We start from the raw sequence: 43,276 nt of genomic DNA on the forward strand, positions 1-43,276 counted from the left end.
CGCAAAACTTAAACCACGGCTTGAAGCACCCGCTTGAAACAAAACGGGCGTGCGCTGGATAGAGGGTGCGACTTGAAACACCCCTTGGCTTTGGTAAAATTTACCTTGATGGTAAATCGCATGTACTTTAGTGGGGTCGGTAAAAACCCGAGCTGCTTTATCTTTTTGAACCGCATCTTCTTGCCAAGAACCTTCCCAAAATTTATAGCATAGGCTTAAAAATTCTTCGGCCTGTTCATAACGTAAATCATGTTCAGTTAAGCTGGTCTGACCGACTAAACGTGCTGCGCTGTCTAAATAGCCTGTGACAATATTCCAGCCAATCCGACCTTGGGTTAAGTGGTCTAGGCTGGCAAAGCGCCGTGCCAATTGATACGGATTCTCATAGCTTAAATTCACGGTAATCCCAAAGCCCAAATGTTGTGTCACTGCTGCCATGGCAGACACTAAAGTACTTGGGTCGTGGCTTGGCAACTGGATGGATTCTTTTAAAGTTAAATCTAAACTGTTTTGATAAACATCATAACTGCCCGTAATATCAGCGATAAATAAGCCATCGAATAAACCTTGTTCTAAAGTTTGTGCCAAGTCTATCCAGTAGCTGAGTTGATCGAAACGATGTGATTCATCTCGTGGATGCGTCCATAAGCCATGATTAATATGCCCTACACAATTCATGTCAAAGGCATTGAGTAAAATCTGTTGCATTACAAAGTCCCTCGACGTGGTGGCAGTGTGCCATTTAATGCAAATTGCCCAATAAAATAATATTTCCAGCGTGCAGCATCATGTAAGGTGTGTACCCGTGCATTGCGCCAAAAGCGGTCTAAACCTGCTTCACGTTGGCTCCCGCGGCTACCTGCCAGTTCAATCAATTTAGAGGCAGCTTTAAGCGCAGTTTCTGAACTATGGGCACGTACTTTGGCCACATCAATCGAAGCTTTGGCCACATTGTTGGCATTAGGCTCGGGGTAGGCAGCATCAATCGATTGTGCCGCTTGCTTGAGTAAGACTTCGCTGGCGCGCACATCGACTGCAATCCGACCAACTTCATAAATAGTAAGTGGATCTTGAGCGGCGCTATCAACTTGAGCATCAATCCAAGGACGTGCTTGATGAATACGTGAGCGCATTTCTTCGAAAGCAGCACGTGCAATTCCAACTTCGATGGCAGCATGCATAATTTGCGCAATTGGGCCAACGAGGGTGGGCTGTGAAAAGGCAGTATCAAAGGGAATGACATCTTCGGCAGCGACAGAAACTTGATGAAACTTAACTGTGCCGCTGCCTGTGGTGCGTTGACCAAAGCCGCTCCAATCATCAATAACTTCTAAGCCTGCACTTTCTCTTGGAATAAAAGCTAAAAACTCTCGTTGCTCGGCATCTTTGACCAAAGTTGGAATACGGTGTGCAAATAAACTGCCTGTACAATAAAATTTCTCACCGTTAATCACGTAGCCCTGTTCAGTTGCTTGTATGGATGTCTGTTTTAGACTGGCATTTTTGGTTTTAAACTCGGCAAGAGCATTACCAAAACGAGCACCTTGTAATACCTCTTGATACAGTTTTTGTTTTTGTTGTTCATTTCCTGTATTACGTAATACCTCTAAAGCATAGAAGTGATTTTGTGGAATTTGTCCAATTGAACCGTCTACACCGCTCATCAATGCAATCACTTTGGCAAGGGTTAAACGAGAGACTTCAGCCCCACCATAGATTTTAGGTACTGTAATGGCCCATAAACCCGATTGACTATAGGCTTCAATGTGTTCAAAAGGTAATAGGCGTTTTGCATCACGCGCGATTGCACCTGCTTTAAACTGCTCAGCTAACTGTGCTGCAATGGCTAAGGCTTCTGCGTCGGACTCAATCACATGCGCATGCTGGCGAGAGGCTTCAATCACTTGATAAGAGGTCATATTGTTCTCCTTAAATCCACGCATGACGTGCAGGTAACACATCATTTAAGTAATAGTTGCCAATGGCATGAATTTTCCAGCGTACTGGATCGTGTAGGGTATGGACACGCGCATTGCGCCAATGCTGATCAAGGTTATGTTGACTTAAGCTTGCGCGACTACCGCCAAGTTCAAGCAGTTTTTCTGAAATGTGTAAGGCAGCGTCGTTGGCATAGACTTTGGCCTCTGCCACCAAAATTGAAGCTTTGGCGGCGTCCTCAAAGCTCATATTATGTTGGGCTTCAAGCTGGTCTAAGTAGTCTGCCGCTTCATCGAGCAGTAAGATGGCTGCATCCAATAAAATGTTTAAACGACCCACTTCATGCAGGGTGTAATGCTCAAGGCTGGCTTTATCTACACCACTGTCGATAATCGGACGTGCCTTATGAATGGCGGTTAATGTATCGGCAAAAGCAGCTTCAGCAATGCCAACATCAATCGCGACTTGTAACAGTTGTGAATATGCACCGCGATAATTAGGAGTTTGAGTTAAAATTCGTTCATCAAAAATTAATAAAGGATCAATAGCAACGTGCTCAAGTTTCACGGTGCCACTTGAGGTAGTACGCTGACCAAAACCGTCCCAATCGTCAATCACTTCTACTCCTTGAGCATAACGATCCACCAACGTCAGCACCACATGTCCTTCAGGATGAATGGCTTTAATCGCCAGCCAATCGGCGAATTGACTGCCTGTGGAATAAAACTTTTCTCCATCGACAAAATATTGACCGTTTTCATGGCTTAAATGTGTGGCTAAGGTTTTGGTATCTTTGGTGTTTTTTTCAGGCCCACCATTGGCTAAACGTTTGCCTTGCAAAATTTGCTCAAATACAAACTGTTTTTGCTGCTCTGTGCCCATCAGTTCAATCAGGTACAAGAGGCTGATTTGATTTTGTGGAATTTGTCCTAGACTCGAATCGGCTTTATTGAGAATACGAAACACATGTGCCAAGGTCTTATGCGAAATACGTGCACCACCAAAAGATTTTGGAATACGCATACCGCCTAAACCACGTTGACTAAAGGCCTCAATTTCATCAAAAGGTAATAGGCGTTGTTGGTCGCGCAGGTTACGACCAGCTAAAGCCAAATCTGCCACTTGATATGCTGCAGCAATTGCCTCTTGATCCGAGTGAATATGTTGTGCTGGAGGATGTAAACGTGTCATAAAGCATTCCTTATCTAATGCCGACACGTTAACCAAGCGCATTTTGCAAGAGAAATGGCGATTTATGCAGAAAATAGCAAAAAAAGTGTTTAACAGAAAAAGCCACAAGTAGTAGCAAAAAAGTGCTAATCTAAGTCTTTGATTTTTTTATTTTTTTAGGTGGTGTACTGTTGATTTTTAGACACTATGGTCAGGCATAGATATGCGTTAAAGAGATATCTAAACTTAAAAAATGTATAAATTGCAGCAATTAAAGCAACACAACAGTCTAATTTTTACCACGACATCACAAAAGCATAGAGTAATGCCCAAGACAGTGATGATAAAGGTCTATACATATCAGTCAATGCACTCAGTAGCTTGCAGCAAGATGTTGAAAATTGCTCAACAAGTACAGCATTTTTGTTAAGCTTTATACTGATTATTACAAAGCATGCTATGGTGTTTGGGCTGTGAATCAATAAAAAATGGAGTCATATTGTGGGACATAAAAACCAACCCAAATCAGCCAAAATCAATATTGGTATTTCAACAGAAGATCGCAGTAAAATTGTAGAAGGACTCTCACGCTTACTCGCGGATAGTTATACACTGTACTTAATGACGCATAACTTCCATTGGAACGTGACAGGGCCACAATTCAATAGCCTACATAATATGTTTATGCAACAGTACACTGAACAATGGAATGCCTTAGATATTATTGCAGAGCGTATTCGGGCCTTGGGATTCCCTGCACCAGGTACGTATAAACAATTTGTTGCGCTGGCGTCTATTCAAGAAGTAGAGGGCGTACCCAAAGCAACCGAAATGATTCAAATTTTAGTGAATGCTCATGAAGCTGTGGCACGTACTGCGCGTGGTATTTTTGAGGTAGTGGATGCTGCTAATGATCAGCCGACAGCAGATGTACTGACACAACGACTCGATGTTCATGAAAAAACAGCTTGGATGCTCAGAAGCTTATTAGAAGAGTAAATGTGAAATTTAAATCAGCCAAAAAAAACGACCAGAGATGGTCGTTTTTTTTTGGCTGCTGCTTGAGGAGCTTAAGCTTCGCCACTTAAGGCCAATGCTGCACGTTGTAAGAACGGCAAATAACGTGCAATATCAATCTCGCCCAATTGAGTTACACCTAAGGTCATGTGGCGTTTGGGGATCGGCACATATAAACCTGCAGCACCTTGTTGCAATACATTTTGTGAATAGGCATAGCCTTGCTGGCGTACCTGCTCTAATTGGCTGTGTTGATGGGCATCGGTTAATAAGCTTGCCAACACTTGACCTGCTGCCGCAATGCCAATGGGATGCCTTGAACCTAGTTGATAATTAATTTTTAGCAATAAATTCTCTGGAAAAGCAGTCTTGACCACCACACATTCTTGTCCTTCAGCAATGACTAAGGCGCTGGGCATATTGGTCAACTGTGCTAACTCATCCAAAACCACTTGAGCTTGTAAAGGAATAAGACGGCTGTAGCTGCTATATAAGTCAATCACTTTGCTGGCCAATTCGACCTGATTACTGAGGTTAACCCTCACCAAACCTTGCTGTTCTAGGGTGTGTACAATCTTATACATCGTAGTGCGATTGATCTTGAGTGCACTGGCAAGTTCAGCAATGCTCAGCTGCGCATTTTTTTGCGCCACATAATTTAAAGTGATTAAACCTTTTTCTAAAGTTTGTAGTGTATCCATTATGATTCTCTGATATATTTAATTTATAAAATTATGTATCGCTTTTTATTTGTCGATGGATTGACAAGTTGAGCGCGCTTAAAGTAGGCTATATTTTATGAATTAGAACAAGATGTTCCATATTAGAACAATGGATGAAGGATAACAACAATGAATAGCTACGTGGCCAAGGAAGGGGCAGGCTGTCCGTTTCATCAGCTGCAAGATGCAGCCAAAAGTTTTGATTTCTTTGATCAGGCTTATCAACAAGATCCTGCGACTGCCTTGCACGATTTTCGTGAGCAGTTGCCGATTTTTTACTCTGAAAATATGGGCTATTGGATCGTCACCCGTTATGACGATGTCAAAGCTATTTTCCGTGATCCAATTGTCTTCTCAGCGTGTAATGCACTGGAAAAGCTTACACCCAATAGCCCAGAAGCAGATGCGATCTTAAAAAAGTATCACTATGCAATGAATCGCACCTTGGTCAATGAAGATGAACCAGTGCATATGCAACGCCGCCGTGCTTTATTGGATGCCTTTGCACCACAGCAGCTAGAAACACTTAAACAATTTGTACATAAGCTGGTAACAGAAAAAGTTGAGCAATTTGCCCATAAGCAAAAAGCTGATTTAGTCGCAGAATTATTCTGGGATGTGCCTTTAATGGTGGCGCTGCATTTTTTAGGTATTCCTGAAGAGGATATGCAAGAACTGAAAAAATTTGCTGTGGCACATACTGTCAATACTTGGGGTCGTCCAAGTGTAGATGAGCAGTGTGCTGTCGCTGAGGGTGTGGGGCAATTTTGGCAATACTCGGGTCAAGTGCTAGAAAAAATGAAGCAACAGTCGGATGGTCAAGGCTGGATGTATGACATGATTGCGCAAAATAAAGCCATGCCGGAGGTGGTCACCGACAATTACCTGCATTCTATGATGATGGCGATTATGGTGGCTGCACATGAGACCACATCATTGGCTGCAAGCAATGCAGTGAAAGTATTACTAGAACGTCCTCAACTTTGGCGGAAGTTGTCTCAACACCCGGAACTCATCCCTCAAGCTGTAGAAGAGTGTTTACGTTATGCAGGTTCTGTAGTGTCTTGGCGCCGTCAGGTGACACAAGATATTCATTTTAATGGTATTGATTTTAAAGCAGGCGATAAAATCTTTTTAGTCTCTGCAACGGCCAATCAAGATCCACGCCACTTCAATGCACCAGATGAAATTGATCTATATCGCGATAATTCTGCAGAACATCTCACCTTTGGTTATGGTGCCCATCAATGTATGGGACGTAACATTGGACGCATGGAAATCTGTATTTTTATTGAAGCACTTACTCGTCATTTTCCGGATTTAAGGCTCTGTGATCAAGAGTTTGTATATTTAGCCAATACATCGTTTCGTGGTCCTAAAGCGCTGTGGGTTGAATGGCAACATGAGCAATCCACTCCAGCGCGTATGGATTTTAAAATAGGTCCACCTGATTCTAAGCAACTGTATCGTCAGGTAAAAGTTCAACATATTGAACAAATCAATGCACGTTGTAAAAGTATTGAACTGGTGGCAATAGCAGATGACTTACCGACTTGGCAGGCGGGCGCGCATGTTGAGCTACATCTGCCTAATGGCTTACAACGTAAATATTCTTTATGTTCGGCAGTGGATGATCAACACTACCGCATTGTGGTCAAACATGCCGACAATAGCCGTGGTGGTTCGGCGTGGTTACACCAACACTTAAAAGTAGGTGATGCTTTAGATATTCGTGGCCCTAAGAACTTTTTTCAACTCAATCTGCAGGCGCAGCAACATGTATTGCTGGCAGCAGGGATTGGTATTACGCCTATTCTCGCTATGGCGAACCAACTTAAACAACACGGTCGTGATTATCGACTCATTTATTTAGGAAGAGATGAGGCACAAATGCCGCTGTTGGATGAGGTTTTAGCTCGACATCCACAGACTGAAGTTTATCTAAGCCACATACAACGACTGGATTTGACCGATTTATATCAAAGCCTTGCGCCACAAACGCAGTTATGTGCGTGTGGTCCGGCAGCTTTGCTCGAGCAATTACAGCAATTACATTGTAATGATGCAGTCGAACTGACGATTGAACACTTTAGCGCTTTAAACCTTGAGCAGAATAATCAAGCCTTTGAAGTTGAGCTGATGAGCAGTCAACGTACATTGCATGTTACAGCAGAGCAGACCCTATTGGAGTGTTTGCTTGAGCATGGCGTGGAGATCAGTTCAGATTGTAAAGAAGGCTTATGTGGCAGTTGCCAAGTGGAGGTAGTAGAGGGCGCCATTGAACACCGCGATAAAGTACTCACTCCCACAGAGCGTGATGCCATGCGACGTATGATGAGTTGCTGTTCACGTGGTCAAGGAAAAATCAAAATTAATTTGTAAAACAAGTAATTAAAACATCTGTCGTTAAGGAACAACGAGGACATGTCTATGAGTGAAACGATAACAACAACTGCAAGTGCACCAGCGGCACATGATACCAGCGCAGATCGTAAAGTTGCTTATGCAACGATTGTCGGTACCACCATTGAGTGGTATGACTATTTTGTCTACGCTGCTGTTGCAGGCTTAGTCTTTAATCAACTGTTTTTCACACCAGCAGGGCCACTATTTGCAACATTGTTGGTTTTTGCTTCGGTTGGAATTAGCTTTTTATTTCGTCCACTAGGTGCTTTTATTGCAGGCCATTACGGGGATAAAATTGGTCGCCGTGCAATGTTAGTGATTACCTTAATTTTAATGGGAGGATCAACAGTTGCCATTGGTTTGCTTCCTACCTATGCCAGTATTGGTATAGCAGCACCTATTTTGTTGATTTTATTGCGTATCTTGCAGGGTATTTCAGCAGGTGGTGAATGGGGTGGTGCGGTATTAATGGCAGTTGAACATGCACCTAAAGAAAAGCGTGGTCGTTTTGGCTCTTATCCTCAGCTAGGGATTCCTTTTGGATTGCTGTTAGCTTCTTTGGTATTAGTGATTATGACTAAATGGGTTGCGCCTGGAGAGGCGTTTACCGAATGGGGCTGGCGTGTACCTTTCTTATTAAGCGTGGTTTTGTTATTGGTGGGCCATTGGATTCGCCGTGCCATTGGTGAGAGCCCAGTATTTGAGGAAATTAAACAACGTAAAGCCACGAATGAACAGCCAATTAAAACCTTATTCAAAGATCATAAGTTAACGGTGTTTTTAGCTGCATTACTGTGTGCTGGAACCACAGGCTTAGGATATATGACCACAGGTGGTTTTATTCAAAACTATACCACCAATCCAGCAGGTCCAATTGCGCTAGAACGTTCAACAATTTTACTCTTAGTCACACTTTCAGCTGTAGTGTGGGCATTTTTTACTTGGTTCTCGGCAGTATTATCAGATAAGTTTGGCCGTAAAAAAATCTATATCTTAGGTGCAGTTTTACAATTGGTTGCTGCATTGGTGGTATTTCCACTGGTGGATACTGCAAACTATGCAGGAATTGCTTTAGCTTTATTCTTTTTGTCTATGGGCGTTGGCTTTACCCATGGTGTTAATGCAATTTTATATACTGAACTGTTCCCTGCATCTATTCGTTTTTCAGGTATTTCCATTACCTATGCGATTGGCTCAATTATGGGCGGTGCCTTTGCACCAATGATTGCGGCATGGCTGATTGGAGTGTCAGGTTCAACCACGTTAGTGACCATCTATCTCATGTCATTAGCAGGTTTAGCCCTGTTGGCGATCTGTTTGCTTAAAGATCGTACCGGTATGCCACTTGAATCGCGTTATGAAGCTGAGCAAAATCAGTCGCCATTTATTTGGAAATAAAATTTATCAAAGCCCCAATAATTGGGGCTTTTTCTGTTTTAGCTAGGGTCGTTTCTATACTCTAGTCATTCAAGAGTAGGCATTTTAGCCTGTAATTGGGAATTATTGCTGCTAGAGTAGACCGTTGGTCAAATAAATAGAAAAAAACCTCGTATATCTGATGTTTTTACTTTAAAATAAAACTTCAACATAAAAACGATATTTGGTTGGTGTTTTTTTTAAATTTCGGTGTGTTATTTATTAATTCTTCGCAGTCTAATTTTCAAACTAAAATCTCAATACGTTTTGAAGTCAAATCTCTTTTATGCACATGCATAAATATTAAAATGAAATAGGTTTTTATATGTCAAATACTATGACTGGTACAGTAAAATGGTTTAACGAAACTAAAGGTTTTGGTTTTATTCAACCTGAAACTGGTCCAGATGTATTCGCACACTTCAAAGAAATTACTGGTTCTGGTTTCAAAACATTAACTGAAGGCCAAAAAGTGTCTTTCAGTGTTGTTGAAGGCCAAAAAGGTCCTAGCGCTGTAAATATTGTTGCACTTTAAGTCTGCAATATAAAAAAAGCCTGATCAAATGATCAGGCTTTTTTTTGTTTAATTACCACGATATGTAGAATAACCATAAGGGCTCAGTAATAACGGAATATGATAGTGCTCAACAGAACCATCAGTTTGAAAAATTACGGGTACTTCAGGGAAGAACGTCTGTTGTTGTTTGGCTTTAAACCAGTCACCAGTCTTAAAGGTTACTTTATAAGTTGTGTTGCTGAATTTTTGCTTTTCTGGAAATAAAGCGCTAATACGGCCTTGTTGATTGGTCTTTGCTTCAGAGAGCTTAACCCATTGACCATTTTTTTGTTCTTCAAGCACCACATGTACATTGGCAGAAGGTAGGCCATTTTCCAAATTTAGTACATGAACGCTCAGTGGGTTTTGGGCCATAGCTTGAGTTGTAAATAAAACAGTGCTCATGGTTAAAAGTTTAATGAACATATTATTTTCCTTTTAAAGATAGATGTTGTTGGGTGATCTGTTGAACTGCCTGATTGGCGCATGCATGGTCCTGCTCAGAGCCACCAGCACCTGCCACACCGAGGGCACCTAGCAATTGCTGGTCAACATAAATGGGGATTCCACCGCCTAAAAGTAGCAAATTATCTAAAGTGTTTAGATTCTGTGCATCAGGATTGCTTTGAGCCTGGCGCATAAATTGCAGGGTTGCTGTTTTGGTTGAAAATGCGGTATAGGCTTTTTTTTGCGCAGCAATTAAATTGTGTGGGCCCACTGTTTCATGGCGTTGACTAAAGAGCACTTGCCCACCTTGATCGAGCACTACCACAGCCGCAGGCTGACTCAATTGTTGGCAGCTCTGCATGGTTTTCTGTCCAAGTTGCTGAGCAAAATTTAAATCCATCGCATAGTGCGTGGGTAAGGCCCAACTCATGCTACTCATCAGTAGCACAGTTATGCCCAGTATGCTTTTCATGATTTTTCATCCAATCTCATCTGATGCCACAAGCTTAATCAAAACTTTGCTTGGATAAGATGACAATCAAATTACTGATTTGTAATGTGCCTAAGGCTAGATTTTATTTACAATAGCAGTATGAAAATTCTTATTGTTGAAGATCAGCTGAAAACAGCTGAATTCCTTGCTACAAGTTTAGCCGATTCAGGTTATTTTACTGAGCATTGTCAAAATGGTCGGCAGGCCTTAGTTCACCTCCACAATGAGTGTTACGATTTGGTATTGTTGGATGTCATGTTGCCAGAGCTCGATGGCTGGCAGGTGTTACAAACGCTAAGAACTTTTTCTAATACGCCAGTGCTTATGCTCACCGCCAAAGATGATGTATTAGATCGTGTTAAAGGTTTAGAGTTAGGTGCAGATGATTACTTGGTGAAGCCTTTTTCTTATATCGAACTTTTGGCACGGATAAAAAGTGTTTTACGCCGTGTGGGCCATAGTGAACCGACCGCTTATACCTATCAAGATTTAAAGCTTGATCTTGTGCAACATCAAGTCACACGTGCTTCTCACACTATTGCATTAACCGCCAAAGAATTTGCTTTATTACATCTGTTTATGCGTCATCAGGGTGAAATTTTAACGCGTGCTCAAATTGCTTCCGCAGTATGGAAAATTAACTTTGAGACAGATACCAATGTGGTTGATGTTGCGATTCGACGTTTGCGCAGTAAAATTGATGATGACTATACCACTAAGCTGATTCATACCATTCGTGGTATGGGCTATCGTTTAGGATGAGTATGAAATCGCTCACTCTGGTACAGCGTTTAAGTTTGGCGTTTAGCATTGTCAGTCTGCTGGTGTTTAGCCTCATTGGTTGGTTGTCATATCAGAATATGCAACATATTTTAGATCAGCAGTTGCAACAACAGCTGAGCGCACGTATTGAGCGTATGAGTGTGTTTTTGCAGCATCCTGATAGCCTAAATTTGTTGATACAGTATCCCAAATTGTATCAAAATATGGTGGGTGAAGCCGATAGCTTATTGATTTTAAAAGATCGTCAGCAGACGTTAATTAATATTAATCCACAGCAGTTACCATTGCCGCAGCTGTATAGTGCTGGACAGATCCAATTTGTAGATATCAATACCCATAGCCTTTCTATGCGCTTAGCCTATCAATCCTTTGAGCATCGGGGTCAGTATTATGACTTGATTGCAGGTAAGGCGAGCCATGAACATAGGCAAACCTTAATCGCGTATTTACGACAATTAGTGTTGTATAGTGTGTTAGGGATTATTTTGTCGAGTCTATTGGGGGCTTATCTAGGGCGACAGATTCTATCTAGCTTGACTCAATTGATTGCTGATGCACAAAGAATTGATTTAAATCGGTTGTCGCAGGTATTTAATGCTCAGCCATCGAGTCCAGAACTCAGTACGCTAGCGTATACCCTGAATCAGATGCTGATCAAGATTGAAAATAATTATTTGCAATTGGCTCGTTTTTCAGCCGATATTGCTCATGAATTACGTACGCCTTTAAATAACCTGATGGCACAAACGCAATATGCTTTATTAAATCAATATGATGCTGAGCAATATGCGCAGCTCCTCGATCGGCATTTAGACGAGTATCAGCGTTTAAATCAGATGATTAACAATATGTTATTTATTGCTAGAGCAGAGCAAAACAATACCGCGTTGACCTATCAAAAGCTAAATTTAAAAGTGGTGCTTGAGGAGCTAGTCGAATACTTTGAATTATGGGCTGAAGAAAAGCAGATGTCTTTTCAGTTAAGTCTAGAGGTCGAAACTGTCTACGCTGATCTTGAACTTATACAAAGGGCTTTATCAAATTTAATCAGTAATAGTCTGCAATATGGGCAGCCTCAGCACATCATTCAGATCCATGCTTATCAACAACAGCAGACCGTGATTGAGGTACTTACCCCAAATGTGCAAATTGCTGAACAACATTTAGCCCATTTGTTTGAACGCTTTTATCAAGTGGACAGTACCAGAACACAACAACAAGGTGGCTTAGGCTTAGCCATTGTGCGCGCCATCATGCAATTGCATGGCGGTGAAGCAAAAGTTCAAAATACGCAAAAGGGTGTGGTATTTAGTTTGATCCTGCCTCGGTCTTCTGCCATAAATGCATCGCATGCAGCAGATGCCCACGTTTGAGATATAAGATGGTATCTGGATCTGATTGAGTAAAATGCAATTGATCGTGCGCGGCAAGACGTAGCCATGTGCCTTGAGTGAAAACAGTCTTATGCGTATGAAGTGCCCCTTGTACAATCAATAATTCTACACCTTGTGGGTCTGAGAGGCTAAAAGGATGGGCCAAGCGAGGTTTGAATAAATAGGTGTTCTCATATGGATCTTGGTACAAGTCTAAACGTAGCCCATAGCGTGTATTCACCCAAAGTGACGCATCGTGTGTATTGATGCGAACTGGTGTTTGTTCTGTGGCTTGCATTTGCATGAGTTTGACAAAAATAATGCAACCCGTTGCACTTGATGGTTGATGCTGGGATTGATGGGGATTACGTAAATACCAACCTTGCGCATAATGTTGCTGGTCATTTTCTGTAAATATGCCAGACAATACTAAAATTTCCTCCCCCAACGGATGATCATGACTCGGGAAGTTTGCACCTTGTGGGTACTCAACTAAACTGGTAGCACGGGCACGCTCTTGTCCAATGCGTTCTAGCATCACGCGATTCACCTGTCCGCCAGGGGAGGGTGTCCAATGATAATCTTCCGGACACAAAATAACGGTTTGAGTAAAATCGGCGTGTAATTGCATGGCCATATTTGATCTGAAAACGACTGCTGCAGTATAAAACAAATTGGGATAGAAAATTAAATGTAGATGTTTTTTACAAAAACTAGAACAAAATCAAATTTATGCGCACAATATTCAAAACACGATGATGAGATTGTGATGGATTCACGACAAATTAAATATTTTATTAGCATTGTAGAGGCCGGTAGTATTGGTAAAGCGGCAAAAAAATTGCAGCTTGGGACATCTGCCTTGAGTCAGCAAATTGCCAAACTTGAGGATGAACTTTCAACGCGCTTATTACAACGCAGTGCCCAAGGCGTGACCCCTACCCCTTCTGGTTTAGCATTTTATAAACAAGCGCAACTGGTACTCCGGCATATGCAATATGCAGTGGAAGCTGCGCATTCTTCACGCTTATCTGGTCATGTTAGTATTGGGATGTCGCCAAGTCTAGCATCTGTGTTGGGTGTACCACTGATGCAATTGATGCAAACTCGTTACCCTGATATTAAAGTGCATTTGGTGGAAAGTTTGTCAGGTAATTTAAGCCATTTGGTGAATGCGCGTCAGTTGGATCTTGCCATTATTTTTACTAAAGACGTTGACCCACAATGGTCGATTCAAGCCTTGCTTGAAGAGCAAATGTTTTTAATGGCAACGCCAAATTTATTAAAAAAATATGAGCTTGGTAAATGTATTCAACAAGGCGAAATTAATTTTGAACAGGCCAATCGTCTACCTTTGGTGTTGCCGAGTCAACGACATGGTCTACGTAAATTTCTTAATCAAAAAGTTGATAATATTCAAGTGAGTTGTGAAATTGATGGTTTACATCTGCTTATGGATTGTGTGGCCAATTTAGACATGGCCACTATCCAGCCAGGAAGTGCTCTATTTCCATCCCTTAAAGGTCGTTTATGCTTATTGAAAATTAAACAGCCGGATTTATCGCGGATTAATTATTTAATTAGTCTAGCTGAAGAACAATTGTCACCTGCTTCTTTAGCAGCAAAAGTAGCGATTAAACTCTGTATTAAAGACTTGATTCAAAAGCAAGTTTGGCCAAGCGCTACGCTTATAGACCAATCTCCTATTTAATAAAATTAAATACCTATTTAGTCCCTGCTTATCACTACCTTGATCACTTTTTGATTACATTGAACAAAAATCGAGAAGGGAAACAAACGATGCATGATGTCGTTGTGATTGGCGGTGGGAATGCCGCACTTTGTGCAGCTTTGACTGCACGTGAGGCGGGTGCCTCAGTATTACTCATTGAAGCTGCGCCTAAACTATGGCGTGGTGGCAATTCCCAACACACACGTAACTTGCGCTGCATGCATGATGCACCGCAGGATGTCTTAGTTGAAGCCTATCCTGAAGAAGAATATTGGCAAGATCTACTCAAGGTTACAGGTGGAAAAACCAATGAACACTTGGCACGTTTAGTGATTCGTAGTACAGCTACATGTCGAGATTGGATGCGTAAGCATGGGGTGAATTTTCAACCGCCATTATCAGGTGCTTTACATGTGGCACGTACCAATGCTTTTTTTATGGGTGGGGGTAAAGCCTTAGTCAACGCCTATTTTCGCAGCGCAGAAAACTTAGGGGTAGACATTTTATATGACACCAAAATTGAGCGTTTAATCTTGGAAAATGGGCAATTTATGGCTGCTGTTGCCGAGAGCTTTTTTCAACTGTTAAAACGCGAGAGGATCAAAAAGAAAATATATGCATCAAGAACTGAGGCTAGGTCTGATATCTTTGAATATATTGAGATGTTCTACAATACAAAACGCAGGCATGGTTCCAATGGTCAGCGTTCTCCATTAGATTATGAAAAGGCCCATCAAAAGATGGTTACGTGTGTCTAGAATTTTGGTGGCTATTCAAAGTGATGTGCTGGCTGTATGTAGAGTTTGGAATTTTTCTTCGATACAAGACAGCATGTGCTTGAGGATATTGGGCTGGGTAAAATAAAAATGATGACCTGTAAAGGCAATACGCCCTAACCAACGTTGAGTATAACCTTGCCAAGCATCCAACATTTGAGTTGTTGTTAAATCTGGATCTTGATCGCCATGTAAAAGCAAAACAGGGAGATGGGTTTGACAGGGTGGCGATTGTGAAATCAAAGCATCACTTAAAGCAAAATCATGCCGAATAAGCTTAAAACAAAGACGTAGCATATCAGGGTGCTTGAAAATATGTGCGGGCACATATTGGTAGTGTTGTAATTGTTGTACTAACGCTTGATCATCAAGTTGATGTTTCGCTAATAAATGTTGGCTGTGCTGTGGTGCTGGACGACTACTGATTACGAGCATCTTAATACGTGGCCATACAGCTTGATTTTTTAAAGCTTCTACTACCGGCCAGATCAAAGCGGCTCCTAAGCTGTGTCCAAACAAGATGATCTCTTGAGTGGTTCTATCGTTGATCTCTTGTGCAAGCTGCTGACTCAGGGCTTTGATATCAGATTCAAGTGGCTGAGCGAATTTTCGCCCATGTCCAGGATAGTCAAGTGCCAGCAAATGGCAGGAGGGATGAAGGTATTTTTGAAAAGCTTGATAGATGGTTGCGCTGCATCCGGCAGGGGGGAAGCATACTAGGGTATAGGCTCGAGATTGCCCGTCACACTCTTTCATAGTGGAAACCTATTGTAAAATTAAGCTGCATCAACTCAGATATTCAGTCATCTGGTTATCGATGAGAAGAATAATGCTAATATTGGTAAATGATAATTATTAATTATTGTAATAGATTTTTATTTTTGTTTGTATTGAAATAATTAGAAAAACTAAACATAGATTGGTAAATTCGATGTAAATGATGAGATTTTACGTTTTTACTTTAAGCTATGCTTATTTTATGATCATGGACATGAAAAGCGATCGCATGCTTTCTACCTGATTTCTCGTTTCGTCCCAGCCATCTACCCCCTCTCGGCTGGGATTTTTTTTGCAGTAATGAAATGAGTTAAATTAAGGGGTTAAAATAATTTTACGACTATCTTGTTCGCATTGGTCAAAGATACGGTAGGCTTCACTTGCCTCTTCGAGGCGCATGTTGTGGGTGATAATGACCTCTGGTCTTAAGTCGCCATTTTCAATATGCTCAAGTAAGGTGGGCAATAAATGATGCACATGCGTTTGTCCCATTTTAAAGGTTAAACCCTTATCAAAAGCATCACCCAATAAAAAGCCATGAATTGGTCCTGCATAAACGCCAGGAATGCTCACTGTGCCACCACGACGTACTGCAGCAATGCATTGCCGTAGGGCAACGCCACTCGAACCTTCAAGCTTTAAGTTGGTCAGCACAGTTTCAATAACGCTGCCTTTGGCTTCAAAACCTACTGCATCAATAACCGCATCTACACCGCGATAACCTGCTGTTCTTGAGATAATAAATTCAGCAGCATCAACATGATCGAAGTTGACTGGAATTGCACCATAGGTATGATGCGCAAAATCTAAACGGTAATCGTGATGATCGACAATAAAAATTTGCTCAGCACCAAGCATCTTGGCACATGCGACCGACAGTAAACCCACTGGCCCTGCACCATACACCGCCACACTTGAGCCCGCTTTCACCTGCGCATTGGTGACAGCTTGCCAAGCAGTGGGTAAAATATCAGTTAAAAATAAGACTTTTTCATCTGGCAGTGAGCCTGGAACTTTAAATGGCCCTATATTGCCTTTAGGTACCCGGACATACTCAGCTTGTCCGCCTGCAATTCCACCGTATAAATGACTATAGCCAAATAAGGCTGCCCCCGGAGGAATCTGCTTTTTGTTGATAATGGCACCGCGACCCGTATTGGTTTTTTCACATGCTGCAGTGAGATCGTGCTGACAGAAGAAGCAATCACCACAGGCAATGACAAAGGGAATAATAACACGATCACCTTTTTTGACTTGATGGACTTCAGGACCGACTTCTTCCACAATTCCCATAAATTCATGACCAAAAATATCGCCTGCTTGGGTCGCCGGAATTTTACCGCGATATAAATGCAGGTCTGAGCCACAAATTGCTGTTGCTGTCACCCTTAGAATTACATCATCTGGCGCTTGTATGATCGGATCCGCTACCGTTTCGACTCGCACATCCCGTGCGGAATGATAAGTTAATGCACGCATACTCGATGTCCTCTTAAGAGTTTAAGGCTTTAGCATAGGTAAAACCTTAGCTTGCTGTGTATAACAAGTGGGTTAAAGCTGTAGCGATATGCAAGTAAAAGATGCAGTCTTGTGAACATGAAATAGGTTGTATTTTTAACTAAGTCTCTAATAACGCGTACATATGTTGGTATAACTGATGTTCACGAGGTAACAAATCGATAATTCGCTGCAGTACATCTAAGCGCTCTGGTGCACGGCTCAGTAAGTCCAACAGTGCGTCCACATCGTGCATTTGATAAATGAGTTGACTGAACTTAGCATCAAAACAATGTCGCCATGCGATTAAAGTAGGGCTTTCGGTTTTGGCTAAAAATGTACCGCGGTAGAGATTAAAGCTGCTGGCAATGAGCCTCTGCTTGAGTGCTTGTTCGGCTTGTAAAAAATCAGCTTCAACATGGCAACTTAAACGATAAGTACGATTTTCTAAACAATTGGGTAAATAACGCCTTAATACTGAAATTTCGGCTTTTAAAGTATTTAAAGCTACCTCACGCTCACCATAAATTGCATGATGGAGTTGTTCTAAATTCATCCCTTGGGGATGGAGCGCTAAAATAGCCAAAATTTCAATTTGCCGCAGACTTAATGGTAAACGTTGTTGATTAAACACTACATAGGCTGGCCCTAAAGTATAGAGTTGTAAACGTTGCTGATAGCGCAGTGCATCCGACAATAAACGTGCACAGTGACTGGCTGCACATATCCCGAGTGCATTGTGTCGATTAGATTTGGTGGATAAATTGACAACCCCTTGTAGATGGCCTGAGATTGGATCCAAAATAGGAGCGGCATAGCATACCCAATCACGTACGCTATCCATTTCATTTTCATGTGAATGTACACAGGTTGCCTGTTGTACATTAAGTGTTAGACCAATGGCATTACTGCCGACTGCTTGCGTGGACCAATGCCCACCTTCTACAAAATGGACTTGTTCGGCAGCAGTTTGCATGAGGCGACTATTCCATGTACGCATTAACGTACCATACTGATCGGTAATGCCAAGCGCCATATTTGATTGTTTTGCAATATCAATGAGCTCAGATAAACATAGTTCGATACTTGAGTAAATATGACTCATGTGTGGCTGTATATGAAATACAGGCGCTGCTAAAGGCGTTTTGGGCTGGATTAAATGTTGGGTTTGTAAAGGATGCCATCGTTGAAGGTCCATCACCACGATCCTATTTTTGTTATTTTTTATTTTGACTCATGCAGTGTTCCATACTGCACCGATATAGGATGTTGTAGCATATCTTGCATGCTAAAGCAGTATATAGCTGCCCTAAAAATGCGCATTATTTTAGGCTTTATGTAACCTGAGTTTGCAGTATTTAAAAGTCTAAAACAAGAAGATTGGTAAAAGGTTGGTTTGAGTCAGTTAAAGAAAAAATACAATATATAATTCATTTAATATCATGGGGTTGTGCATAAAATTTAGCTTTATTTTTTTAGTCGAATAGCAATTTTTGAGTAAATCTTCTTTGATAAAGATATGCTTTTTTCGGACTTAAAAAGCAAGTACAACAAAGGGATCAGAATAATGCTATTAAACGAACAACAATTGCTGCGTGCTTATCAGCGTATACGTGATATCCGTGAATTTGAAGATCGCTTACATGAAGAAAATAGCGGTGGCGATATTCCGGGTTTTATTCATTTATCCGATGGAGCGTAAAACCTCGGGGTTTAGCCCGAGGATATAAGCGACTGGCGTAAGCCATTCATGCGGTGTTTGCTGTTGTTCGATATACTGCTTAATAATCCCAATAGGCGCACCTCCGCACGATGCAGCGAAGTAACTAGGCGACCACAAAGCATTACCCCATAGCTTGTTTCTGATTTTAGGAAATTGTTTTCTTAAATGACGACTCGATACACCTTTTAAATTATTCACTAGATTTGAAACAGCAACTTTAGGTGGATAATTAATCAATAGGTGTACATGATCATCTTCGCCATTAAATTCCACCAATTGAGCTTCAAAGTCTAAGCAGACACGTTCAAACACTTCATACATTGTTTCGAGAATGTCTTTGGTAAAAACATCTCTACGATATTTAGCCACAAAGACTCAATGAGCGTGCATATTAAAAACACCGTGACGACCTGTTCTAATCTCTTGACTATTACTCATAGCCTAAATATATTTTAATAATGAAAACCCTTAAATTACGCATAAAAGACAAACATTGCAAGGTGCTAGACCAACTCGCATCAGAGGTCAACTTTGTCTGGAATTATGTGAATGATTTAGGGTTTAAGCATCTTAAGCGTAAAGGTGAATTTCTATCGGCATACGATATTGCAAAATACACCAAAGGTACATCTAAGGAATGCAACCTACATAGTCAAACCGTACAAGCGATTACAGAAGAACTGATCACTCGAAGAAAGCAATTTAAAAAAGCAAAGCTGAAATGGCGTGTAAGTAACAAGACGTCAGCACGAAGATCGCTTGGATGGATACCATTTAAAAAATCAGGACTAAAATATGCTGATGGGTATGTTGAATATGGAAAAACTAAATTTGGCTTATGGGATAGCTACGGACTAAGTAAATACTCTGTTAGAACAGGCTCATTTGTTGAGGACAGTCGTGGGCGATGGTATGTATGTCTTGTGGTTGACTTTTCGAAGCAAGAGAAACCAATAGCAACCAAAGCTATAGGTATTGACCTAGGCTTAAAAGATATTGCCACCTGTTCTGATGACACCGTAATTTCAAACCCTAAATTCTATCGCCAGTACGAACAGAAATTAGGTATTGCTCAACGAGCAAGAAATAAAAAACGTGTACGTGCATTACACGCCAAGATTGCAAATTGTCGTAAAGACCATTTGCATAATGGCAAGCAGCATGCTTGTTAAAAATAATGCAGTCATTATTGTAGGTGATTTAAGTGCCAAGAAACTTGTAAAAACTAAACTAGCAAAATCTGTTTTAGATACAGGATTTTCAGCACTAAAAACAATGCTCAAGTATAAATGCGAGAACGCAGGGGTATTGTTTGAAGAAGTCAATGAAGCCTATACCTCCCAAACTTGTTCGTGCTGTGGTGAGATCACCGCAAGTAGTCCGAAAGGTAGGACAGGTCTTGGAATAAGAGAATGGGAGTGCGCGAGCTGTGGTACAGCTCACGACAGAGATAAAAACTCAGCTCTAAACATTCTTGCGCTTAGGCATAAGCGTCTAGCAGTAGGAATCCCCGTCCTTTAGGGCGGGGAGGATGTCAAGGATTTTTATGGCGTGTGTCATGACATACTGTATAACCAAGCCGCCAAATTCCGCTATATGTTTGGGGGCAAAGCCAAAGCACCGATGGTGGTACGCGGTATGATTGGCGCAGGATTTTCAGCTGCAGCACAGCATTCACAATCACCCTATCATGTGTTTGCCTCGGTGCCGGGTTTAAAAGTGGTGGTACCCTCAAGTCCGTATGATGTTAAAGGCTTACTCATGCAAGCCATTCGTGATGATGATCCAGTAGTGTTCTGTGAGCATAAATTACTCTATGACATTACCGGTGAAGTTCCAGATGGGGATTACAGCATTCCTTTTGGTGTCGCCAATTACACCCGTGAAGGTACCGATGTCACCATTATTGCCTTAAGTTTAATGGTGCATCGTGCTAATGAAGTCGCTGATCAATTGGCCAAAGAAGGCATTTCTGTTGAAGTGGTCGATCCACGTACCATCTCGCCTTTAGATGAAGAAGGCATTTTAGAGTCTGTTGCCAATACAGGACGTGTGGTAATTGTAGATGAGTCTGCAGCGCGTTGCGGTTTTGCGCATGATGTTGCGGCACTGATCGCACAAAAAGCCTTTTATGCGCTTAAAGCACCGATTGAAATCGTCACCCCACCACACACCCCCGTGCCATTTTCGCCTGTGTTAGAACAAGCATGGCTACCGAGTGTAGAACGTATTGAACGCGCTGTGCGTCAAACCTTGGAGGGCTAACCATGGCGGATATTCAAAGCCTAGAAATCCCAAAATGGGGTTTATCGATGGAAGAAGGCACCATCGTACAGTGGTTGATTCAGGAAGGTGAGTGCTTTAAAAAAGGCCAAGAGCTGTGTGAAATTGAAACCACTAAAATTGTTAATGTGTTAGAAGCGCCTTTTGATGGCACCTTACAAAAAATTTTGGCAGAGGTGGGTGATACTTTAGCGGTGGGTAAACCGATTGCACTGTGTAGTGATGAAGCATTAAGTGCTGAAGAAGTCGCGGCTTTTTTACAAGACAACAATTCAAGTGCTACAGCTGCACAAGAGCAGCCCGTGATCAGTGCACAAGCACAGGTCACTGAACCCGTTGCAGCAGCAACCCAGCAGGCAACACCTGAAACAGTGCCACAAGCATCCAAAACACAGGCGGATAGCGCTTTTGTCATTCCGGCTGCATTACAAGGCTATGATGCGCATTATGCTGGTTTAACCACACCACATGCCAAACGTTTGGCAGCTTTACATAATGTTAATTTAAGCCAAGTGCAAGGCAGTGGCTGTGCCGGTCGCATCAGCGTGGCGGATTTAAGCCAAGCGGTACAGGCGGCAGGCGGACAATGGTCAGAGCCACGTGCAACACAGGTCGCTGATACACTAAAAAAATCTAAAGCTGATGATAGTGCGGTTTTAGCTACCCCTTTGGCACGGCGTTTGGCGAAAAAATGGAGCATTAATTTACATGATTGCCGAGCATCGGGGAGCCGTGGTCGCGTATGTAAAGATGATGTCGAAGCAAGACGCGTACTTGAGCAAGGCAATAGCAACGATATCAGCATAGCAACAGAAGTCACAACACCTGCTCGTCAAGCCATGAGTGGCATGCGTAAAGCCATTGCCACGCGTTTACAGCGCGCGAAACAAGATGCACCGCATTTTCGCTTAAGCTGTGATTTGAATATGCAGGCACTCGAGCAACTTCGTCTTGAAATTAACCAATCTACGCCTGAAGTTAAACTCTCGATCAATGATCTATTGGTCAAGTCAACAGCTGCCGCATTAATGCGCGTGCCTGAGGTCAATGTGCAATATGATGCGACTAAACAAGAGATGATTGCCTTTCAAGATGCAGATATTGCCATTGCAGTGGCCTTAGATGAGGGCGTAATTACGCCAATTATTAAAACCGCTAATCAAAAATCCTTGGTACAAATTTCCAATGAAGTTCGTGACTTGGCGACACGGGCTAAAACTGGTCAGTTGAAGAATGAGGAGTTTGAAGGTGGCAGTTTTAGCATCTCTAATTTAGGCATGCTTGGAGTATCGCGCTTTGATGCCATTATTAATCCCCCACAAGTGGCGATTTTAGCCTTAGGTGCTGTAGAGAGTCGGCCAATCGTTCAAAGTGAACAGCTTATTGCTGCACGCTTAATGACAGCGACTTTATCTTGTGACCATCGTGTGGTGGATGGGGCATTAGGAGCGAAGTTTCTACAACAGCTCAAACGCTTTGTTGAACAACCTGCGTTGATTTTACTCTAAGCAGATCACATGAGCACACAGCAGTTTGATGTGATTGCGGTGGGTGCGGGTCCGGGCGGCTATATGGCCGCCATTCGGGCAGCACTGCTTTTTGCTATTCGAGAACCCTTATTTGATTTAAAAGTTTTGGTCGCACATAGCCGTCAAGTCTCGTAATAACTGTGAGTGGTATTGCATACTTACTGCAAAAAATTCGGATGCGGCTGTTTTATGGACACGCTAAATTTTTAGCTACAGCCTTATGACAAGTTCAAAGCAGCACAGCATAACAGCAGTTGACTAGATGCAAAAACACAAGTTTTTTTAAACTGTAGTGGATGTCGATAGCGGTGAAATTTTAGGTGCTCATCTAGTGGGGGCGGATATAAGGGAACAGATCTCACCATTTGCTGTGGCACAAGGTTTAGAGGCCACGACTGATGCATTGGCAGACGTTATTTTTCCACATCCTACTTATTCAGAAGCGTTGCATGAATCCATTTTGGCGACTTTGCAACGCGCGATTCATATTTAACAGGAGAACAGCATGCCACAAGGATTACGCGGCAAAGTTGCTTTAATTACCGGTGCGGCACAAGGTATTGGCTTAGGGATTGCCAGCCGTCTTGCTCAAGAAGGTGTTCATTTAGCTTTAGTGGATCGTTCAGCAGAAAAATTAGCACTTGCTGAACAGCAGCTTGCGCAATATGGAGTCAAGACCACACATTATGTCGCTAATGTTGTTGAATTAAGCCACATCCAACAAGCCATCACACATGCAGAAGCATGTTTGGGTGGCTTTGATATCATGATCAATAATGCGGGCATTGCACAAGTGCAAGCCATTCAGGATGTGACACCAGAAGAGTTTCGCCACATTGTCGATATTAATATAGGTGGGGTATTGTGGGGGATTCAAGCCGCAGCGCAAAAATTTATGCAGCGCAGGCATAAAGGTAAGATCATTAATGCTGCGTCGATTGCAGCCCATGAAGGTTTTGCTATGTTGGGAGTGTATTCTGCCACTAAATTTGCGGTACGCGCATTGACCCAAGCCGCAGCGAAAGAATATGCGCCATATGGTATTAACGTGAATGCGTATTGCCCAGGGGTCGTCGGCACAGAGATGTGGGTTGAAATTGACCGACGCTTTGCGGAGCTAAGCGGCACTGAAATTGGAGAAACCTATCAGAAATATGTCGCAGGTATTGCCTTAGGTCGCGCAGAAACGCCTGAAGATGTGGCTGGGTTCGTGGCATTTTTAGCCAGTGAAGATGCCAATTATATGACCGGTCAATCAGTGATGATTGACGGTGGTATGGTTTACCGTTAGTGGTAGCGATTCGCTGCTAGGTTGTTCCAAATAGCAGCGAATGAGTGGCTTCAATCAAGGCTCATTAGACTCGCATTACCGCCTGCAGCCGTGGTATTGATACTCACCGCACGTTCGAGGAGTAAGCGCTCAATTGTAATCTCACTATGGCTCACATTCTGCAGGCTGATAATCTGCTCTTGATGCTGAGCAATCATCTGCTGCAATTCAATAAAAGCTGGGGTTTTACCATGATATAAGACCCGATTAAAGTCAGCTTGGTGGATGTTATCCGTTAGACTAAATTGTTGCTGTAAATCAGCAGGGAACTCTTGTAAAAGCTCCATCGCCACGGTTGAATTTGAGCAAAGCACAACTTGGCTGCCAATCGATAAAATTGCGCCCCATTGCTGTAAATAAGCATCGCGCTCACTGGCAATGCTTAAAATACGCGGCTGAGGCAATAAGACATAATCATTTTGTTCACCTGTTGGACCAACAAGGCGTAGTCTCTGATCCAGGGGCAACTGCGGCCAGGTAAATGTAAGGTGAGGCGCATGCTGTTGACACCACTTGCTGAAGCTAAGATAGGCCTGAGGTGGTGATGGGCTTAGGGTCGGCTGAGTAGCAAAACATGGAGTTAGAGGTTTAGGATGACAACTGTGCATTAAACGATACAAATATAAAGGACCACCAGCTTTGGGTCCTGTACCTGATAAACCTTCACCCCCAAAAGGTTGAACCCCAACCACCGCACCAACCATATTGCGATTAATATATAAATTCCCTACTTTGGCTTGTGCCATCACTTGGTGCATACGCTGATCTAATCGGGTCTGTAAGCCCATGGTCAGGCCATAACCTTTGGCATTAATCGTGTCTATAAGTGCATTGAGTTGTTGCTGCTGATAACTGATCAAATGTAAAACAGGCCCAAATATTTCTTGTTGTAAATCATTTAAATCAGGCAATTCAATTAAGGTAGGTGCAATAAAATAACCCTGCTCAAGTCTGGTCGTGGCAGGCATGACAGTTTGATGAACGGCATAGCCTTTAGCACGTATTTTCTCAATATGTTGTAGGATGTTTCGTTGTGCTGTGTGGTCAATGACGGGTCCTACATCTGTGGCTAAATGTTTAGGATTGCCGATTTTGAGCTGTTGCATCGCGCCAATCAGCATATCGCGTATCACAGGGTAAACCTCTTGTTGCACACATAACAGGCGCAGTGCTGAACAGCGTTGACCGGCACTGTCAAATGCTGAGCTTAAAACATCTGTGACCACTTGTTGACACAGCGCGGATGAATCCACCAACATTGCATTTTGTCCACCAGTTTCTGCAATCAAGGTGACGCTTTGCCCGTACTGGTCAACCCGTTTGGCCAGAGTGTGTTGTATAAGCTTGGCCACTTGAGTAGAGCCTGTGAATAACACCCCTTGCACCCGTTGATCTTGGACCAACGCTGCACCGACTTGCTCACCTGTACCGGGCAGCAGTTGTAATATGGTTTTGGGTACACCAGCTTGCCAAAACAGTTTAACTGCATAAGCTGCAATTAATGGCGTTTGTTCGGCAGGTTTAGCCAATACGCTATTGCCCGTGACCAAAGCCGCCGCCACTTGACCTGTAAAAATGGCCAGTGGGAAATTCCATGGACTAATACATACTAGTGCACCTAAAGCTTGCATCTGCGTCTCTTGAGCTAGGGCAAGGATTTGAGCGGCATAATAGCGTAAAAAATCAATAGCCTCTCGTACTTCAGCGAGTGCATTGGCATAGCTTTTTCCACTTTCACGTACTAATAACAGCATTAATTCTTGGCAATGCTGTTGCATTAAATCCGCACAACGTTGTAAACAGGCAGCACGTGTAGCTTTGGGGGCGTTTTGCCAACGATGTTGCTGCGCGACAGCATGTTGTAAAGCCGATTCGATCTGAGTTGCACTGGCCTGCCATACGTGTCCAACAACATCTTGTGGATTGGCAGGATTAAGGATGGGCTCACTTAAACCTATACGTTGTTCTAAAGGCATGGCTTGATAACATTGATCTTTAAACTGATATGCATTTTGATTAAGTATGGTTAAGCACAGATCGTCATTTAAATCTAATCCCATTGAATTTAAACGTGAATTGCCATACAAATGCAGCGGGTGTGGCAGGGCAGGATGCGCAGAGCCGATGCTTTGGCTGCGGCTATATTTCAATATGCTGTGTTGGGGAGATTCGATCAAGTCTTCAAGACTTAAACTTGCATCGCTGATCCGATGTACAAATGAAGTATTGGCGCCGTTTTCAAGCAAACGCCTCACTAAATAAGCCAATAAAGTATCATGTTTGCCAATAGGAGCATAAATGCGACACGTTATCCCCAATTTTCCATCTGCCATTGTGCCAACCACCTGCTGATATAGCGCTTCGCCCATGCCATGCAAACATTGAAACTCATAAGGGTGGGGGTGTGGTGCAGCAGATTGTGCCAACACATAAATGCTGGCGAAGGTTTGCGCATTATGTGTTGCAAATTGCGGATAAACATAGTCAATCGCCGTGAGCAACTTTTGTGCACAAGTTAAATAGGCAAGGTCTGTATGTGCTTTACGAGTAAATACAGGATAGTCAGGTGTGCCCTCTTGTTGCGCTTTTTTGATTTCACGATCCCAATAGGCACCCTTCACCAAGCGAATCATCAGACGATGTTGACTGCGTTTGGCTAAATCAATGGCCTCATCCACCACGGCGCAAGCACGCTTTTGATAGGCTTGAATCACAAAACCCAACCCATTCCAGTCAGCTAATTCTGGTTCAAAACATAAGCGTTCTAATAGATGGAATGACAAGGCTAAACGTTCGCTTTCCTCAGCATCAATATTGAGCCCCAACTGATAATGTTTGGCCCATGTGGCCAAATGCAATAATTGAGGATATAGCTCATCCTCTACACGCTGAAGCTGCGCACGTTGATAGCGTGGATGTAGGGCTGAGAGTTTGATCGAAATTCCTGGGCTATCATACACCCCCTGGGCTTGTGCTGATCTGCCAATAGCATGAATTGCAGCCAGATAGTCTTGATAATAGCGTTCAGCCTCAGAGGCTGTTAGCGCTGCTTCACCGAGCATATCGTAAGAATAACGAAAACCACGTTGTTGTAAGGCATGTGCACGTTGAAGCGCTTTGTCGATGCTTTGTGCCATGACAAATTGTTCACCCATCATACGCATAGCATAGTCCAACATATGGCGAATTAAACCACGACTGCTTTTGGCAAATAATTGCCGTAGCAAACTTGATAAATGATCAGGATCAGCGTGTTGGAGTAAGCGACCTGTGAGCAACAACCCCCAAGCTGCAGCATTGACGAACAATGAAGGGCTTTTTCCGATATGTGCGTGCCAATCACCATGTGAAATTTTATCTTCAATGAGTAAATCACGCGTGCTTGCATCTGGGATGCGCAGTAAGGCTTCAGCCAAACACATTAAGGCTATACCTTCTTGCGAAGATAAAGAAAACTGCTGTAATAAGCTGTGTACATGTCCTCGTTGTGTTGTGTGGTCATTACGTAAGGCTGTACTGAGTGTTAAGGCCAAAGCATCAATCTGCTGTTGGGTTGATTGAGGGATGTGGCAAGCTTTCATCAGCTGCGTTACGCAATCAGCTTCTGCTGCGTAATGCGCTGTGCCAATAGCGGATTTGAGCTGATTCTGAGGAATAAAATCAGTGATATAGTTCGGGGTGAGAGAGTGTTGCTGATTTGGCATGCGACTACACCTCATCTACAGAATGATGGATATTATTTAAGTTTTCTTATAGATTCATCATACCTAAAGCAGAGAGTACATGGCTATAAAAAACTGTGCGCAGGCTAGAATAGATGTCGAGATTCAGGCTCAATTTAATCTTAATATCAACATTGCTTAAGTTGAATCTCACGCTATACAATCCAATCTACAGATGAATGATACGACTTGACCTTAAGGACACACGATCATGATGCATAGCTATCGTTCAAAAATTGATATTTGGTTACTATTGCTTTTGGCATCAATCAGCTTATTTTTATTATATCAGTTGTATGACTTTATGCTTTTAACAGCATCTGGGCTAAGTCGTGTGCTCATGCTTGGGCTATATATCAGCATTTTTTATTGCCTATGGCTACCACTATTCAACACACGTTATCAGTTGCATGAAGATCATTTAAGCATAAGAAGTATGTGGTTTAGCTGGCGTATCGAGTTGAATCAAATTCAACGTATACAACCTTGTGTGAGTTTCATCTCTGCACCGGCATTGTCTGTGCAACGCTTAGAAATTATTTATAATGTTCATGGTTTTCATGAAAGTATCTTCATCTCTCCACATCAATTGACTGCATTTCATATAGCGTTACAACAGAAAATAGCTGCGCAGCACACAAGTGAATAAAAATATATGCTGCAGCTTACTGATCTACTGGTAAATTTGATGGATCTGAATAAATAATTGTTTGACTTTTTCATTGCTCATGACGTAAACAAAATCCGTATCTTGTTTAATCAAAGTAATCATACGTGCTTTACGTAATGCCATTAAAGCTTGATTGAGCGCGGTACCACTTAAGTTCAATTGAGCGCTTAATTGTTCAACCGTTAAGGCTTGATCAGAGAGCGCCGAAAGTACAACCAAGGTATGAGGACGCGTGAGGGCGATTAAATGTTCTTGCAACAAAGCAAGGTGATCTACATTTAGCATAACTAACCAAAAAAGTTAAAAATCTTATATTTGTAACAACAACATAACATAACTTTGTTTGAACACAAATCTGTGCGGTCTTTTAAAATATGCGCGAATGACTGAGATATAGGCTAAGTTAGATGCTTCATATATAGTGGATAAACTGCTAAGTGGCTTTAAAAAAATAATAAGGGCAAATGCTCAACTGTTAGATTATCAACAATAAAAAGGTTGTAAAACAACATACTAAATTGAATATTTTTTTAAAAAATATAAAAATCAACAACTTATATTGTTGGCATGCTTATTGATATATAGCTTGGCATTCACTTAAGAAAAAATGGGAACATCATGATTTACCCTCACTTTGTTATATGCCGCGTGACTTTGCAAAGCAGGCTGCTGATGTGTTGTGACGCAATGTCACATTAATTTAAGGCGCAATCTTGCGCTGCACATTTTTTAATTTTTTCCTCACTCCACACTACTTATTTGGTGAGGATCAGCTTTGCCTTAGGAAATTGGTCTGTGAAAACATTAACACAAAAAACGCTTGTTTTGGCAATTGGTACGATTTTAAGTAGCAGTTCAGTATTTGCAAATGAAGTACAGCAAGAATTAAGCAGTCTAAAACAGCATTTAGCGGGTCTACAGCAACGTATTGCACAATTAGAACGATATACAACGGCACCGCCAGAGCCAACTGACACCTTAAATGCAACCCAAGTTGCTTTAGATGATGAGGCCATTGAAGAGACAGCAGTACAGCTTGCCACTTCAGATGATATTCAAGGGGTACGTAGTGAGTTAGAAAATTATAAATATGATCAGTCACGTCAGTATGAACGTCAAACGGTCAAATCAGCACGTGACACAAGCTTGTATGGAACAGTACAAGTCCGTGCTCAAGCACAAGATCATAAAAACTCACCTCATCAATCCAAATCAACCTTCGATATTGCCACTGCGTTAATTGGGGTGCGGGGTAACTTGTATAAAGATTATAACGAAGGTAAGAATCTCGATTATCAACTGTCTTATGGCTACTCCAAACGCAATGATGGCAGCAATAATAGTAATTTTAATTTACTGGATGCTTTCTTACGTTATCACGTTTTCTCAACCAACGCTGGTTTAGAAACCCCGAAGCTGAATGCCACCTTAGGTCAGCAACTGTTGCCATTTGGTCTAGATGTGCAATCGCCTGAAGATTTACGCCCAACCATTACTTATGCATCCGCAGCCACCAATTTAGGTTTATTTACCCGTCAAAATGGTCTCGTGGTGCGTGGTGATGTGAAACCGTTTGTAGATTATGGTGCGAATTATCGTGCGCCATTGTTGGAATATGCCCTAGGCATCACCAATGGTAATGGCAGCAATAAGACGGATGATAATGACAGCAAAGATTTAATTGCTAGAGCTTCATTTACCCTGCCTGTGGACTATAACAGTTGGTTACGTGAGCTTAAATTGGGTGCCAGCTATTTAAAAGGTGAGGCACGTTTAACCAATTTTGGTTTTAGTACAGATGAGGGACAACGCGATCGACTCGGCTTTGATGTGTATTACAACCATGCGCCATTTGGTGCAACGTACGAATATATTCAAGGTAAAACTGATTATATAACCCAAACAGGTTTTCAGCATGCTAAGTCTGAAGGGCATACCTTTACTGCATTTTATACCCTGGGTGATCAGTTCTATAACAGTATTAAATCTAATGCCAAATTTGATGATTTCTGGCCTAAGTCTATACAAGGTTACTACCGATTTGACCGCTTTAACCCCAATACTCAACTCAAAGATTATCAAGATCCAGTCAGTGGTCGTATCGGTGAATACGATATTCATTCATTGGGTTTAAACCTGTTTTTTGCTCAAACCACTAAGTTACAACTGCAACTCAATCAATATCTGTACGCGCTTGAAACAGCTACCCAAAAAGATAACAGCGAAGTACTCGCACAATTCCAGTACACCTTCTAATGATATTTTAAATCAGGACTTTATTATGAAAATTTCTCAACGTTTGACTGCAACATTATTGGCATTATCCGCTTTAGGCTTAAGTTTTAGCGTATATGCTGCCACTCCCAAAGAAATTCGCATCTCGGTATCGAGTGCAGGTGAAGGGGGTAAGCCTAAGGTAGGTAGTAGTTTTGTAGCAACCGCACATTTACGCGGTGTTTTAGAACAAGAATTTAAAAAAGATGGCGTTCAGGTGAAGTGGCTATTTTTTCCAGGTGCAGGCCCTGCAACCAACGAAGCATTGGCCAATGGTAAAGTCGATTTTGCTTTACAAGGTGATTTACCATCAATCGTGGGACGTTCGACTGGCTTAAAAACCAAAATTCTCTTCAGCTCAGGTCGTTTTGGTCCAGTCCATGTGGTTGTTCCTGCCGATTCAACTGCTAAAACAGTGGCAGATTTAAAAGGCAAGAAATTCTCTAACTTTAAAGGTACCAATGGTCAAATCACCCTAAACCGTGTTCTGGCACGCCATGGTTTGTCAGAAAAAGATTTACGTGTGATTAGTCAAGATGGTTATTCAGCGCGTGCTGCTTTAGCCACTAAAGATATTGATGCAACTATCACTTCTCCTTGGAGTCTAGAGGCACGGGGTGTAGCCAAACGTTTAACCACGATTAATGATCGTACAGTGTCACCTTTGTCTAGTTTTTGGGTGACAGAAAGCTTTGAAAAACAATACCCTGAAACTGTACAACGTGTGGTGACCACGTTAATTAAACAAGCACACTGGAGCTCACAAGAGGCTAACCGTACTGCGCAATATAAACTATGGTCACAAAGTGGGATTCCATTCTTAGATTACCAAAAAGACTGGGCTGGTGGTGCAATTAAAGATCGCATGACGCCTTTATTGGATGAGTTTCATCGTTCACAAATCAATGATGCAGTGCGTATAGCCAAAAATGCACGTTTAATTCGCCGTGATGTAGATACTGCAACCTGGTATGAGCCGAAGTACCTCAATCATGCTTTAAAAGACCTGAATTTAAAAAATTATTGGTCGCAATTTAATGCCAAAGGCCAAGCCAAATAAGGAGGTATGATGAAAGCTTTAGACTCTGCTGAAACAATGCCTTTAAGCCTTCAATTTACCAGTAGCTTTATTGGGTTGACCATTTTAGCAGGTCTGGCAGTGGGGGTGGCACGTGTGGTCACCTCGCTGTATGCAGTGCATATTCAAGCCACGGAACTGCAACTGGGTTTAATTGCTGCAGCACAAAGTATAGGTTTATTGCTGATGGCTTTGCCTGTAGGGGTATTGGTACAGCGCTTTGGGAGCTTAAAGATTTTTAGTTTAGGCAGCCTACTTGCTGCATTGTTATATAGCTTACAGCCATGGCTGAACAATGCATGGTATCTGTTGCTGATTACAACCTTGGTCAGTTTTGTACTACCTATGCGTTTTGTCTCTATTCATACTGTATTTTTAAGTCATTTGCGTGCTTTAGGGCCTGCTAAGGCGGGATGGTTCCGCGGTTCACATATGTTGGGATTTTTCTTGATTGCACCGAGTTTAGGTGCATGGATTTTACAAATCTTAGGATATGAATGGGCATTTTTTGCAGTAGCAATTTTATTTGTAGCAGCCATTAGCTTAGCGCCACTGTGCTTTAAAGAAGCCCAGCCCAAAGCACTACAACCGGCATTTGTATGGCGTGATTTGCTTGCACCCTTACAGTTAATCAAAACGCAGCCTCAGTTACGCACTATTTGCAGTTTGGAATTTTTAAGTAACAGCGCCAACAGTTACTTTGGTTTTTTTATTGTGGTGATCGCCATTCAAAACTTTGGGTTTGAAGCACCGTTGGCCGTGATGCTGCTGACGGTACAAGGTTTGGTGTTTGTCGGCAGTTTATTTAGCCTAGGCGCCTTGGCCGAAATTATGGGTTATTACAAATTTTATTTAATCAGTTTGCTGCTTATCAGCCTGGGCTTATTGATTTTAAGTTTTACCCAAAGTGCATTTTGGCTCTGGCCAGCCAGCCTAAGCTTAGGCCTAGGTTTAGGCATGTTACATATTGCTAACTTTATGTCGTTTGCCAAGGTGGGAGAACAAACCTCTATGCATCAAATTTCACCTTTACTGGCCTTGGTGGGGCCTGCGGGTGGTTTGCTCGGTGGCTTAGCGGGCGCAGCTTTGGGACATTCGATTGGCTTACAAAACTTATTTGCACCAATTGGCTTAGCATTTTTATTGATGACCATCTTTATTTTTAAAAGCTCAAGTTTTCAACAATTTTTACAAACGGAACAACATTCAAAATTACAGAGGCAAGAACCATGAGCCATATTCAACAGGCTGCGTCGGTCACTTGGCAGAGGCAGTTATTTTCTAAAAGCTTAAAAACCATTTTTGCACTGCTGTGTGCTTTAGTTTTACCGATGCTAGTACTGTGTTTATGGTGGGTGGCTTTTGAACGCCAGTGGTTACCTGAACAAATTTTACCTGCGCCAGAATGGGTATGGTTGACCACCATAGAATTATGGCAAAGCGGTGATTTACAAACAAATTTTAGCATAAGTGCAAAACGAATTTTTTATAGCGTGTTGCTCGGTAGTAGTCTTGCCTTTGCTTTAGGGATTTGGTTCGCCTTATCAAAAACAGCAACACGGTATGTATTGCCTACTGTTAATTTGGTGGCGCAATTTCCGATTATTGGTTGGATTCCGCTACTGATGATTTTTTTAGGGATTGATGAAGCTTTAAAAATTGTCGCGATTTCCTTTGCGGTGTTGACTCCTGTATTGGTTGCCACCATCAAAGGCATCCAAAACGTGTCCCAGCAGGTACTTGAAGTCTCAAAAGTGTATCAATTTTCACAAGCACAAACCTTTTATAAGGTCATTTTACCCAGTAGCTTACCAAGCTTAATGAGCGGTTTGCGCCAAGGCGTTATGCAAGCATGGTTGGCTTTAGTGTTTGTAGAGCTGTTGGCAAGTAGTGAAGGTATTGGCTTTTTAATGGTATGGGGCCGTCAACTCATGCAGATGGACATTGTATTTATGGCCATTGTACTCATTGGGTTAACCGGTTTTATCTTAGATAGTGTGTTGGGACAGATTGAAAAATATAGTCGTTATTATGCAACACGGGTGAGGAATTAAAAGATGACTAGCATTGTTTCTAATACAACACAGCCCGCCTTGCCAGCACAAAAACTTTGGCAACGTCGTAGCATACGTGTAGGTCAAGCACTTATTTTTCCTTTTGCGCTCATTTTATTGTGGAGTATGGCATGCACAAGTGGTTGGGTTGACACTAAGATCGTGCCTTCGCCTGCACAAGTGCTTAAAACTTTAATTGCAACTCTAAATCATCCCACTTTTTGGCAAGGTGTGGCAGCTAGCTTAGCGCGTAATTTAACAGGTTATCTGGTGGGTGCTAGTTTGGGAGTGTTGTTCGCTTTAATCATTGGTAGTTCTAAAATTGCCAATTGGTTTTTTGCACCTAGCTTTCATATGTTGCGTCAAATTTCTTTATTTGCTTGGCTGCCCATTTTATCGAGCTTTTTAGGTACAGGAAATAGCGCCAAAATTCTATTTATTATTTTATCGGTGTTTTATCCGGTGGCCCTGCATAGCTTAGAAGGCATTCGCAGTATCTCGCACAAACATCGTGAAGTGGCAGCAGTCTATCAATTTCCTTGGGCTTATCGTTATCAAAAGCTGATTTTACCAGGTGCAGCACCGCAGATTTTCGTGGGTTTACAGTTGGGTTTAATCTTTGCTTGGCTCGCAACAGTAGGCGCTGAATTTCTATTGGCCAATTATGGGGTGGGTATTGGCAACTTGGTAATTCGTGGACGTGAGCAATTTAATGTGGCGCTCATCATAGTAGGGATGCTGGCTATTGGTGGTTTAGGTATTGTATTTAATCAAATTTTAGTCGCAATTGAACGCCGTGTACTGGCGTGGCGAGTGAGGTAAAGCATATGAAAAAAATAATCGCTGCCTTAAGTTTAAGCATCTTGGCTGCTCTTGGGAGTGTGGGCTGTGTCAACGACCGTCAAGCTAGTACAGACAAAGTGACTGAGCTGCGTTATCAGAGCGCAGCAGGTCTAGTCAATTTAGCTGAACTGGCACAGGATCTTGGTTACTTAGGTGATTTAAAACTCAATTATGTCGGCACAGTACAGGGCGGCCCACAAGATTTACTCACTCTGGTAGCCGGTGATGTTGATTTTGCTTCGGCCTTTAATGGTGCTGTGGTGAAGGTGGTTGCGGCAGGCTTAGATGTGGTGCCAGTGGTGGCTTCCTATGGCAGTAACCAAGCGCAATCTGTGGGTTTTTATGTTTTAGAAGACAGTCCGATTCGCTCACCACGAGATTTTATTGGTAAAAAAGTCGCCATGAATGCCTTTGGTGCACATTACGACTTTGTATTACGTGATTACTTACAAAAATCAGGTTTAAGCCAACAAGAAATCGCACAAGTTGAAATGATTCTTTTGCCGCCCATTAGTTCAGAGCAAGCCCTACGCAATGGACAAATTGATGTGGCAGTTTTGTCGAATATTTTAGAGAAACGCGCTTTGAAAAATGGGGGAGTACGTAAAATCTTTGCGGATATTGATTTATATGGCGGTTTCACCGCAGGTAGTTATTCAATGCGTAAAGATTTCATTGAAACCCAACCGGAAGCATATCAGGCCTTTGTGTCAGGTGTGGCCAGAGCGCATCGTTGGTTACAGACCACACCAGTTGAGGAAGTACAGGCACGTTTTAGTCGTATTATTCAAGAACGTGGACGCAATGAAAACCAAGCCTTAATTCCCTACTTTGTTGGTTATGGTGTGGATGAAATAGGTGGGGTACAAAAAGCACAAGATTTTGCCCCATGGATCGCACAAATGCAGGCAGCAGGTAAATTAAAACCTCAACAAATTCAAGCAGAAAACATTTTTAGTAATGTCGGCAATCTTTATGCTCAGCCATCAAATTAAACAGGAATAACAACAATGACGATTGCACTTAAACTTGACCATGTTCGTAAAGAGTTTCCAGCTAAAAATGCTCAAGCATTTGTGGCGGTTGAAAATATTAGTTTAGATATTCATCAAGGCGAATTTGTTTCCATTGTTGGGCCATCAGGCTGTGGTAAATCTACCTTACTTGATTTAGTCGCAGGTTTAACGAAGCCTACCCATGGACAGATATTACTCAATGGCAAGACCATTACTGGACCAGGACTCGATCGTGGCATTGTATTTCAACAATATGCGCTGTACCCATGGCTCAATGCGCTACAAAATATTGAATTTGGCTTAGAGGCCAAAGGGGTAGACAAAAAAACACGCCGTGAAAAAGCTGAATATTATTTAAAATTGGTGGGTCTAGCAGGTTTTGAACAGCATTATCCAAATGAATTATCAGGTGGGATGAAACAACGTGTCGCTATTGCACGTAGTTTGGCCTATGAGCCTGAAATTTTATTGATGGATGAACCATTTGCAGCACTAGATGCACAAACGCGCGAAACCTTACAAGAAGAATTGATCAATATTTGGAAAAAATCTGGTAGCACCATCATTTTTATTACTCATAGTATTGATGAGGCGATCTACTTAAGTCAGCGCGTGGCAATTTTGACCTCACGACCAGGTCGTGTAAAGCAAGTCATTGAGATTCCAAAACTCCTACAGGGCAAAGGTCAAGATGTTCGCTCAACACCAGAATATGGACACATTCGGCATCATATTTGGACGCAATTGAGTGAAGAAGTGATAAAAGCGCAAGCCTTTGAAAAAAATAAACAATTACAACATGCTTAATGCATAAAAAATTAAGAGGAAATTTCATGTCAAATTTAGATCAAAATACATTGGCTTATCCCAAGCCCTATGCTCAACCTCCAGCACGTTTCCAAGTCACTTGGTTAAATACCATGTTTAAACGTTCAATTGCTCTATTATTGTTCTTTTTGTTGTGGGAAATTTTACCGCGTATTGGCGTAGTGAGTGCCGTATTTTTACCGCCTATTTCGACTGTATTACACACCACCTGGGACTTATACATCAATGGCCAGTTAAGAACCCATATTTCAGTCAGTCTAACCCGTTCTTTAATTGGCTTTGTGCTGGCATTACTCATCGCAATCCCGCTGGGTTTAATTTTGGGTTGGTATAAATTGGTGGCGGAAACTTTAAACCCTTTACTCGAATTGTTTCGTAATACAACCGCTTTGGCCCTAATGCCAGTCTTCATTTTATTTTTAGGCATTGGTGAAGTGTCTAAAATTAGTTTACTGGTTTATGCTTGCACATGGCCAATTCTACTCAACACCATCTCTGGTGTACAAAATGTCGATCCTCTCTTCATTAAATCAGCACGTACCATGGGTTTAAAGCCATATCAGTTATTTCGTAAGGTCATTTTACCTGCCGCTGTACCGACGATTTTTGTTGGGATTCGATTAGCAGGGGCTATTTCAGTATTGGCATTGGTTGCAGTTGAAATGTTTGGTGCTAAAGCAGGTTTGGGCTATTTAATTATGTACTCACAATTTAGTTTTGAGATTCCAGAAATGTTCGTAGGTATTCTCGTGATGACCCTCGTGGGCTTAGGATTTAACTATGGTTTATTGGCCATTGAAAAACATTTTACCGCTTGGAAGAAAAATCCTGTGGAATAAATTAAAAATAACATCACTTAAAAAGCCGATCATAAGATCGGCTTTTTTTGATGGCGTTGAATATAAGCTAATTGGATAAACACCCATGCTATGCAGATCAAAATCAGTAAACTAAACACCACAAGAGAAGTTAAAACATTAAAGTAGTCGATGATGATACTCGACAACAAAATGGGCCAAATACTGCCTTGATAGGCGATTAATAAAAAGCTAGATAAGACACCACTATGTTGTTTTTCCACCAGTTTAGTCACAAAAAAATAAGCTGGATTTAAACTATAGCCATGACCAAGGCCCACAAATAACACACTCAAGGCCAAAAAAATGAACTGATGTGTCCATTGGGCTAGAAATAGTGTCAAGCAACCCAGTACTAGAAAGCAGCCACCTAAGACCAAGCATTTGATTTCATCTAACAATTTCGTCGAGAGCTGTGCTAAAAACGACACCAATAAAATTAAAGAGATGGCAGCGCCAGTCAAGGTGGCTGAAGATTGAAGAGGTAATTCTTTTAAAAAAGTACCCGCTAGAGCAGCATATAAACTAAAGGCGGCAAAACAGCAGGCTGCGATGATTGCGCAGATCCAAAATAAACGTCGATCCTTTGTATCAATTGGAGTACTCCAGAGGCGTATTTTAGTCAATGCGGGTGTTGGCAGCGGAGCTTTAATGAAACAACAGGCTATAAAAACTAAAGTGGATAGCCCAGCAATCACTAAATAAGGTGTGATCAAGGGTTCAATCAAGTGATCTGCCATGAGCCCACCTAAAATTGGTCCCAAGCCAAAACCTAAAACTGTGATTAAAGAAGATAACTTACCTGCCTGATGAGGTTTAGCAAAAGGATACTTATGGGCTAAACCAATCACAGTTGCTGTACACAGAAGACCAGATGAAATCCCAATAAAGAAGCGTGCCATACATAATTGCCAGATATCTGCTGCGTAGGCAGAAAATACTAAACCTAAAATGCTGATCAATAATCCGCGCAATACTGTGGCTTTATAGCCATAGCGGCCAATCCAACCATTTAAGAAGAGTAAAGTGAACACCACACCAAACATATAGGTAATAAAGGCATAGCCAATTTCACTGGTGCTAATATGCCAATCTGTTACATAAAGAGCATAAAGGGGGCTGGCAAGGGCAGTACTTAAAGCACCTAGGCAGAGGCAAAGTGCCAAAACTAGGTATTCCACAATATTAGGTGAATCCTGCATAATAGTACTTAAAAATGAATATTGGGTCGATTTTAAGTAAAAGTGAATCGGTGGTCAATTTTATTGAGGTAACAGGTATTAATGAAAAAGCGACGTCCTTCTCTGGCAAAAACCAATGCAACACGACAAAAAATCATTCTTGCTGCATTACAGCAGTTTAAAGTATACGGTTTTGCGGCGAGTAAAATCGCAGATATAGCCCTATTCGCAGGGGTGGGTAAAGGGACAATTTATTCTTATTTTCAGACTAAAAATGCTTTATTTGAGGGGGTGATTGACTATTTAATTCAGGAGACCTATCACCCCATTCAAAGCCATGAAATTCCAGAAGATATTTCAGTTCAATCATTTATTTTGCAGGAAATTTTACCAGCATTGGCCACTTTAGAGTCCGCAGGACGGGCCGATATTGCGCGCTTAATTTTAAAAGAGGGGGGTAATTTTCAAGATATTCAGCAATTGTACTATCAGAAAGTTTATTTGCCGAGTTGTTTAGAAATTGAAAAATTGCTGCAGCTGGCCATGACACGTGGTGAGCTAAAGGCAACTCAATCTGCCCAACAACTGACACTTTTGATTTTGGCACCTATTTGGATGGGAATGATTCATAACGGCATACTTGCACCTGAACAACCGGTCAACTTAGATGAGTTATTTCAGGTGCAAGTTCAAGCGTTATTTAATTAAAGTAAACCATATTTAATTAAACGAGTGCGAACAACATTGCGAGTCACACCTAATAAACGTGCCGTATGTACTTGGTTGTATTGGCAGTGTTGATAAGCTGAACGGATAAACTGTCCCTCTAGTAAATCATTAATATTGGTATCTAATTGATTGGCTGCTTCAAATAATTGCTGAAAAGTGTTTTGTAATAAAGCTTCAGCTTGGCTAGAGCTTTGAATATCAGTGGCCAATTTAGATGCAGTTAAGCTCGGCGCTTTGCTTTGAGAGAGGCTAGAAAAGCTAATATTTTCGGGTTCAATCCAACCATTTTCACTCACCAGTACCGCATGATGAATCGTATTTTCAAGTTCACGGATATTTCCCGGCCAACGATGTTGTAGCAGTTTTTTAGCTGCTAAATCACTAATCTTTAACGGCGTCGCATGTGGGTCAGTTTGGTAACGTTCTACAAAAAACTTAGCCAAAGGTAAGATATCTTGGCGACGATCAGCCAATTTCGGAATATTGAGTAATGCCACGTATAAGCGGTAGAACAGATCTTCGCGGAAGCGTCCTTCGCGCACGGCTTGCTCTAAATCCACATGCGTTGCTGCAATAATACGTACATTGATTGGAATTGGTTTTAAAGAACCAACACGGACAATTTCACGTTCTTGTAAAATACGTAGTAATTTCACTTGCATACTCAAGGACAAATCGCCAATTTCGTCTAAAAATAAAGTGCCATTATGTGCAGCTTCAAACCAACCCATACGACTGTTAACTGCGCCAGTAAAAGCGCCTTTTTCGTGACCGAAGAGTTCACTTTCAGCTAGGCTTTCGGTTAAAGCACCGCAGTTGACTGCAATAAAAGGCCCATCACAGCGATGGCTTAAGGCATGAATTTGTCGTGCCACCAGTTCTTTACCGGTACCTGTCTCGCCAATAATGAGTGCATTGGCATCGCTTGGAGCAATTTGTTGTATTCGAGACAGTAAGGCTTGTGATAAAGGATCGACAAAAATATTAGCACGGGCGCGGACATTTTGCTTCGTTTGGCTTAAAGGGTGCGTATATATTGACATATTGTTATCACTTGTAATTGTTAAATTGGCATTATGATCAATGAAAAATCAACAAAATTAAAATAATATATCAAGAAGAGATTATGAGCATGTGAGATAAAATAAAAACATCAATACTTATCTTAAAATAAGATAAATGTCTGCTATATAACTAAATAAAAAATCGAGATAACTTGAATGATAAAAATTGAGTATATTGATTAAGTCCAATAAACCATAAGAGAAAATAAATGACAATTACATCTGTTAATGTACGTAACCAGTTTAAAGGTGTTGTAAATGAAATTGTTGAGGGACCTGTGGTGTCAGAAATTAATGTTGAAACCAAAGCAGGTATTTTTACTTCAATTATTAGTACACGTTCAGTTGCAGATCTTGCTTTAGAAGTCGGCTCTGAAGTGGTGGTACTGATTAAATCCACTGAAGTCTCCTTAGCAAAACTCAGTACTAGCGTTTAATCGAGGAGGCCTAATATGAGTGAACCTCGAGGTAGCGTTTTAATTCAGGCGCTGCACAAAAGTTATTCGCAACATGCCAAAGGTCAGCTGAAGGTTTTAGAGCAGATTAATCTCGACATTCAAGCAGGCGAATTTATTAGTATTGTAGGCAGTAGTGGTTGTGGTAAATCAACATTGCTGCGCTTGTTGGTGGGTTTGGAAGCTGAATATCAAGGCCAAATCCAAGTTGATGGACAAGCCATTCAGGGCACCAGTTTAAAACGGGGTATTGTCTTTCAAGACCATCGTTTATTTCCTTGGTTAAGTGTACAAGAAAATGTTCGAGTGGCTTTACATAACAGTCAGTTGAGCCGTAAACAAGAAGACGAGCTAATTGCTGAACACCTTGATCTGGTGCGCTTAAGCAAATTTAAAGAGGCTTATCCCTCACAGCTTTCAGGTGGTATGAACCAACGGGTTGCGATTGCCCGAAGTCTAGTAAATCGTCCAGAAATTCTACTCCTGGATGAACCCTTTGGTGCACTTGATGCACTGACTCGACACAAACTCCAAGACGAAATCCAACGTATTTGGCAGCATGAAAAAATTACCATGATTATGGTCACTCATGATGTTGAAGAGGCAGTTTACTTGGCCGATCGAGTGGTGGTCATGCAACCCCATCCAGGTCGAATCAAACGCGTTGTAGATATTAAAGTTCCACATCCGCGTAAACGTGAGGATGTTCGTTTAATTAATCTAAAAAATGATATTTTGCTCGACTTTAGTGATGATATTATTGATATAGGTCAAAATAAGAAAAGTAAATTTAACGATTTTAAATTTGCTTGGTAATAAAGTAATAAAAATAACAAATTGTAATGAGATGAAAATGGGCTTATGTATAATTTGGGATATTTATATTAATTGCTTCATTGCCATAATTAAAACGAATGAGCTCCAATAGGACTTTATATTCAAGAGAGGTGACTTTGGAAGCTGCATAAATTAGTGATGATAGTATGATTGTGGCTAAAAAAGACATCAAAATGAATTGATTTATTTCCTCTTAATCAAAATTAAATTTAAAAAGCCCAAAAGTTTTAGCTTTTGGGCTTTATTTATTGTTATGGGTTGAAAAGATTTAGTTTATCGGCAATATATAAGGTAGGTGTATCAACACTCATGCGCACATTATCTAAATACTTCTGCTCTAAACCGTGAGTTGTCCAAAGCCCCATATCATCATCATTCACGATTCCAAGAGTTTGTTGATTAATCAACCATAAACCTTCCATTTTGTCGTGTGCATAACTTACACGTTTGATCCTAGCCAAAATAATGGACAGCACGTCCCTCTAAAGATAACGTAACTTTAATCTTTGGAGATTCAAGAAATGGCTATCTTGCGCAGCAATGCTGCTCAAGTCCTGAATTTAAACAGCAAGCGATTGATTATGCACTTTCAAACTCCCACGAACCTATAGCTGCAATCGCCCAGAAATTAGGTGTGGGTTATTCAACTTTAGACAAATGGATTCGTGAAGCCAATCCAGTGGGTTCAAGCAAACGTCAACTTTCACCAGAACAACAGCGGATCTTAGAATTAGAGAAAGAAGTCAAACAGCTCAGGGAAGCCAATGACATCTTTAAAAAAGCGCATGTGTACTTTCTGACAGATCATGCCAAGAAAAGTACACGGTAATTCAAGATCTGGATGTGAATGAAGTCACTGTATCTTCTGCCTGTCAATGCCTGGGTGTCAGCACTTCAGGCTATTATGCCTGGCGAAAACGCCAGACCAATCCAGCGCAGAAATATAATGATTTAAAAGCCGTATATTGGCAGCATCATGCACGATTGGGTGCACCTTCATTGGTACATGACATGCATGATTTAGGTTACAGCATGAGCGAACGAACCGTTGGAAGAATGCTTAAAAAGCTTGGTTTACGTAGCAGGATTGCACGTAAATACAAGCATACGACTGATTCAAACCATCGTTTGCCTACAGCGCCTAACTTGTTGGATCGTCAATTTACGGTCAATGAACCCAATAAGATCTGGACAACGGATATTACCTATATCCGTACTAAGCAAGGTTGGCTGTATTTATGTGTGATGCTGGATCTATTCAGCCGTCGTATTGTCGGCTGGCAAACCAGCCATCGAATAGACCGTCAATTGGTGTGTGATGCGTTTCATTATGCAATGGCTCGTCAGGGGTATCCAATGGGTGTCATGGTGCATTCGGACCAAGGCTCACAGTACTGTAGTCGTGATTTTAGGGCGCTATTATTGACGAATAACTGCGTTCAAAGTATGTCACGCAGGGGAAACTGTTGGGATAATGCAGTGACCGAAAGCTTCTTTCATACATTGAAAGGTCATGTGGTCCATGGCAGTGTGTTTGCCACTCGAAAAGAAGCGAATACAGTCTTGTTTGACTATATTGAGATTTATTACAATCGGGTCAGAAGGCATTCCGCAAACGGCTGGTTAAGCCCAGAAGCCTTTGAACAGAAATATTTTAAGAATTTAGAGGGATTTGTTGTCCACGATACTGTCTAGGATCA

At 41.7% G+C, this 43,276-nt stretch carries 39 protein-coding genes and 5 pseudogenes (1 of these 44 running past the window's edge); 28 read left to right on the forward strand and 16 right to left on the reverse strand.

Annotation, left to right across the window (positions count from 1 at the left end; translation table 11 throughout):
* The 3 genes in view from AC5YCD_RS09895 to AC5YCD_RS09905 are tightly spaced (at most 10 nt apart) and all read right to left on the reverse strand, a layout consistent with a single transcriptional unit that may run on beyond the window.
* A protein-coding gene (locus AC5YCD_RS09895; RefSeq protein ID WP_496129878.1) for an LLM class flavin-dependent oxidoreductase crosses the window boundary here: on the reverse strand, positions 1-708 show its 5' portion. It extends 672 nt beyond the left edge of the window; only the first 708 of its 1,380 coding nucleotides appear in the window; the start codon lies at positions 706-708; the stop codon falls past the left edge of the window.
* Positions 708-1,919: an SfnB family sulfur acquisition oxidoreductase gene (locus tag AC5YCD_RS09900; protein WP_496129879.1), complete on the reverse strand. Its 1,212-nt coding sequence runs from the start codon at positions 1,917-1,919 to the stop codon at positions 708-710. Before AC5YCD_RS09900 ends, AC5YCD_RS09895 begins: the two co-directional genes overlap by 1 nt.
* Positions 1,920-1,929: 10 nt before the next feature.
* Positions 1,930-3,129 carry an SfnB family sulfur acquisition oxidoreductase gene (locus tag AC5YCD_RS09905; RefSeq protein ID WP_496129880.1) on the reverse strand — a complete coding sequence of 400 codons (1,200 nt, stop codon included), beginning with the start codon at positions 3,127-3,129 and terminating at the stop codon, positions 1,930-1,932.
* Positions 3,130-3,609: 480 nt separating this feature from the next.
* On the opposite strand from AC5YCD_RS09905, the gene AC5YCD_RS09910 reads away from it, so the two are divergent.
* Positions 3,610-4,107 (forward strand): Dps family protein, encoded by a 498-nt coding sequence (locus AC5YCD_RS09910; RefSeq protein ID WP_496129881.1) that lies wholly within the window; start codon positions 3,610-3,612, stop codon positions 4,105-4,107.
* Positions 4,108-4,178: 71 nt separating this feature from the next.
* On the opposite strand, the gene AC5YCD_RS09915 is transcribed toward AC5YCD_RS09910, so the two are convergent.
* Positions 4,179-4,826 carry an IclR family transcriptional regulator gene (locus AC5YCD_RS09915; RefSeq protein WP_496129882.1) on the reverse strand — a complete coding sequence of 216 codons (648 nt, stop codon included), beginning with the start codon at positions 4,824-4,826 and terminating at the stop codon, positions 4,179-4,181.
* A gap of 150 nt (positions 4,827-4,976) precedes the next feature.
* On the opposite strand from AC5YCD_RS09915, the gene AC5YCD_RS09920 reads away from it, so the two are divergent.
* The 3 genes from AC5YCD_RS09920 to AC5YCD_RS09930 all read left to right on the forward strand — a co-directional run bounded on the left by AC5YCD_RS09920 (position 4,977) and on the right by AC5YCD_RS09930 (position 9,204).
* Positions 4,977-7,229 carry a cytochrome P450/oxidoreductase gene (locus AC5YCD_RS09920; protein WP_496129883.1) on the forward strand — a complete coding sequence of 751 codons (2,253 nt, stop codon included), beginning with the start codon at positions 4,977-4,979 and terminating at the stop codon, positions 7,227-7,229.
* Between the two features lie 48 nt (positions 7,230-7,277).
* Positions 7,278-8,651 carry an MFS transporter gene (locus tag AC5YCD_RS09925; protein WP_496129884.1) on the forward strand — a complete coding sequence of 458 codons (1,374 nt, stop codon included), beginning with the start codon at positions 7,278-7,280 and terminating at the stop codon, positions 8,649-8,651.
* 343 nt (positions 8,652-8,994) lie between these two features.
* Positions 8,995-9,204 (forward strand): cold-shock protein, encoded by a 210-nt coding sequence (locus AC5YCD_RS09930; RefSeq protein WP_122902335.1) that lies wholly within the window; start codon positions 8,995-8,997, stop codon positions 9,202-9,204.
* 48 nt (positions 9,205-9,252) lie between these two features.
* On the opposite strand, the gene uraH is transcribed toward AC5YCD_RS09930, so the two are convergent.
* Entirely contained in the window at positions 9,253-9,651 is a 399-nt protein-coding gene (gene uraH / locus AC5YCD_RS09935) for a hydroxyisourate hydrolase (protein ID WP_496129885.1), read from the reverse strand.
* Position 9,652: 1 nt separating this feature from the next.
* Complete coding sequence (locus tag AC5YCD_RS09940) at positions 9,653-10,144, reverse strand: heme-binding protein (protein WP_496129886.1); 492 nt, start codon at positions 10,142-10,144, stop codon at positions 9,653-9,655.
* A 120-nt stretch (positions 10,145-10,264) separates the two neighbouring features.
* On the opposite strand from AC5YCD_RS09940, the gene AC5YCD_RS09945 reads away from it, so the two are divergent.
* Both AC5YCD_RS09945 and AC5YCD_RS09950 read left to right on the forward strand, forming a co-directional pair.
* A complete protein-coding gene (locus tag AC5YCD_RS09945) occupies positions 10,265-10,927 on the forward strand; it encodes a heavy metal response regulator transcription factor (RefSeq protein WP_496129887.1) in 663 nt (220 codons plus the stop codon).
* A 2-nt stretch (positions 10,928-10,929) separates the two neighbouring features.
* Positions 10,930-12,321 (forward strand): heavy metal sensor histidine kinase, encoded by a 1,392-nt coding sequence (locus AC5YCD_RS09950; RefSeq protein ID WP_496129888.1) that lies wholly within the window; start codon positions 10,930-10,932, stop codon positions 12,319-12,321.
* Here the strand turns inward: AC5YCD_RS09950 and AC5YCD_RS09955 are convergent.
* Entirely contained in the window at positions 12,257-12,952 is a 696-nt protein-coding gene (locus AC5YCD_RS09955; protein WP_496129916.1) for a cupin domain-containing protein, read from the reverse strand. The two genes, AC5YCD_RS09950 and AC5YCD_RS09955, sit on opposite strands and share 65 nt — an antisense overlap.
* 138 nt (positions 12,953-13,090) lie before the next feature.
* Here AC5YCD_RS09955 and AC5YCD_RS09960 point away from each other — a divergent pair, with 138 nt between their 5' ends.
* On the forward strand, positions 13,091-14,032 hold the full coding sequence (locus AC5YCD_RS09960) for a LysR family transcriptional regulator (RefSeq protein ID WP_496129889.1): 942 nt from the start codon (positions 13,091-13,093) through the stop codon (positions 14,030-14,032).
* An 89-nt stretch (positions 14,033-14,121) separates the two neighbouring features.
* Positions 14,122-14,811 carry an FAD-dependent oxidoreductase gene (locus tag AC5YCD_RS09965; protein WP_496129890.1) on the forward strand — a complete coding sequence of 230 codons (690 nt, stop codon included), beginning with the start codon at positions 14,122-14,124 and terminating at the stop codon, positions 14,809-14,811.
* A gap of 15 nt (positions 14,812-14,826) precedes the next feature.
* Here the strand turns inward: AC5YCD_RS09965 and AC5YCD_RS09970 are convergent, their stop codons facing one another.
* The 3 genes from AC5YCD_RS09970 to AC5YCD_RS09980 all read right to left on the reverse strand — a co-directional run bounded on the left by AC5YCD_RS09970 (position 14,827) and on the right by AC5YCD_RS09980 (position 18,301).
* A complete protein-coding gene (locus AC5YCD_RS09970; protein WP_496129891.1) occupies positions 14,827-15,585 on the reverse strand; it encodes a thioesterase II family protein in 759 nt (252 codons plus the stop codon).
* Positions 15,586-15,921: 336 nt separating this feature from the next.
* Positions 15,922-17,085 carry a zinc-dependent alcohol dehydrogenase gene (locus AC5YCD_RS09975; RefSeq protein ID WP_496129892.1) on the reverse strand — a complete coding sequence of 388 codons (1,164 nt, stop codon included), beginning with the start codon at positions 17,083-17,085 and terminating at the stop codon, positions 15,922-15,924.
* Between the two features lie 139 nt (positions 17,086-17,224).
* Positions 17,225-18,301, reverse strand: coding sequence for an AfsR/SARP family transcriptional regulator (locus AC5YCD_RS09980; RefSeq protein WP_496129893.1), 1,077 nt, complete (start codon positions 18,299-18,301; stop codon positions 17,225-17,227).
* A 369-nt stretch (positions 18,302-18,670) separates the two neighbouring features.
* On the opposite strand from AC5YCD_RS09980, the pseudogene AC5YCD_RS09985 reads away from it, so the two are divergent.
* Positions 18,671-18,799, forward strand: a pseudogene (locus tag AC5YCD_RS09985) (ABC transporter substrate-binding protein); the annotation flags it as partial.
* Here AC5YCD_RS09985 and tnpA read toward each other — a convergent pair.
* Positions 18,788-19,195, reverse strand: a complete 408-nt coding sequence (gene tnpA / locus AC5YCD_RS09990) for an IS200/IS605 family transposase (RefSeq protein WP_496129894.1) — start codon at positions 19,193-19,195, stop codon at positions 18,788-18,790. The pseudogene AC5YCD_RS09985 and the gene tnpA overlap by 12 nt on opposite strands.
* Positions 19,196-19,284: 89 nt before the next feature.
* On the opposite strand from tnpA, the pseudogene AC5YCD_RS09995 reads away from it, so the two are divergent.
* The 6 genes and pseudogenes from AC5YCD_RS09995 to AC5YCD_RS10020 all read left to right on the forward strand — a co-directional run bounded on the left by AC5YCD_RS09995 (position 19,285) and on the right by AC5YCD_RS10020 (position 23,929).
* Positions 19,285-20,347 (forward strand): annotated as a pseudogene (locus AC5YCD_RS09995) (RNA-guided endonuclease InsQ/TnpB family protein).
* 18 nt (positions 20,348-20,365) lie between these two features.
* A pseudogene (locus AC5YCD_RS10000) lies at positions 20,366-21,091 on the forward strand (alpha-ketoacid dehydrogenase subunit beta); the annotation flags it as partial.
* A gap of 2 nt (positions 21,092-21,093) precedes the next feature.
* Positions 21,094-22,617: a dihydrolipoamide acetyltransferase family protein gene (locus tag AC5YCD_RS10005; protein WP_496129895.1), complete on the forward strand. Its 1,524-nt coding sequence runs from the start codon at positions 21,094-21,096 to the stop codon at positions 22,615-22,617.
* 9 nt (positions 22,618-22,626) lie between these two features.
* Positions 22,627-22,773 (forward strand): hypothetical protein, encoded by a 147-nt coding sequence (locus tag AC5YCD_RS10010; protein WP_496129896.1) that lies wholly within the window; start codon positions 22,627-22,629, stop codon positions 22,771-22,773.
* A gap of 151 nt (positions 22,774-22,924) precedes the next feature.
* Positions 22,925-23,131 (forward strand): annotated as a pseudogene (locus tag AC5YCD_RS10015) (oxidoreductase dimerization domain-containing protein); the annotation flags it as partial.
* A 12-nt stretch (positions 23,132-23,143) separates the two neighbouring features.
* Positions 23,144-23,929, forward strand: a complete 786-nt coding sequence (locus tag AC5YCD_RS10020) for an acetoin reductase (protein ID WP_496129897.1) — start codon at positions 23,144-23,146, stop codon at positions 23,927-23,929.
* Between the two features lie 50 nt (positions 23,930-23,979).
* On the opposite strand, the gene putA is transcribed toward AC5YCD_RS10020, so the two are convergent.
* Positions 23,980-27,687 carry a bifunctional proline dehydrogenase/L-glutamate gamma-semialdehyde dehydrogenase PutA gene (gene putA, locus AC5YCD_RS10025; protein WP_496129898.1) on the reverse strand — a complete coding sequence of 1,236 codons (3,708 nt, stop codon included), beginning with the start codon at positions 27,685-27,687 and terminating at the stop codon, positions 23,980-23,982.
* A gap of 214 nt (positions 27,688-27,901) precedes the next feature.
* Here putA and AC5YCD_RS10030 point away from each other — a divergent pair, with 214 nt between their 5' ends.
* The gene (locus AC5YCD_RS10030; RefSeq protein WP_496129899.1) at positions 27,902-28,339 is read left to right on the forward strand and encodes a PH domain-containing protein; all 438 of its coding nucleotides are present in this window, start codon (positions 27,902-27,904) and stop codon (positions 28,337-28,339) included.
* 24 nt (positions 28,340-28,363) lie between these two features.
* Here AC5YCD_RS10030 and AC5YCD_RS10035 read toward each other — a convergent pair whose 3' ends face one another.
* Entirely contained in the window at positions 28,364-28,645 is a 282-nt protein-coding gene (locus tag AC5YCD_RS10035; protein ID WP_496129900.1) for a helix-turn-helix domain-containing protein, read from the reverse strand.
* A gap of 510 nt (positions 28,646-29,155) precedes the next feature.
* On the opposite strand from AC5YCD_RS10035, the gene AC5YCD_RS10040 reads away from it, so the two are divergent.
* Genes AC5YCD_RS10040 through AC5YCD_RS10075 form a run of 8 tightly spaced genes read left to right on the forward strand, consistent with a single transcriptional unit; the run spans position 29,156 to position 37,292 of the window.
* Positions 29,156-30,616, forward strand: a complete 1,461-nt coding sequence (locus AC5YCD_RS10040) for a putative porin (RefSeq protein WP_496129901.1) — start codon at positions 29,156-29,158, stop codon at positions 30,614-30,616.
* A 25-nt stretch (positions 30,617-30,641) separates the two neighbouring features.
* A complete protein-coding gene (locus AC5YCD_RS10045; RefSeq protein WP_496129902.1) occupies positions 30,642-31,694 on the forward strand; it encodes an ABC transporter substrate-binding protein in 1,053 nt (350 codons plus the stop codon).
* 9 nt (positions 31,695-31,703) lie between these two features.
* Complete coding sequence (locus tag AC5YCD_RS10050; protein WP_496129903.1) at positions 31,704-32,945, forward strand: MFS transporter; 1,242 nt, start codon at positions 31,704-31,706, stop codon at positions 32,943-32,945.
* Positions 32,942-33,766 (forward strand): ABC transporter permease, encoded by an 825-nt coding sequence (locus tag AC5YCD_RS10055; protein WP_496129904.1) that lies wholly within the window; start codon positions 32,942-32,944, stop codon positions 33,764-33,766. The genes AC5YCD_RS10050 and AC5YCD_RS10055 overlap by 4 nt, the downstream gene beginning before the upstream one ends.
* A gap of 3 nt (positions 33,767-33,769) precedes the next feature.
* A complete protein-coding gene (locus tag AC5YCD_RS10060; RefSeq protein WP_496129905.1) occupies positions 33,770-34,588 on the forward strand; it encodes an ABC transporter permease in 819 nt (272 codons plus the stop codon).
* A 5-nt stretch (positions 34,589-34,593) separates the two neighbouring features.
* Entirely contained in the window at positions 34,594-35,604 is a 1,011-nt protein-coding gene (locus tag AC5YCD_RS10065) for an ABC transporter substrate-binding protein (protein ID WP_496129906.1), read from the forward strand.
* Positions 35,605-35,619: 15 nt separating this feature from the next.
* A complete protein-coding gene (locus AC5YCD_RS10070) occupies positions 35,620-36,432 on the forward strand; it encodes an ABC transporter ATP-binding protein (RefSeq protein WP_496129907.1) in 813 nt (270 codons plus the stop codon).
* A gap of 26 nt (positions 36,433-36,458) precedes the next feature.
* Positions 36,459-37,292: an ABC transporter permease gene (locus AC5YCD_RS10075; RefSeq protein WP_496129908.1), complete on the forward strand. Its 834-nt coding sequence runs from the start codon at positions 36,459-36,461 to the stop codon at positions 37,290-37,292.
* A 29-nt stretch (positions 37,293-37,321) separates the two neighbouring features.
* On the opposite strand, the gene AC5YCD_RS10080 is transcribed toward AC5YCD_RS10075, so the two are convergent.
* Complete coding sequence (locus tag AC5YCD_RS10080) at positions 37,322-38,512, reverse strand: MFS transporter (protein ID WP_496129909.1); 1,191 nt, start codon at positions 38,510-38,512, stop codon at positions 37,322-37,324.
* An 81-nt stretch (positions 38,513-38,593) separates the two neighbouring features.
* Between AC5YCD_RS10080 and AC5YCD_RS10085 the strand changes: the two genes are divergently transcribed.
* Positions 38,594-39,199, forward strand: coding sequence for a TetR/AcrR family transcriptional regulator (locus AC5YCD_RS10085; protein WP_496129910.1), 606 nt, complete (start codon positions 38,594-38,596; stop codon positions 39,197-39,199).
* Here AC5YCD_RS10085 and AC5YCD_RS10090 read toward each other — a convergent pair.
* Positions 39,196-40,263, reverse strand: a complete 1,068-nt coding sequence (locus tag AC5YCD_RS10090; RefSeq protein ID WP_496129911.1) for a sigma-54 interaction domain-containing protein — start codon at positions 40,261-40,263, stop codon at positions 39,196-39,198. The genes AC5YCD_RS10085 and AC5YCD_RS10090 overlap by 4 nt on opposite strands.
* A 230-nt stretch (positions 40,264-40,493) precedes the next feature.
* Between AC5YCD_RS10090 and AC5YCD_RS10095 the strand changes: the two genes are divergently transcribed.
* Together AC5YCD_RS10095 and AC5YCD_RS10100 are read left to right on the forward strand one after the other, a co-directional pair.
* The gene (locus tag AC5YCD_RS10095; RefSeq protein ID WP_496129912.1) at positions 40,494-40,721 is read left to right on the forward strand and encodes a TOBE domain-containing protein; all 228 of its coding nucleotides are present in this window, start codon (positions 40,494-40,496) and stop codon (positions 40,719-40,721) included.
* 15 nt (positions 40,722-40,736) lie between these two features.
* Complete coding sequence (locus AC5YCD_RS10100; protein ID WP_496129913.1) at positions 40,737-41,555, forward strand: ABC transporter ATP-binding protein; 819 nt, start codon at positions 40,737-40,739, stop codon at positions 41,553-41,555.
* A gap of 272 nt (positions 41,556-41,827) precedes the next feature.
* Here the strand turns inward: AC5YCD_RS10100 and AC5YCD_RS10105 are convergent.
* Positions 41,828-42,031: pseudogene (locus AC5YCD_RS10105) on the reverse strand (esterase-like activity of phytase family protein); the annotation flags it as partial.
* A 47-nt stretch (positions 42,032-42,078) separates the two neighbouring features.
* On the opposite strand from AC5YCD_RS10105, the gene AC5YCD_RS10110 reads away from it, so the two are divergent.
* Positions 42,079-43,271, forward strand: a protein-coding gene (locus AC5YCD_RS10110) for an IS3 family transposase (RefSeq protein WP_496128783.1) whose coding sequence is annotated in 2 segments (ribosomal slippage) — positions 42,079-42,358 and positions 42,358-43,271 — 1,194 coding nt in all. Because the reading frame shifts where the segments join, the coding sequence is not laid out codon by codon here.
* Positions 43,272-43,276: the final 5 nt, after the last annotated feature.

This window comes from Acinetobacter sp. CY05, from assembly GCF_059515805.1.

What these genes read in the sequence shown, in the direction of transcription:
- AC5YCD_RS09900 (WP_496129879.1), bottom strand. Translation starts at nt 1,919, where the DNA reads ATGACCTCTTATCAAGTGATTGAAGCCTCTCGCCAGCATGCGCATGTG.
- AC5YCD_RS09905 (WP_496129880.1), bottom strand. Translation starts at nt 3,129, where the DNA reads ATGACACGTTTACATCCTCCAGCACAACATATTCACTCGGATCAAGAG.
- AC5YCD_RS09915 (WP_496129882.1), bottom strand. Translation starts at nt 4,826, where the DNA reads ATGGATACACTACAAACTTTAGAAAAAGGTTTAATCACTTTAAATTAT.
- AC5YCD_RS09920 (WP_496129883.1), top strand. Translation starts at nt 4,977, where the DNA reads ATGAATAGCTACGTGGCCAAGGAAGGGGCAGGCTGTCCGTTTCATCAG.
- AC5YCD_RS09925 (WP_496129884.1), top strand. Translation starts at nt 7,278, where the DNA reads ATGAGTGAAACGATAACAACAACTGCAAGTGCACCAGCGGCACATGAT.
- AC5YCD_RS09930 (WP_122902335.1), top strand. Translation starts at nt 8,995, where the DNA reads ATGTCAAATACTATGACTGGTACAGTAAAATGGTTTAACGAAACTAAA.
- uraH (WP_496129885.1), bottom strand. Translation starts at nt 9,651, where the DNA reads ATGTTCATTAAACTTTTAACCATGAGCACTGTTTTATTTACAACTCAA.
- AC5YCD_RS09940 (WP_496129886.1), bottom strand. Translation starts at nt 10,144, where the DNA reads ATGAAAAGCATACTGGGCATAACTGTGCTACTGATGAGTAGCATGAGT.
- AC5YCD_RS09945 (WP_496129887.1), top strand. Translation starts at nt 10,265, where the DNA reads ATGAAAATTCTTATTGTTGAAGATCAGCTGAAAACAGCTGAATTCCTT.
- AC5YCD_RS09950 (WP_496129888.1), top strand. Translation starts at nt 10,930, where the DNA reads ATGAAATCGCTCACTCTGGTACAGCGTTTAAGTTTGGCGTTTAGCATT.
- AC5YCD_RS09955 (WP_496129916.1), bottom strand. Translation starts at nt 12,952, where the DNA reads ATGCAATTACACGCCGATTTTACTCAAACCGTTATTTTGTGTCCGGAA.
- AC5YCD_RS09960 (WP_496129889.1), top strand. Translation starts at nt 13,091, where the DNA reads ATGGATTCACGACAAATTAAATATTTTATTAGCATTGTAGAGGCCGGT.
- AC5YCD_RS09965 (WP_496129890.1), top strand. Translation starts at nt 14,122, where the DNA reads ATGCATGATGTCGTTGTGATTGGCGGTGGGAATGCCGCACTTTGTGCA.
- AC5YCD_RS09970 (WP_496129891.1), bottom strand. Translation starts at nt 15,585, where the DNA reads ATGAAAGAGTGTGACGGGCAATCTCGAGCCTATACCCTAGTATGCTTC.
- AC5YCD_RS09975 (WP_496129892.1), bottom strand. Translation starts at nt 17,085, where the DNA reads ATGCGTGCATTAACTTATCATTCCGCACGGGATGTGCGAGTCGAAACG.
- AC5YCD_RS09980 (WP_496129893.1), bottom strand. Translation starts at nt 18,301, where the DNA reads ATGGACCTTCAACGATGGCATCCTTTACAAACCCAACATTTAATCCAG.
- AC5YCD_RS10005 (WP_496129895.1), top strand. Translation starts at nt 21,094, where the DNA reads ATGGCGGATATTCAAAGCCTAGAAATCCCAAAATGGGGTTTATCGATG.
- AC5YCD_RS10010 (WP_496129896.1), top strand. Translation starts at nt 22,627, where the DNA reads ATGAGCACACAGCAGTTTGATGTGATTGCGGTGGGTGCGGGTCCGGGC.
- AC5YCD_RS10020 (WP_496129897.1), top strand. Translation starts at nt 23,144, where the DNA reads ATGCCACAAGGATTACGCGGCAAAGTTGCTTTAATTACCGGTGCGGCA.
- putA (WP_496129898.1), bottom strand. Translation starts at nt 27,687, where the DNA reads ATGAGGTGTAGTCGCATGCCAAATCAGCAACACTCTCTCACCCCGAAC.
- AC5YCD_RS10030 (WP_496129899.1), top strand. Translation starts at nt 27,902, where the DNA reads ATGATGCATAGCTATCGTTCAAAAATTGATATTTGGTTACTATTGCTT.
- AC5YCD_RS10035 (WP_496129900.1), bottom strand. Translation starts at nt 28,645, where the DNA reads ATGCTAAATGTAGATCACCTTGCTTTGTTGCAAGAACATTTAATCGCC.
- AC5YCD_RS10045 (WP_496129902.1), top strand. Translation starts at nt 30,642, where the DNA reads ATGAAAATTTCTCAACGTTTGACTGCAACATTATTGGCATTATCCGCT.
- AC5YCD_RS10050 (WP_496129903.1), top strand. Translation starts at nt 31,704, where the DNA reads ATGAAAGCTTTAGACTCTGCTGAAACAATGCCTTTAAGCCTTCAATTT.
- AC5YCD_RS10055 (WP_496129904.1), top strand. Translation starts at nt 32,942, where the DNA reads ATGAGCCATATTCAACAGGCTGCGTCGGTCACTTGGCAGAGGCAGTTA.
- AC5YCD_RS10060 (WP_496129905.1), top strand. Translation starts at nt 33,770, where the DNA reads ATGACTAGCATTGTTTCTAATACAACACAGCCCGCCTTGCCAGCACAA.
- AC5YCD_RS10065 (WP_496129906.1), top strand. Translation starts at nt 34,594, where the DNA reads ATGAAAAAAATAATCGCTGCCTTAAGTTTAAGCATCTTGGCTGCTCTT.
- AC5YCD_RS10070 (WP_496129907.1), top strand. Translation starts at nt 35,620, where the DNA reads ATGACGATTGCACTTAAACTTGACCATGTTCGTAAAGAGTTTCCAGCT.
- AC5YCD_RS10075 (WP_496129908.1), top strand. Translation starts at nt 36,459, where the DNA reads ATGTCAAATTTAGATCAAAATACATTGGCTTATCCCAAGCCCTATGCT.
- AC5YCD_RS10080 (WP_496129909.1), bottom strand. Translation starts at nt 38,512, where the DNA reads ATGCAGGATTCACCTAATATTGTGGAATACCTAGTTTTGGCACTTTGC.
- AC5YCD_RS10085 (WP_496129910.1), top strand. Translation starts at nt 38,594, where the DNA reads ATGAAAAAGCGACGTCCTTCTCTGGCAAAAACCAATGCAACACGACAA.
- AC5YCD_RS10090 (WP_496129911.1), bottom strand. Translation starts at nt 40,263, where the DNA reads ATGTCAATATATACGCACCCTTTAAGCCAAACGAAGCAAAATGTCCGC.
- AC5YCD_RS10095 (WP_496129912.1), top strand. Translation starts at nt 40,494, where the DNA reads ATGACAATTACATCTGTTAATGTACGTAACCAGTTTAAAGGTGTTGTA.
- AC5YCD_RS10100 (WP_496129913.1), top strand. Translation starts at nt 40,737, where the DNA reads ATGAGTGAACCTCGAGGTAGCGTTTTAATTCAGGCGCTGCACAAAAGT.